This is a genomic window from Mycobacteriales bacterium (assembly GCA_040902655.1).
Lineage (GTDB): Bacteria > Actinomycetota > Actinomycetes > Mycobacteriales > SCTD01 > SCTD01.
In genome coordinates this window covers 22032-79702 of the sequence record JBBDWV010000014.1, presented here as the reverse complement: position 1 = coordinate 79702, position 57671 = coordinate 22032, and the positions used below count along the sequence as shown (strand labels likewise).

Sequence of the window (57671 nt, the reverse complement as noted above, 5' to 3'; positions counted from 1 at the left end):
CCGTACGACGGCGCGCGCAGGTCGGCGCGCACTACCTGAGGACGGGCGCGTGGCTGGACGCGTAGGTGTCGTGATGGGCAGCGACTCGGACTGGCCGGTGATGTCGGCTGCCGCGCAGGCGCTGGAGGAGTTCGGCGTGCCGTACGAGGCGCGGGTGCTCTCGGCGCACCGCACCCCGCGCGACATGCTCGACTGGGCTGCCACGGCGGACACGCGCGGGCTGCGGGTCGTCGTCGCCGGCGCCGGTGGAGCCGCACACCTGCCGGGAATGGTCGCCTCGATGACCCCGCTGCCGGTCATCGGCGTGCCGGTCCCGCTCCAGCACCTGGACGGCCTGGACTCGCTGCTGTCGATCGTGCAGATGCCGGCCGGCGTACCGGTGGCAACCGTCTCGGTCGGTGGCGCGCGCAACGCCGGGCTGCTCGCGGTGCGCATCCTCGGCGCCGGCGACCCGGAGCTGCTCGAACAGATGCGACGATTCCAGGAGCGGCTGGCCGAGACGGCCCGGGCCAAGGACGTCGCGCTGCAGGACCAGCTGCGCACCTGAGAGGCTGGACGCATGGACGACGAGACGGCCGAGACAGCGCGGGCACTGATCGAGCAGCTGCACGGGCTGCCGGTGCAGGAGGCGGTCCGGATCGGTGAGGCAGCCGACTTCGTCGTCCAGCCGCACGGCCCGGGGGCCATCCTGACGGCGGACTTCCGGCCGAACCGGATCCGGCTGACCGTCGTCGACGGCATCGTGCGGTCCGGGTCGTACGGCTGACCGGCCTCCCTGCCCGGATGCAGCAGCCTCAGGGGCGACCGAGAGCGCGATAGGTCCAGCCGGCGGCACGCCATCTCTCGGGGTCCAGGGCGTTGCGGCCGTCCACGATGCGCCTGACGGAGACCACCTCGGACAACACCGCCGGGTCCATCTCGCGGAACTCCGCCCACTCGGTCAGGTGCAGCACGATGTCGGCGCCCTTCGCGGCCTCGACGGCCGAGTCGCGGTAGCCCAGCTGGGGATGCTTGATCCGGGCGTTGTCCATCGCCTCGGGGTCGTAGAGGCAGACGGCGGCGCCCTGCTTCTGGATGCTGGCGGCGACATCGAGCGCGGGGCTGTCGCGGATGTCGTCGCTGTTGGGCTTGAAGGCCGCGCCCAGCACCGAAACCCGCATGCCGCCGAAGCTGCCGCCGCACAGCTCGCGGGCCAGGTCGATCATGCGGGCCCGGCGGCGCAGGTTGATCGCGTCGACCTCCTTGAGGAACGACAGCGCCTGGTCCACCCCGAGCTCGCCCGCCCGGGCCATGAACGCGCGGATGTCCTTGGGCAGGCAGCCACCTCCGAAGCCGAGCCCCGCGTGCAGGAACCGCCCGCCGATGCGGGTGTCGTACGACAGCGCCTTGCTCAGCAGTGTCACGTCACCGCCGGTGGCCTCGCAGACCTCGGCCATCGCGTTGATGAAGGAGATCTTGGTGGCCAGGAAGGCGTTCGCGGCGACCTTGACCAGCTGCGCGGTCGCGAAGTCGGTGACGACGACGGGAGTCGGGTGCTCGATGACGGGCGCGAACGCCGTCCGCAGCTGCTCCTCGGCCCGGGCCGAGCGCACCCCGAACACCAGGCGGTCCGGGGTGAGGGTGTCCTGGACGGCGAAGCCCTCGCGCAGGAACTCCGGGTTCCAGGCCAGCTCCAGCTCGCTGCCCCGCATCCGCTCGATCTGCGCGGCCAGCCGCTCGGCGGTACCGGCCGGCACGGTGGACTTGCCGACCAGCAGGGCCCCCGCCTTCGCGTGCGGGATCAGGGCGGTGAAGGCGGCGTCGACGTAGGTCATGTCGGCGGCGTACTCGCTCTTCTTCTGCGGCGTCCCCACGCAGACGAAGTGCACGTCGCCGAACTCCCCGGCCTCCTCGTAGGAGGTCGTGAAGCGCAGCCGGCCGGAGTCGAGGGTCTTCTGCAGCAGCTCCGGGAGGCCGGGCTCGTAGAACGGCACCGTCCCCGACTGCAGCGCCGCCACCTTCTCCGGCAGCACGTCCAGCCCGAGCACCTCGAAGCCGAGCTCGGCCATGCAGACGGCGTGCGTGGCTCCCAGGTAGCCGGTGCCGATGACGGTCAGGCGAGGACGGTCGCTCATGTCGCAGAGGGTAGTGGCGACGTCCGGCCGGCCGATCGCGCGCCTCCGCATACGATCGCGGCATGTACGCCGGCGACCCGTCCTACAGCCTGTTCTCCGTCACCGAGGAGCATGCGCTGCTGCGCAAGAGCGTCCGTGAGCTGGCGGAGGACAAGATCGCCCCACGGGCCGCCGAGATCGACGAGACGGCGGAGTACCCGTGGGACGTCCACGAGGAGCTCAGACGCGCCGACCTGCTCGCCCTCCACGTACCGGAGCAGTACGGCGGGGCCGGCGCCGACCGGATCGCGCACTCGATCGTGGTCGAGGAGATCGCGCGCGTCTGCGCGTCCAGCTCGCTGATCGTGGCCGGCAACAAGCTCGGCACCATGGGGCTGATCCTGTCCGGCTCCGAGGAGCTCAAGGAGCGCTACCTGCCGCAGGTCGCTGCGGGTACGGCGACGTTCTCGTACGCCCTGTCGGAGCGGGAGGCGGGGTCGGATGCCGCCGCGATGAAGACGCGGGCGGTCCGTGACGGCGACTGCTATGTCCTGAACGGCACCAAGTGCTGGATCACCGGCGCCGGCGTCAACACCCACTACACGGTGCTGGCGAGCACCGAACCGGGCAAGGGCCCCAAGGGCATCTCGGCGTTCGTCGTGCACGCCGACGATCCCGGCTTCTCGGTCGGCACGAAGGAGCGCAAGATGGGGATCAAGGGCTCCCCGACCTGCGAGATCTACTTCGAGGACTGCCGCATCCCGGCCGACCGCATGATCGGCGAGGAGGGCACCGGCTTCATCACGGCGCTGAAGACCCTGGACCACACCCGGTCGATGATCGGTGCGCAGGCGGTGGGCATCGCGCAGGGGGCGTTGGACGCGGCGATCGCCTACGTGAAGCAGCGCAAGCAGTTCGGCAAGGCGGTCGCCGAGTTCCAGGGCGTGCAGTTCCTGCTCGCCGACATGGCGATGAAGGTGGAGGCGGCCCGCCAGCTGGTCTACGTCGCGAACGCCAGCGCCGAGCGGGGCGACGCCGGCCTGACCTTCCTGTCCAGCGCGAGCAAGACCTTCGCGTCCGACACGGCGATGTCGGTGACCACCGATGCCGTGCAGCTGTTCGGCGGCTACGGCTACACCCGCGACTTCCCGGTCGAGCGGATGATGCGCGACGCCAAGATCACCCAGATCTACGAGGGCACCAACCAGGTGCAGCGGATGGTGATGGCGCGCCAGCTGCTGGCGTAGCGCAGCGCTGCGCAGACATGTGTGCTGCCGGGGGTTGTGCACCACAGGTCAACAATCGAGAAATGTTGACGTGTGGTGTACACCGCGCTGCGCGACACATCTCGGCCGCCGGATCGCGACCTGAGCACCCGTTCGGGCGTGTTCCGGTCGGTGCCGGCCTCCGATGCAGGGGGTCCGACCCGATGAAGGAGACGACGTGGAGACGTCCGCCGCAGCACTGCTTCCTGCCCGCCCCTCGGCCGCCGACGTGCCGGGTCTGGTCCGCCACACCTTCGCCCTGTTGCGCGACGGTGTGCCGCTGACCCTGCTGATGGATCTGGCGGACGAGGCCGGCCCGCACTCCGCCGAGCGCTACACGAGCGAGGGCGGCGACGCCCGATGGCTCCTGCGGACACCGGCTCAGCTTCAGTAGCGACAGCCGCCGAGGCCGGTCCAGCGATGGCCTAGCGGCGGGACAGCCGCGGACGCAGCCAGCTCAGCGCACGTTCGGCGCCGCCGACGTCGGCCCAGCCGTGACCGGCGCCCGGCACGATCTGCACCTCGACGGTGCCGCCACCGCGGCAGCCGTCCCAGCGCCACAGCTCGATGCCGTTGGACCGGCTGGTCCGCTGCTCGTTGCAGCCGGCCTGGCCGGTGACCGTGGCCAGCGTCGAGGCGACCGACCGCGGAGCCATGTGCAGATGGTTGACGAAGCGCGAGGTGGTGACGCCGATGCTGCCGTCCTTCTCGCCGTGCACAGAGAGCAGGTCGGGCACCGCCAGGCCGTTGCGGCAGTGCGCCTCGAGGCTGCCGTTGATCTCGACGGCAGCCACCAGCGGAGGGTGCTCGCCGCACAGCAGGCGGTAGGCGAGCATGCCGCCGCCCGAGTAACCCAGCAGCGCCCTCCGGGCCGGGTCGACCGGGGTGTGCCGGCCGACGTCGTCCAGCACGGCGTTGACGAAGCCGACGTCGTCGATGTCCTGCTGCGCGGCGATGCCGCAGCACGCGCCGGAGTTCCACGAGCCGCCGAAGCCGTTGGGATAGGCCAGCGTGACGCCGTCCCGGCGCAGTGGGTCCAGACCGAGGTCCTTGGCGATCTCGCGGCCGCTGCTCACGTCCTGGTGCAGCACGACCAGCAGCGACGCCTTCTCGCCCGGCTCGAGCCCGAGGGCCGGCAGCAGGAAGTAGGTCCGCTCCAGGCCGCCGGACTGCAGGGTCATCCGTCTGCTGTCGCCGCCGGGGGTGCCGGGGCCGACCTGCGGCACGGGAGCGGCCGGTCGTGCCGTCGGCACGGCCGGCGGGGGGAGCGGCTCGGCGAGAGAGGGGGAGGTCGCCGAGACGGCGGGCGCTGCGGACAGGGCGAACGGCAGGAGCGTCCCGGCCGCGACCAGCACCGCGAGCGCGGCCAGCACCGCCGGGCGCCGCACCATCAGCCCCACCGCAGCCAGCCGCCGTGTCGTCGCGGTCAGGGGCACGGGGTCAACCGATCATCAGGTGGGCCGACAGGAACTCGCTGGTCCGGCGGGAGGCGTCCAGCTTGGCCCAGCCGTGTCCGGCCCGCTCGACGAGCATCGCCTCGACGTCGCCGCCGCGGCAGCCGACCCAGCGGCGGACTTCGGCGTCCGGCAGCAGAGTGGTGCGGGGGGCTGCCGGGCAGCCGGCGCTCCTGGTGAAGATGCCCAGGCTGCTGACCACGGGCCGGGGCGCCAGCCCGAGCGCCTCGATGAAGACGGGTCGATCGAGCCCGATGGTGCCGTCCGCCTTGCCGTGCAGCGCCAGCACGTCCGGTGTCGTGATCGCCTGACCGCACGGGCTCTCCAGCGAGCCGCTGACGACCACCGCAGCGGCCAGCCGGCCGGGGCGGGCGCAGGCGTAGCGGTAGGTGAGCATGCCGCCGCTGGAGTAGCCGACCAGGGCGGTGCGGGCCGGGTCGACGGGCGCCTGCTCGGCGGCATCGGCGAAGACGGCTTCGAGAAACGCGATGTCGTCGATGCCGGCGGCCTTGGGCGGGCCGCAGCAGGCGCCGGCGTCCCAGGACCGGTCCACGCCGGCCGGGTAGGCCAGCGTCGCACCGCGCGCCCGCAGCGCGGCCAGGTCGGTCTCGGCGGCCACGCCGCGCGGGGTGCCGCCCTCCTGGTGCAGGACGACCACCAGGGCCGACCGTTCGCCCGGTGCCAGGCGCCGGGCCGGCTGGAGCAGGTAGCTGCGCTGGTGGCCGCCGACCTCGAGCGCGACGTCGCGCACGTCGGCGGAGTACGCCTTCGCAGCTGCCGGTTCAGCGGCCGAGGAGGAGCCGCAGGCGGTGATCAGCAGCGCCAGCCCGGCCAGCACGGCGGGCATGGCGGTGCGCGCCGAGCGCGGTGCAGACGAGCGGTAGGGCACGGGAGGACGGCTCCTGCTCCGGGAGGGACTGCGGCGACCACGATGGTCGCACGTCAGGGGGTGCTCCTCAGGTCGGTCGCCCGGCGCCTTTCCTTCACCCCAGGGCAGGCAGGTCCGGCTGTGTGACGCCCCAGGTCGCGGTGGCCCGTTCGTCCGCCGCGACCCGTGCGAGATCGACCGACGTCGGGTCGGGCAGCAGGACCAGCGCGGCGCCGGCGCGCAGCACGGCGAGCAGCGCCGCCAGGCCGACCGGCTCGCCCAGCGACGTCGCGAACAGCACCCGGTCGGCGGTCGTGACGGGGTACGGCGGCAGGTCGCTCAGCACGGCGCCCGCCACCTCGATCCGGACGTCCGCCGGACGGGGACCGCCCCAGCCGTCGCCGTAGGACGGGACCTCGCGGGCGTAGTCGGTCACCATCGCCGGCAGCGGCCCGCAGGGCGCCCCGAGCGGGTGGCCGGACAGGGCGAGGACATCGTCCACGCCGGCGTCGAGCGCGCCCGCCGCCTGCTCTTCGGTGGTGAAGGCGGCGTCACAGCCGGCCAGCCCGGCGGCATCGCGGGCCAGGACGACGGTCGCGCCGGTGGCGACACCGGCCAGCAGCAGGGCGACGCTCTGCCAGTGCAGGGGCAGCAGAAGACCGACCCGCTGTGGCCCGCCCAGCCCGTCGACGAGCAGGTTGGCCGACTTCGCGACCCAGTTGGCGGTGGTGGCGCCGGACAGCTCGACCCGCGCCGGGCCGTCGTGCAGGGTCAGCAGCGGCTGCGCCGGGTCGCGCTCGCCGGCCAGGCCGCCGGTCCAGGCGGTCAGGCCGGTCATGCCGCGCAGGGGTCCTGCGCCGCGGTCACGACCGGCGCAGAGGTCGGCGAGGCAGCGGCTGGCCTCGACGTGCGACCGCCCTGGACGGTGACCTCCCTGGCGGTGGTGAACGAGGAGCCGACCAGGACCTCGAGCGGCTTGCCGTCCAGGGCCGGATCCAGCCGCAGGTCGGCTCCGGGGAGGGCGGCGGCCAGGGTGCGCGCCGAATCGGCCTTGTCCGACCCGTGCACGACCACCGTCTGCTCGGCGCCGCTGCCCCGGTTGCCGGGCTCGCCGACGATCTGGAAGCCCACCCGCTCGAGCTCGCCGGCTGCCTGGCGGGCCAGACCCTGCGCCCCCGCGCTGTTGTAGACGCGGACCCGCACCTTGTCGGGAGCGACGATGAGCGGCTCCGACGGCTCCGCGCCCTTCCCCGGCTTCTCGGGGGCGGCAGGTGCCTGGTCCCGGCGCAACTGGTCGAACAGCACCGCCCCCTCGGCCTCGTCGAGCAGCACCACCGACTGCCCCTGGCGGTAGCCGTTGCTCTTCTCGATCGGCACTGTGGTGAAGACGACGCCACCGGCGTCGAAGTTGCGCAGGCGCAGCGCCAGCTTCTGCAGGTCGCCCCTGCCCAGATCCTCGTCCACCTCCAGCGACTCGGTGGCGACGGTGACGACACCGTTGATCCGCACCGGGTTGAGCAGCGTGCCGGCGGACAGCACCTTGCGCACGATCGCGCCGATGAACTGCTGCTGGCGCTCGATCCGGTCGATGTCACCCCCCGGAAGACCCTTGCGCTGGCGGACGAAGGCCAGCGCCTGATCCCCCTTGATGACCGAGCGGCCGGCCGGCAGATCGATCCCCGAGTCCTTCTCCTTGGCTGCCTTGGGCAGGCAGACCTCGACCCCGTCGAGCTTGTCGACGATGGCCTGGAAGCCGTCGAAGTCGATCTGCATGTAGTGGTCGACGTAGAGGCCGGTGAGCTGCGAGATCGTCCGGATCAGCAGCGGCGGCCCCCCCTCGAAGAAGGCGATGTTCAGCTTGCCCATCCGGGCCTGGACGAACTCGCCCGTCTCGAGGTCGGTGTGCTCGGGGATCTCCACCCATGCGTCGCGGGGGAAGCTGATGAGCTGCGCCTGGTCGGCGTCACCGTAGAGGTGCGCCAGGATGACGGTGTCGGAGCGCTGGCCGCTGACGAAGTTCTTGCCCGTGCCCTGGGTGCCCTCGCCCGGCTTCAGATCACCGCGGCTGTCCGAGCCGACGATGAGGATGTTCTTCGCGTCCCGCGGCAGGTCGGCCGGGCGCGTGCCGATGTCCAGGCCGGGGATCCGGTTGATCTTGCCGTCGTAGAAGCTGAGCAGCGCCCAGCCCGCTCCCGCGGCGGCCAGGATCGACACCGACGTGACCACCGCGATCCACGACATCACCCGCGCTGCCCGGCGCCGGCGGGGCGGCGGCGTGTCCGGCAGGACCGCCCCCGAACCGGACCAGGTCGCTCGTCCCCGCATCCCGGCGGCGGACACCGGGCGACCGCCGGCCGCGTGCCGTGCGGACCCGGGCTTGCGTGGCGGCACGGTGCGCGGCGGCCGGGGCGGCACGCCGTGCCTCGGGCCCCGCGGGTCCAGGTGTGCCGGCAGCTCGTTCGCGCGGGGACGCTCGGCCGGCGGCTGCTCGCCGCCGGCCTTCCAGTCCCTCGGGTCCGTCACCGGAGAAGTCTCCTCGTCGCAGGGTCGTCCACCCCGAGGACGTGTTCGGCTGCGGCGAGGTTCCCCGCCCGTGCCCCAGGGTAGCGACTCGGCGATCACCGCGGCGGCGACACGACTAGCCTGCTGCGACATGAAGGCACTCGTGCTGTCCGGCGGCGCGGGCACCCGCCTGCGCCCGATCACCCATACCAGTGCCAAGCAGCTCGTGCCGGTCGCCAACAAGCCGGTGCTCTTCTACGGCCTCGAGGCGATCCGCGACGCAGGCGTCACCGAGGTCGGGATCATCGTCGGGGACACCCACGCCGAGATCGAGGCGGCGGTGGGCGACGGCTCCGCGCTCGGGATCCGCGTCACCTACATCCGGCAGACCGCGCCGCTCGGCCTCGCGCACTGCGTGCTCATCGCGCAGGACTTCCTCGGTGCCGACGACTTCGTCATGTACCTCGGCGACAACTTCATCATCGGCGGCATCACCGAGCTGGTCCAGGAGTTCCGCGCCGGGACCTACGACGCGCAGATCCTGCTGACGCGGGTGGAGAACCCGTCGCAGTTCGGGGTGGCGGAGCTCGGGCCGCACGGCGGCGTCACGACGCTGGTGGAGAAGCCGAAGGAGCCGCGCAGCGATCTGGCCCTGGTCGGCGTCTACATGTTCCGCCCGGTCGTGCACGACGCCGTGCGGGCGATCAAGCCGTCGGCCCGCGGCGAGCTGGAGATCACCGACGCGCTGCAGTGGCTGATCGACGAGGGCCGCGACGTGCGCCCGCACCTGGTCACCGGCTACTGGAAGGACACCGGGCGTCTCGAGGACATGCTCGAGTGCAACCGCAAGGTGCTGGAGTCCCTCGAGCCGGCCGTCCGCGGCTCCGTCGACGCCGACTCCGTCCTGACCGGCCGGGTGGTCGTGGAGGAGGGCGCGGTGGTCGAGCGCTCGACCGTCCGCGGGCCGGCGATCATCGGCCGCGACACGGTCCTGCGCGACACCTACGTCGGGCCCTTCACCTCGATCTACTTCGGCTGCACGCTGGAGGACACCGAGATCGAGCACTCGATCGTGCTCGAGCAGTCCTCGATCCGCGGCGTCGGCCGGATCGAGGACAGCCTCATCGGCAAGCAGGTCGAGGTGGTGCCCTCCAGCGCGCTCCCGCGGGCACACCGGCTGATGCTCGGCGACCACAGCCGCGTCTCGATCGCCTAGCTCGCCGTCTGGGAGACTTCCGTCCCATGCGCGTCTTCGTCACCGGCGGTGCCGGCTTCATCGGGTCCCACTACGTCCGCTCGCTGCTGGCCGGCGCCTATCCGGCGTACGCGGGGGCGGAGGTGACCGTCTACGACAAGCTCACCTACGCCGGGAACCTCGAGAACCTCGCGTCGGTCGCCGACTCGCCGCGCTACCGGTTCGTACAGGGCGACCTCGTCGACGGTGCCCTGCTGGACCAGGTGCTGCCGGGGCACGACGTGGTCGTCAACTTCGCCGCCGAGACCCATGTGGACCGCTCGATCACCGGGGCGCAGGACTTCGTGGTCACCAACGTGCTCGGGGCGCAGACGCTGTTCGACGCCTGCCTGCGGGCCGGCACCCCCCGGGTGGTGCACATCGGTACCGACGAGGTCTACGGCTCGATCGAGAGCGGCTCGTGGACCGAGGACGAGCCGCTGCTGCCGAACAGCCCGTACTCCGCGGCGAAGGCCGGCGCCGAGCTGCTCGCCCGCGCGTACGGCGTGACGTACGGCCTGCACATCTCGACGACGCGGTGCAGCAACAACTACGGGCCCTACCAGTTCCCGGAGAAGGTCGTCCCGCTGTTCGTCACCAACCTGCTCGACGGGAGGAAGGTCCCGCTCTACGGCGAGGGGGCGAACGTCCGTGACTGGCTGCACGTCGACGACCACTGCCGGGGCATCCAGCTGGTGGCCGAGCGCGGCGCGGCCGGGGAGTCCTACAACATCGGCGGCGGGCGCGAGATGTCGAACCTCGAGCTCACCGGGCACCTGCTCGACGCCCTGGGGGCCGGCTGGGACATGGTCGAGCGGGTGCAGGACCGCAAGGGCCACGACCTGCGCTACTCCGTCGACCACAGCAAGCTCGCGGCGATGGGTTACGCGCCGCAGCACTCGTTCGAGGAGGGACTGGCCGAGACGGTGCGGTGGTACCGCGAGAACGAGGCGTGGTGGCGGCCGCTGAAGGAGAAGTCCGCGGTGCAGCGGTGAGCTCCCGCGACACGCTCGCCTTCCTGGTCACCGGGATGGGCGGGCAGCTCGCGAGCGACTTCGTCGACGTGGCGCGGCCGCTCGGGCAGACCGTCTTCTGTCGGGGGCTGACCTCCGCCGAGCTGGACGTCACCGACCCGTTCGCGGTCAAGGACACGGTGGCGCAGTGGTGTCGGGTGGTGCGCTCGGACAGCCCCGGGCACCGGGTCGTGGTGGTCAACGCCGCCGCCTACACCGCCGTGGACGCCGCCGAGAGCGACGAGGAGACGGCGTACGCGGTGAACGCGACGGCGCCGGCGCTGCTCGCGCAGGCCTGTGCGAGCAACGGCGCGAAGCTGGTCCACGTCAGCACCGACTACGTCTTCCCGGGAGACCGGGCCGCCGGGCCGCCGTACGACGTCGACGACGAGACCGGACCGCGGTCGGCCTACGGGAGGACCAAGCTGGCCGGCGAGCTGGCCGTGCGGGAGCTGCTGCCGGACGCCTCGTGGATCGTGCGGACGGCCTGGGTCTACGGCGGCACCGGCAGGAATTTCGTCAAGACGATGGCGCGGCTGGAGCGGGAGAAGGAGACGGTCAGCGTCGTCGACGACCAACGCGGGTCGCCGACGTGGAGCCGTGACCTGGCCAAGGGGCTGTGGGCGCTGGCCCGCGAGGACGTCCCCGCCGGCACCTATCACTGCACCAGCCGGGGACAGACGACCTGGCACGGCTTCGCCCGCGCGATCTTCGAGGAGCTGGGTGCGGATCCGGCCCGTGTGCTGCCGATCCCCACGGCCGCCTACCCCGTCCCGGCGCCGCGGCCGGCGTACAGCGCGCTGTCGTCGCGGGCCTGGGACGAGGCCGGGCTGCCGCAGCTGCCGGACTGGCGCGAGGCGCTGTCCGAGGCCTTCCGGCTGTGCGGGAGCTCCCTTCGCCCGTAGGCCCCGCCGGTCACTCCAGTACCACCCGCCGGCTGCCGAGGACGGGAAGGGGAAGCGCTGCGGCGTGTCCTCCCGCCCTGCCGTCGGCTGCGAAGGCTCCTCCTGTGCGCGTGTCCCGCTCCCTGTCCCTGCTCACCCTGCTGGTGCCCGGCCTGCTGGCCGTCCCGGTCCTGACCCCGTCTGCGACCGCAGCGCCGACACCGGTCCCGCCGGTCGTGCAGGAGCTGGCCGTCGCCGGTGTGCACGAGGCGGCGGCGCAGTCCGGTGCGCCGTCCGGCGTGACCGGCGCGCTGGTCGCCGGTGCCCACCGGCGCACCGTCCTGCTGACCGACCTGCTCGACACCGCGCCCTTCGCCCTCGTCGGCGTCACCTGGGAGCGGGACCCGGCGGTCTCGGGTGTGCAGGCCTGGGTGCGGACCCGGACCGACGGCACCTGGTCCGGCTGGCAGGACCTGGGCGGGCTGGCGGACGAGGAGCCCGACGCCGGCACCAAGGACGCCGCCGGCGTCCGCGACGCGACGTCACCGCTGTGGGTCGGAGCGGCCGACGGCGTGCAGGCGCGCGTGGACGTGCTGTCCGGCGCGGATCCGACCGGACTGCGGCTCTCCCTCGTCGACCCCGGCTCCTCGCCGGCGGACGCCCCGGTCGCGACCGGAGCGCTGCGGTCGGAGGCGCAGGCGGCCTCCAAGGCCCCCCTCGTGCGCAGCCGCGCCGCGTGGGGCGCCGACGAGTCGCTGCGCTCGGGCTCGCCCTCGTACGCCTCCGGCACCCGGGCCGTCACGCTCCACCACACGGCCAGCGCGAACGGCTACTCCGAGGCCGACGTGCCCCGCCTGCTGCGTGGCTTCTACGCCTATCACGTGAAGAGCCAGGGCTGGTCCGACATCGGCTACAACTTCCTCGTCGACCGCTTCGGCCGGATCTGGGAGGGCCGCGCCGGCGGGACGTCGCGGTCGGTGATCGGGGCGCACGCCGGCGGCTTCAACACCGGCACCGTCGGCATCTCGATGATCGGCACGTACGAGAGCGTCACGCCGAGTGGCCAGATGCTGGAGTCGGTCGCGCAGCTGTCCGCGTGGCGGCTCTCGCTGGCCGGCGTCGACCCGCGGGGCAGCGTCTCGCTGACCTCCGCCGGCAGCACCCGCTACAGCCGCGGGACGGTCGTGAAGCTGCCGACCGTCTTCGGCCACCGGGACGTCAGCACGACCGCCTGCCCCGGCGCGCGCGGCGTCGCCGCACTGCCCGGCATCCGGGACCGCGCTGCGGCCCTGGCGGCAGGCGCCGCGCCGGCCGAGCCCGCCGGCCCGACCTCCTTCGAGCTGAGCGTCCCTGCGACCGCGGCGCCGGGAGCCACCGTGCCGCTGACGGTGGCCGGCGGCCCGGCGGGCGCAGCCGTGGAGGTGTGGTTCGCCAAGCGGGGCGACGCCGGGTTCACCAAGCGCCGCGACGCGGTGCTGTCGAGCAGCGGCAGCTACAGCACCAGCTACCCCGCCGACGACGACTACACGTTCTTCGCGATCGCCGGCGGCGACGCGACTCCCCGGCGCTCGACCCGGCTGTCGCCCGCGCCGACCTCGGCACCGTCCGGCGAGGCCTCGGTCCTGCGGATCCAGGGGCCGGTGACCGCGCCGGCCGGTTCTGCCGTCCTGGTCACCGCCACCGGCCCGGCCGGTGCCGCCGTGACCGTGTGGTTCCGCCGGCAGGGCGACCCGGCCTTCGTGCAGCGCCGCTCCGGCGTGCTCGACGCCGGCGGCACGTACACCACCACGTACACGGCCGACCTGCCGCACGAGTACTTCGTCAAGAGCAGCACGGTCACCTCCAACGACGCCGAGACGCTCGTCGGGGAGGTTCCCAACGGGCTCGACGTCACGGCGCCGGCGAAGGTCGCGACCGACGACACGGTCGACGTCGTCGTCCAGGGCGAGCCGGGCCAGGAGGTCGAGCTGTGGTTCGCCCGCCGCGGCGAGCCGTCCTACAACCGGCGCCGGCAGTCCCGGCTGGCGGCGGACGGCACCTACCGGACCAGCTACGTGGCCAACGACGAGTACAGCTACTTCGCCGTCGCCGGCGGCCGGACCAGCACCCGGGTCAGCACCCGGATCAGCGATCTACCGCCGCTGGCTGCCGCGCCGGCTCCCCCGCTGAGGGTGTCCGCCCCCGAGGCCGTCGAGGCCGGTGCCCCGGTCGAGGTCACGGTCGCGGGTCCGGCCGGCGCACCCGTCTCGCTGTGGTTCCGCCGCCGTGGCTCCGACGTGTGGAGCCGCTTGCGTGACGGGCGCTTCGACGGCTCCGGCCGGTGGGCGACGTCCTACGCCGGGGTCGAGGACCACGAGTACTGGGCGTCCTCGAACGGGGTGTCCTCCGCCGACGCCGCCACGCTGACGATGCCCACGGTGACCGGACCGGCGACCGCCGCCTTCGGCACGACGGTGCAGCTGGCCGGCCGGGCCCGGCCCGGCGACCGGGTCGTTGTCGAGACCCGCCGGCGCGGGGCGACGGCGTTCACCGGCCGCGCCACCCTGACCGCCGACGGGTCCGGCGCCTTCAGCACGTCCCACGGTGTCGACGACGAGTACGAGTACCGCCCGGTGGCGGCCACCCGCGTCGGCGCGGTGCGGCGGATGACGGTCGCCCCGACGGTGGCGGGTGCGACCGCGGTGCGCCGCGGCACCGCGGTGCCGCTGTCCGGCACGGCCCGCCCCGGCGCACAGGTCGAGGTGCTGTTCCGGCGCGACGGCGCGCCCTCCCTGCTGGTCGGCGGTCGGCGGGCGCGGGACCTGCCCACCTTCCGGGTCGGCCGGGTCGTCACCGCCGGGAGCGACGGGCGCTGGACGGTCAGCTTCGCCCCGGTCACCGCACACAGCTGGTACGCCCGCTCGGACGGCAACGCCACACCGGTGCGGACGACGGCGGTGCGCTGACGGGAACTGTCCGGCAAGACACGCTTGGCACAACCTCCCGGCTTCGCCGGCGTCCATAGGTGACAGTGGAGCAGGACGTCGCGGTGGGGAAGCCGCGGTGGCTGCCTGCCCCCGTTGGTCGTCCAGCTGTCTGGAGTTCCTCCCATGCGCCGCCTGCTCACCTTCGCCCTGCTGATCGTCACGCTGTCGGCAATCCTGGTCGGCGTGCCGACCGTCACTCCGGCGACGGCGACGCCGCGGCCCGTGCCCGCCAGCGTGGAGCGCATCCCGCTGCGGGCGGTCGACGCGACGGCGCTGCGCGCACTCGGGTCCTCGCAGACCTCGCCTGCCTATCTGACCGCTGCCCGGACGACCCGGCCGTTCTCGGTGATGGGTGTCACCTGGCGACCGGACCCGGCCGTCGGCGAGGTCGAGGTGGCGATACGGCACCGCTCCGGCGGTCGCTGGTCGGACTGGACCGACGTCGAGGCCGAGGGTGACGACGTCCCGGACGCCGACTCCGCCGAGGCCCGCAGCCGGGACTACCGCGCCGGGTCGGCCCCGATCTGGACCGGCCCGAGCGACGGCGTGCAGGTGCGCCTCGACGCGCTCTCCGGCGCCACGCCCCGCGACGTCGCCATCGAGCTGGTCGATCCCGGCACCTCACCGGCCGACGCAACGGTCGCGGCGCCGCGCGACACGGCGCACGCCGAGGAGCCGATGCCGGCCATCGTCACCCGCGCGCAGTGGGGCGCCGACGAGTCCATCCGCCGCGGCAGCCCGTCGTACAACGCCACCGTCAAGGTCGGCTTCGTGCACCACACCGCCAGCAGCAACGACTACACAGCGGAGCAGGCCGCTGCCATGGTGCGCGGGATCTACGCCTACCACGTGAAGAGCAACGGCTGGTCCGACATCGGCTACAACTACCTCGTCGACCGCTTCGGCCGGGCGTACGAAGGCCGCGCCGGTGGGCTGGACAGGTTCGTGATGGGGGCGCACACGGGCGGCTTCAACCGGGACACCGTGGGGGTGTCGCTGCTCGGGAACTTCTCGACCGTCCCGCCGTCCGCGGCGACGCTGGGAAGGCTGACCGACGTGCTGGCGTGGAAGCTCGGGACGGCCTACCGCGACCCGCTGGCCGAGGCGGTGCTGACCTCGGCGGGCGGTGGGACGTCGAAGTACAGCGCCGGGACCAAGGCCACCTTCGACGTCGTCAGCGGGCACCGCGACGCCGGCAACACCGCCTGCCCCGGCGCGACGACCTACGCCCGGATGGACCAGATCCGCGCACAGGTGGCCGAGAAGCTGGGCGCGGGCTTCGTCGAGCCGGAGTTCACGGGCGGGACCGCCCACCTGCGCGGCTCGCGGGGTCCGGTGGCGCTCAGCGCCCGCACCCTGGGCGCGCTGGACTGGACCTCGACCGTCAGCGACAGCGAGGGTGAGGTGCTGCAGACCACCAGCGGCGCGACCACCGGCTCGGAGCTGGTGTCGACGACGTGGGACCTGACCGACGAGAACGGCAGGGCGGTGCGGCCGGGGACCTACGTGCTGCGGATCTCCGGCAGCCGGGACGGCGACCGGGCACTGCCGTACGCCGTCGAGGTGGTCGTCAAGGGGATCGTGTGCCGCGGGAGTCCGCTGGAGCGGGCGAAGTGCAAGGCGGTCAAGCGGCGGTGAGCCGCACCGCTCAGCCCCGGTACAACCGCCCGGCGTAGGACGGGCCGTAGTACTCGGTCAACGCCTCGAGGGTCTCGTCAGGCCGCTCCAGAGCCTGCGCGATCTGCGCCCGCGACGGCAGCTCGTCCTCGTCCGGCCAGTCGTCCGGTGACCACAGCCCGGCCCGGAGGAAGGCCTTGGAGCAGTGGAAGAAGATCTCCTCGGTCTCGACGACGAGGGCCAGCCGTGGCCGGTGGCCCTGCACCACCATGTCGTCGAAGAAGGGGGCCTCGCGGACCAGCCGGCCCCGGCCGTTGACGCGCAGGGTGTCCCCCCGGCCGGGGACGACGAACAGCAGCCCGACATGAGGGTTGGTGAGCAGGTTCCGGAAGCCGTCAGCGCGCCGGTTCCCGGGGCGCTCGGCGAGGGCGATCGTCGTCTCGCTCAGGACCACGACCGAGGACCCGGCCGGATCGCCCCGCGGCGACACGTCGCAGCGACCGTCCGCCGAGGCGGTGGCCATCGCCCAGAACGGTGACGTCGCCAGGAACGCCAGGTCCATCGGGTGGAGCCGGTCGCGCACCTTCTCCGCAACCCGCTGCGCGGGCTCGCCGACGATCTCCCGCAACTCGTCCTGCGAGGAGACGAAGGACCACAGCTCACCTGCCACGCGTCGCAGGCTAGTGCCGGCCGAGGGGCTACCGCGGCTTGTGGCAGTCGAAGGTGACGAACTGGTACGCCGGGCGGAAGCCGTGCAGCCGGGCCTGCCCGGCGTCGGCGACGACGGTCATCGTCGACGCGTCCGAGCCCTTCATGAGGTCCTCCACGTCGCAGTCCGGACCCTCGTGCGTCCAGGGGCAGGCGCCGGTCGCCGCGGCGTCCCGCAGCTCCTGGGTCACCAAGGTGTGGCAGTCGAAGCCGTGCGAGCGGATGGTGCCGGCGAGGTCCCAGCCGAAGCGGAAGAACACCAGCGTCCGGTCGCCGTGGTACTCCGGCTCGGTCGGCACCGTCGTGACCGCCTGCGGGATCGGCACCTGCAGCAGGACGTGGCCGCCCGGCTTCAGGACGCGGAACAGCTCGGACAGCGCCTTGCCGGTGTCCGGCACGTGCTCGAGGACGTGCGGCGTGAGCACGACGTCGAGGGAGGCGTCGGGCAGGTCGATGGCCTGCAGGTCCAGGCGGAGCACCGCCCGGTGCATCGACTCGTCGTAGTCGCTGGCGGTGTAGTCGACCCGCTCGCTCATCCGGTGCCGGTACATGCCGCCGAGCCGCGGCGAGGTCTCCAGCACGGCGGCCTGCGGGTCGTAGGACGTGCGCTGGGTCCAGCACCAGTAGAGGAAGCGGTCCCGCGCGATCGAGCCGCAGACGGGGCACAGGGCGGACTCGCTGTGCTCGATCCCCTCGAAGCCGCGCCCGCGCCAGCCACAGATGTTGCAGCTGCTGGTCACCTTGGTGATCTTGCTGACCTCGGCCGCCTCGGGCCAGGTCAGGGTGCGGCAGTCACCCTTCCTCTTGAGCCAGCGGGTCTCGGCGACCTGTCGCTGGGCGAGGTGCACGTGCTCGAGGAGTTGGTCGGCCAAGCGCACGGTGAGAACACCTCGAGAGCAGAGCGATCAGGACAGGGCCAGCGTATAGGCGGCGCGGTGGGCTGCTGCGGACCGCGCCCAGGTGAAGTCCGCGGCGTGTGCCCGCCGGGCCGAGGCATCCCCGGGCTCGTCCAGGACCTGCCGCAGCGCCTCGGCGAAGCCTTCCGCGTCGCCGACCGGCGCATACGACACCAGGTCACCGCCGACCTCGCGCAGCGCCGGCAGGTCGCTCGCCACGACCGGCGTGCCGGCCGCGAGCGCCTCCAGCAGCGGCAGCCCGAAGCCCTCGTCACGGCTGGGCAGCACCAGCGCCGCCGCCCCGGCCACGACGGCCCCGAGGTCGTCCTCATCGAGGTAGCCGGGGGTGATCACCCCGCTGACGTCCACCTGCTCACCCCACCCGGGCGGGCCCACGAGCACCAGCGGGGGGGCGTCCGGCACCAGGGCGTGTGCCGCGAGCAGGGTCCACACGTCCTTGCGTGGCTCGAGCGTCCCGACGAACAGCACGTACGACGACGGCAGCCCGAGGTGGGCGCGCAGCGCGCCGGTCGGCGGCCGGGAGGTGGCCCACCAGGACCCGACGCCGTGGGGAACGGCCACCACCGGGACTGCCGGTGCGTACGCCTCCCCGACCTGCTCGGCCACCGCCTCGCTCGGCGTGACCACGACCCTGGCGCGCCGGATCGACCGCGGCACCAGCGCCCGGTAGCGCGCGCTCGCGGCGCTGACCGTCTCGGTCATCCGCAGGAAGGCCAGGTCGTGCACCGTCACGACACCACGCGCCCGCCGCGCCGGCGGGAGCACGAAGTTCGTGGCGTGGAAGACGTCGAGCCGCCCGGCCAGCCACTCCACCGGCGGCAGGTCGCCACGGGCCCAGGCCTCCTGCAGCCCGCGGGCGGGCAGGGCGCGTGCCCGGATCTGCACGCCGGGCGGGACCTCCAGCGACCCGCGGCCGCGCAGGGTGAAGGCCGTCGCCACCAGCTCGTCCGGCCCACCGGCCAGGGCCGCCAGCAGCTGCTGGGTGTAGCGCCCGACTCCGGTGCGCGCCCCGAGCAGTGGCGTCGCGTCCAGGCCGACCCTCATGACGCGGGGACGCTACCCGGCCACCGGCGGCTAGCCTGACCGCCGTGTCCACGTCGTGGCCGGGCGCCCGGTGAGGGCGGCGGTCTACAACCGCTTCTGGAGCACCGGGGGCGGCGCCGAGACCTACGGCGGGGCGCTCGCGCAGCTGCTCGCGCGACGGGGACCGGTCGAGCTGATCGCGCACGAGGGCCTCGATCTCGTCGCGCTCGGCGAACGGCTGGCGCTGGACCTGTCCGGCTGCACCGTGCGGGTCGTCCCGCACACGTCGCGGGCGGTGTCCGCGGCGAGCCGGAACTGCGACCTGTTCGTCAATGTCAGCCACCGCAGCCGCGAGGCGAGCCAGGCGCCCAGGAGCTTGTACGTCGTGCATTTCCCGACCTCGATGGGCGCCCGGACCGCCCCGGTGGGGTCGCCGCTGCCGCGGGTGGAGTGGGGGCCCGGCTTCCACCAGCCCGAGGGTCGTACGACCTGGACTGACGGTGCGGGCACCCTGCTGGTGACGACGGAACCGGGCCGGCCGGTCGACCTCACCCTGATGCTCGGCTTCGCCCGACCGGCCGGCGCGGACCCGGCCGATGTGCGGGTGCTGGTCGACGGGGGGCAGGCGGCGACGACGCGGCTGGGTGCTGCGCGCACGCCGCTGGAGCGCTGGAGCGGGCGGCCGGTCCGCGTGCGGGTCGCCAGCCCGGCTGCCGGCGTACCGGCCGAGGTGGTGGTGTCCTGCGACGGCTTCGTGCCGGCCGACGTGGTGGGGGGTGACGACGCCCGCACCCTCGGTGTGCCGGTGGTCGGTGTGGCGCTCGGCCGGGGCGCCACCGCACGCCTGACCCGGGGCGGCCTGACCCCGGGGAGCTCGACCGGCTGGCTGGACAGCTACGACGCGCTGGTCGCCAACTCGCAGTTCACCGCCGGCTGGGTGGAACGGCTCTGGCAGCGGCCGGCCGTGGTGCTGCATCCGCCGGTGCCGATGCGGTCTACGGGCGACAAGGACCAGGTGATCCTGGGGGTGGGCCGCTTCTTCCCCCGCGGGCGGGGCCACAGCAAGAAGCAGCTCGAGCTGGTCCAGGTTTTCCGCCGGCTGGTCGACGCCGGGCTGTCCGGCTGGACGCTGCACCTGGTCGGCGGCTGCTCGGGCGGCGGCCGCGACTACCTGCAGGCGGTGCAGGCCGAGGCCGCCGGCTACCCGGTCGAGCTGCACGTCGACGCGTCCGGCGCCGAGCTGGACGCGCTCTATGCCCGCGCCGCGATCTACTGGCACGTCGCCGGCCTCGGCGAGGACCCGGCCCGGGACCCGGACCGGTTCGAGCACTTCGGCATCTCCACGGTCGAGGCGATGTCGGCCGGGGCGGTGCCGGTCGTGCTCGGTGCCGGCGGCCTGCTCGAGATCGTCCGCGACGGGATCGACGGGCTGCACATCGCCGATCTCGAGCAGCTCGCCGCGCGGACCCGTGAGCTGGTCGAGGAGCCGCCGTGGCGCCGGGAGCTGGCCTCGGCCGCGGCGCAGCGGGCGAGGGACTTCTCACTGGACGCCTTCGACGCCCGGCTCGAGGAGTTGCTGGAGGGGCTCTGAGACCTGGTGCACGTCTGCCGCAGCCGTCCCGGATCGCGTCGATGCCACCTTCCCGCGATCCCTACCCGTATGGTGGGGCTTACGTGGCCGACGTCCGTCGCCGGACACGCGGTCCTCGTCGGCTGTCGTCTTCGGCCGGACGAGCCGGGTGCTCTCCTCGTGGGGCGCTTCTGGACGGGCCGTGGCCAGACGGCTCCGGTGACTGCCGGCGGACCGGTGTCCGCCATCCGGCGGCACCGGCGGCGAACCCGGCGGTCACGCCGGGGATCGGCCGGTTCCGTGCGGGCCGTCCGGGGCTGGGGCTCGGAGGCGACGCACTGTCGCAGCTGGATGCAGGTACGTGGTTCGGCGGCCCTCGGGTCAGGATGTCAGAGGAGAGGTACGTGGCCACACGAGCCCGACGTGGGTCCGGCGGCGCGGGCTCCGGCGGCGCGGGCTCCGCTGGCGCGGGCTCCGCTGGCCGGCAGACGCGGCAGTCCCGTGGGCGCCAGGAGGGTGTCCTGCCGGTGTTGGCGACGGCCGTGCGTGACGTCGAGCTGGCCGTCCAACGCGGCAAGATCCGGCCGTCGACCCGCACCACGTTCCAGGCTGTCGCCCTCCTGGTCCGCGAGGAGCGCGGCCGCGTCCAGTCGGGCGGCCTGCCCGAGGCGCGGCGAGCGGACCAGCTGAAGCGGATCGACCGCATCGCCACCAGCCTCGCCCGTACCGCGGCGCGTGACAGTTCGCTGCTCGCGCTGCTCACCGACGACGCCGAGTTGCTGCCCGGGACCAGCTCCCTGCTGCGCGAGATGCGGCTCGCCGCGGGCATCGAGCCACCCGCCGAGACGGCCCCGACCGAGTCGACCTCGACCTCGACCTCGCCCTCGCCGCAGCGGGCCGAGCGCCAGGTGGTCCCCCAGTCGGTCATCTCGAGGCAGCTGGCCAACCCCTTCCTCGCCCCGGACTTCTCCGCCGTGTCGCCGTCCGCTGCCCGCCCACGCCTGCTGGCCACCTGGGAGCTGCTCGGTCCGCTGCTCCGCTCGTTCGAGCAGGCCTCCGGCGGGGCCTCGTCCTGCATGGACCTCCCCGAGCCGTCCTCCCTGCAGGCGCCGGGCGGCCGCGAGTTGATGCCACACCAGGCGCAGGTGATCGCCGCTGCCGGCCAGAGACATCGGACTTTCCTGCTGGCCGACGAACCGGGTCTGGGCAAGACCGCCCAGGCGCTGCTGGCCGCCGAGGCCGCGGGCGCCTACCCGCTGCTGGTCGTCGTCCCGAATGTCGTCAAGACCAACTGGGCGCGCGAGGCCGGCCTCTGGATACCCGGCCGCTCCGCCACCGTCGTCCACGGTGACGGGCACACCGTCGATGCCTTCTCCGACGTCGTGGTCGTCAACTACGAGGTGCTGGACCGGCACGTCGGCTGGCTCGGCTCCTTCGGCTTTCGCGGGATGGTCGTCGACGAGGCGCATTTCATCAAGAACAAGCGCTCCCAGCGCTCCCGCCACGTGCTGGAGCTGTCCGAGCGGATCCGGGCCCGGACGGTGCGACCCCTGTTGATGGCGCTGACCGGCACGCCGCTGATCAACGACATCGAGGACTTCCTGGCCATCTGGCAGTTCCTGGGCTGGATCGGTGACAGCGAGCCCGGCGCCGACCTGATGGCGGCGCTCGAACAGAACGGCCTCACGCCGGCCGACCCGGACTTCTACCCGGTTGCGAGGACGGCCGTCATCGACCAGGGAATCGTGCGACGGCGCAAGGTGGACGTCGCGGCCGACATCCCGGCCCGGCGGATCGCCGACCTGCCCGTCGAACTCGAAGGTGCCCTGGGACGGTCGATCCGGGATGCCGAACGCGTCCTGGCCCGGCGCCTGGTCAAGCGTTACCAGAGTGCGCTGGAGGCGCGCACGTCGGGCGTAGTGGTCGACGGGATCGACCACGACCTCGTACGACGGGTCGCCGCCTGGGAGCGACAGGACACCGACGAGAAGAACAGCGACGAGAACGTGTTCACCATGATGCGGCGGATCGGTCAGGCGAAGGCGGTCCTGGCTGCCGACTACACCGCCCAGCTGGCTCGTAACGTGGGGAAGGTCGTCTTCTTCGCCAAGCACGTGGAGGTGATGGACGCGGCCGAGGAGTCCTTCGCGCAGCAGGGCATCGGCTACTCCTCCATTCGCGGTGACCAGACGCCGCGGGCCCGCCAGAAGGCCATCGACTCCTTCACCAACGACCCCGAAGTCGCGGTCGTCGTCTGCTCGCTGATGGCGGCCGGCGTCGGGCTCAACCTGCAGGTCTCCTCGAACGTCGTGCTCGCCGAGCTGTCCTGGACCGACGCTGAGCAGACGCAGGCCATCGACCGCGTGCACCGGATCGGTCAGGACCAGCCCGTCACCGCCTGGCGGATCATCGCCGCGCAGACCATCGACGCGCGCATCGCCGAACTCATCGACGACAAGGCGGGCCTCGCGGCGCGGGCGCTGGACGGCTCGGACGCCGAGGTGTCCTCGTCGGTCGACGTGCAGCTGGAGGCTCTCGTCGCGCTCCTGACCGATGCGTTGACGGCTGCCGAGCAGTTCACGTAGGCGTCGGCAGCACGCCTGTGGGCGGCGCCGGCTGCCCCCTCGGTCGTCGGCGAGGCTGACCGCTGGATCAGCGGGCTTCCCGACGTGGATCATCTGCGGGCTGGATCGGCAGCAGACACGCCGGCCAGTCTGCTGCCGATCCAGTCCGCAGAAGATCATCGGCGAGGTGCCGGGGCGTGGCGGCAGGGCTTTGGGGGAAACGGCACATCCGGGTACTCGACGTCCTACCGTCGTGGGCGTGCGCCACGCCTTTCCGCTCGCGACCATCAACGCGGCCGTCCTCGCCTGTGGCGTGTTGGTGGCCGCCAGCATCGGACCGGGAACTCCGGAGGCGCTCGCGCCGACCGATCCGGCCAAGGCACACCCGGCCGTGAGCGCGGAGCCCGCCGACGCAGTGGCGTCGGCCATCCCTTCAGCGGCTCCGGCAGCCGATCCGTCGCCGGCCCCGCCGCACGCGGTGCGGACACCGGTCCCGGCCCGGCGCGCTGCTCCGGTGACCCGCACGGTGTCGAGGACCGGCTGGGGTCCGTACGCGAGGGTCGGGCCGGTCACGCTGCACTTCCCCGGCAGCGTCGTCGAGGTCGTCGGCCTGCACCAGTCGGGGCACGACGGGGCGCAGCCGCAGCAGCCGGTGGAGGGAGGCACCCGGATCGGGCTGATGGACTCCCGCAAGCGGGACACGAACGCAGCGGGTGCGGCGGACATCGTCGTCGACCCGAGCCACGAGCTGCGCTCTCCCGTGACAGGCACGGTGCTGCGGGCCGGCACCTACACGCTCTACTGCGACTACGTGGACCAGTACCTGGTCGTCGAGCCCGCCGCGCGACCGGGCTGGGAGGTCAAGCTCCTGCACTTCCAGGGGCTTGCCGTCGGTAAAGGCGACCGTGTCCAGGCCGGCGTGACGGTGGTCGGCTCCGGTGCGCGGACGCTGCCCTTCACCTCCCAGGTCGACGAGCACACCGTCGCCCCGCACTGGCCGCACGTGCACGTCGAGGTCGTGGACCCGAGCGTTCCGGACCGTCCGTCCGGTGGCGGCTGCGACTGAGCGGGCCCGCGACCCCTTCGCCAGCCTGGGCGCTCAGCGACGCGTGAGCGCCCGCAGCAGCGTCGCCGTGGCGGCTCGGTCGCGCCGGTCGCGCAGCACCGGGTCACCGACGGCCGTAGCCCGGAGCCGGCGCAGCGCAGCGCCGAGTCGGCTGTGCAGCACCGGCGGGGCCAGCGCCGCCGGGACCTCGCCCGCCAGCACCTGCAGCTCGTACGTCCGCCAACGCACCACCTTGTCGACGGCCGCGGCGTAGGACGTGTCGTCCGGGTCGATGCCGGCGAAGACCGCGCCCGGTGCGTAATGCTCCAGGAAGCAGTTCTCGAACGTCAGCGCCGCCGGGTCGAGCACGGCCTGCCAGGTGGCGGTGTCGTCCGGCCAGCCCAGGGTGAGATAGGGCTCGGGCTCCTCGAAGCGTTCCGGATGCAGAGCCGGAGCGGCATTGCCGTACGTCGCCCACTCGTCGAGCGGGGCACGTGCGGCCGCTGGGGCGAACAGTGCGACCACCTCGGCGAGCAGCGCCTTGTCGATGACCTGCGGCATGTGCGAGGCGTAGGCCCGGCGCGGCATCCCGTGCAGCGCCAGCACCGCACGGGAGGCGAGCTGGCAGGCGTCGTGCGAGGTGGCCCGCCGGTCCCAGTCGTCGAGGTGGCCGAAGGTGTAGCGCCGGTGCCGGCCGTCCTGGATGTAGGTCGTCTCCGGCACGTGCACCAGCGGGCGGTTGTCGTCGTCGGCTGACAGGAAGACCTCGTCGACCGCAGCACAGCCGGCCAGCGCCGCGCGCAGCGCGTAGTTGCGCCGCGCGTGGTCGGTCGGTCCGGTGCCGCCGAGCAGATCCTCGTCGGTCACCACCTCGACCGGGAGGTGCTCGGAGTGCAGGCGCTGGACGGCCTCGGACAGCCGGGCGGGCGTCACGACCAGGGCCCGCTCGACCCAGGGCAGGTGGGCGGCGACGTGGTGCAGCGTCCCGCCGAGCATCGCGGGGCGCGCGCTGAGGACAACGAGCTGCATCAGGACACTCCGGTCAGCAGGACGTTCCGGGCCATCAGGACACTCCAGCAGGGTCACGCCAGCGGCCGAGCACCGGCAGGTCGTCGTCGGGCACAGCATGGGCCCGGACAGCCTTCCGGTCCCGAAGCACCTGGGGCAGCAGCCGGGCGGCGCCGGCCAGGCCGCGCAGGCGCCGCGCCGTGAGCACCGGCTCGGGCCGGCGCCGGTCGCGCAGCCGCGCCAGCACGTCACCGCGCAGCTGCACGCCGACCAGCCGGACCGCGTCGCCCCAGCTGGCCAGCAGCTCGGCGCCCGGAGCGCACTTGGACACGGTGAGCAGCCGGTTGCGATGGTGCTGCACGTCGTAGCGCGCGCTGCCGTGACCGATGGTGGTCGAGTGGGCGTGCCGGACCCGGGCCTGCGGCACGTAGCGGTAGCGCCAGCCGCGCAACAGCCCGCGCCAGGCCAGGTCGGTGTCCTCGTAGTAGAGGAACCAGCGCGGGTCGAGCAGCCCGACCCGGCGCAGGTAGTCGCCGCGCAGCAGCACCCCGGCACCGCACCAGGCCGGCACGTCGACGGCCGCGTCGAACTCCGGTCCCCGCGGTCGGTGGTAGCCGCGGTTGATGCCGGTGCCGTGCGGGCCGATCACCGAGCCGGCGTTCTGCACGACCTCGAAAGCTGCCCCGCCGACGGCGGTCTCGATGTGGATCGGGGAGCGCCCCACGGCCTGCTCGACGGTGCGGTCGCCGGAGACGAGCCGGACCCGGCCCGGCCGGTGCGCCTGCAGGCGAAGGGCCACCCGCTCGCCCGTCGTCCGCAACACGCTGCCGTCACCAACCGACCACGCCACCCCGCCGCGCCAGCGCCGGCGTACCTTCGGGCCGGTGAGGTGCCACCGCCCGCCGGCCTCGACGGCGAGCAGGTCCAGCGACGCGCGGGGGAGACCGTCGAGCTCGACCCGGACCTCGCGGTAGCTGCCGTCCAGCAGGATCAGCGGGCAGGCTGCGCCGAGTCCCGGGTCCTCGTCGAGGGCGGCGGCCAGCGTGGCCAGGCAGCCCGGCTCGAGAACGGCGTCGGGATTGAGGACGAGGACGGCGTCCACACCGGTGAGGTCCTCGACCACCTGGTTGATCGCCGGGTAGCCGAGGTTGCCCGGCGAGCGGAACAGCGTGACGTCAGGCAGCTCCCGCTCGATCCGCGCCGCACTGCCGTCGCTCGACCCGTTGTCCACGACGACGACCTGGAGCTGCTCCCACTCGCTGGCGAGCAGCGACCGCAGGCAGGCGAGGATCTCCTCGCCGCCGTTGTAGTTCACGACCACGGCCCGGACCCGACGTACCGGCGTCATCCGAGCAGCGTGTGCTTGGCGGCGATGGCATGCCAACGCTCGGCGAACGCCTGCTCGCTGAACTCCTGTGCCCGCTCGGTGGCCGACGCGGCCAGTCGGGCCCGCAGCTCCTCGTCGCCGGCGACCTGCGCTGTCCGGTCGAGGAGCTGGCCAGGGGTCGACCAGCGGTAGCCGTCCACGCCCTCCCGCACGATCTCCTTCTGACCGGCCATGTCGATCACGACAGGTACGCAACCCCCGGCCATGGCCTCGACCGTCGTCATCCCGAAGTGTTCACTGGCCCAAGGTGTCTGGTTCTCGTCACTGCCGAAGCCGGTCGCCGACCAGAACACCGACGACGTCGAGAGCAGCTGCTCGACCGTGGAGCGTGGAGCGTTCGTGATGACCTCGACAGGCGCCCCGGAGCCGGCCGCCCGCACCGCATCGACGTAGCCGCGCTGCGAGTCCTCCATCCCGCCGACGACGTACATCCGCCAGCCCGGCAGCCGGCCGGCGCGGTGGGCGGCGGCGAAGAAGGAGACCATCTCCTGCTGCCGCTTGGCATGGCCGAGGCCCGGAGCGAAGAACCGGCCGACGGTCACCACCGCCTTCTCGCGCACCGGCTGCGGGTGCAGCCGCTGCACCTGGATCGGCGGGAACAGCACGTCTGCGTCGGTGTGCCACAGCTGGGAGATCCAGCCCCGGGTGAACTCGCTGTTGGCCATCACGGTGTCATAGGAGGACAGGAACGACAGGTCCTTCGGCGCGCGCAACAGCCACGGATGGGCGTGGGCGATCCGCTGCCGCGGGCCGTAGGCGGCGCCCTCGAGCCGCAGGTCGGACACTGCCACACCGAGCTGGCGGCTGTCGGTGCCGCCCGGCTCGAAAGTGTCTGCGCGCAGGTGAACCTCGCAGCCCTTGACCGAGGGCGGGATGGCAAAGCGGTGCAGCGTGAAGCGCCGGCCGACGGTGGTCGAGAACAGCAGGGTGCCGTGCTCGTCCTCGACGCGCAGCGGCACGGGACGGGGCAGCGCCGGGCCGCCGAGCTCCAGGCGCAGGGTGCGCTCGGCCGTACTGGGAGGGAAGGCCAACACCGCGTCGGCCGACGTCCACCGCCAGCGCCGCCGACGTCCACCCTCGGGCGGGTACCAGCCCTCGCCGTAGTCGAAGCCGCCGGTGTGCGCCGAGACCAGGTGTCCGGCGGCGGCGGCCAGCCGGCGCTTCCACGGCGGCAGGTCGACGTCGAACGGCGTCGGGAAGTAGCAGAGATAGGCGTTGCGCGCGGCCCGGGGGGCCAGCCGGCTCATGTACGAGCCGTTGACCCACAGGTCGTAGTCCTCCGACAGGGCGGCCAGTGCCAGGTCGCCGCGGTCGGGCACGATGCGCAGCCGTACGCGGGACAGGTCCAGGCCCAGGTGGTCGCCCAGCTCGTCGCGATCGACCTCGGTGTGACCGATCAGGTCGACCTCGACGCCGTCGTGCGACAGCACCGAGGCGATCATCCCGCAGTGCCGCTCCCCGCCGCCCTGGCTGTGCCAGAAGCGGTTGTAGACAGCGGCTCTCACCGGCTCGTCACGAGCTCGCGGTCGAGGCGTTCACGCGGGACGACGGCGCTCCGGCCGATCTGGCGCCGCTTGCGCAGCGCCCCCGGGGTCAGGCGCAGCAGCGAGCCGGTGGCCTTCACCCGCGCCTGCAGGGGCCGCGCCGCCGGGCGCCGGCCGCGCCGCAGTGCCCCGATCACCGGTCGGGCCATCTGCAGTGTCTCCCTGAGAAAGGCGGTGTACTCGCCCCGCGCCCGCGCCCGCGTCGCGTCCTTGACCAGCATCAGCAGCCGGTTGCGGGTGGTGTGGAAGACGAAGGTCGGCGACCACTCGACGCTGCTGGCGGAGTGGACGTGTCGCACGACCGCTTTCGGCTCGTAGCGCAGGGTCCAGCCTGCCAGCCTGAGCCGCCAGGACAGGTCGGTGTCCTCGTAGTAGAGGAAGAAGTCGTCGTCGAACCAGCCGACGCTGCGGCCCGCCTCGGTGCGGAAGGCGACGGCGCACCCGCAGATCGCGAAGACCTCCTGCGCCGTGTCGTACTGCCCCGCGTCGACCTCCTGGTAGCCGCGGTCGGCGCCGTAGCCGGCGGTGAACACCAGCGAGCCCACGTTGTTGACGACGTCGACCGCGGGGGCGCCCACCGGCACGGTGAACGCCTGCTCACCGGGATGCTCCTCGACCGGGAGCAGCACCGAGCCGCCGTCCCAGGACAGCCGCGCCGACTTCTCCCGCTCCCCGGACCAGACGACCGTGACCTCCCAGGGGCCGGTGTCGTGCGGCAGCGGCAGGAGCAGCTCGCCGCTCGGCCGGGTCCACCAGAAGCGACCCTCGCCGACCCCCTCGGACCCCCAGGTGAGCCGCTCCCACAGCAGCCGGCCGGTGACGTCCTCGCCGTCGACCGACACCGAGGCGATGCGCAGCCCCAGCTCGCGCGGGTCGGCGCCGCCCGGCACGAAGCCGGGAACGTCCAGCCGCAGCGGCAGGAAGCGCGGCGCGAAGACCACCTTGCTGGTGACGGCCGCGAGCCGCTCGGAGCCCGGCTCGTCGAACGGCGCCAGCAGCCGCTCGAGCCAGTCGGGTTCCGGGGTGGCGTCGTTGTTGAGCAGCACGGCGTACGGCGTCGTCACCTGCCGCAGAGCGGTGTTGTTGCCGCCGGCGAAGCCGCGGTTCTCGGAATTGTGCAGCACGCGTACGTGGGGGTACTCCCGCTCGAGCAGCGCGACGGAGCCGTCGGTGCTGGCGTTGTCCACCACCCAGGTGAGGAACGGCAGGTTGCTCTGCTGGCGCAGCAGCGCGTCCAGGCACGGGCGCAGCCAGCGTTCGCCGTTCCAGTTCACGACGATCACGGTCGCCACCGGCGGGTCAGACGGCACGGGCCACCACGTAGACCTCGTTGGACGGGTAGAGCGCGTCCAGCAGGTGGGCGTACGAACGGCGGACGCCGGCCAGCTCCTCCTGGGTGGAACGCAGCCGCTCCTCGAGCACCGACAGGAAGTGCCCGAACAGGTGCCAGGGCGAGTCGGGGTCGGCCTTGCCCTTGCTCTTCGGGTCGGTGATGCGCTGGATCGCGGTCGCGATGTCGGGGCGCAGGTCGGCATCGACCCGGGTCGGCGGGGCCAGCGCGTGCGGTGGCGGTCCGGCGTGGTTCTGCGGGTTCCCGCCGGTCTCCACGACGTCGAGCCCGGCCTTGGCACAGTAGAAGGCGAGCAGTCGCGGCTCGTAGAAGCGGATGTGGGTGGGATCGCGCCAGAAGTCGTGCCCGATCACCGACAGGCAGGCGGCGTTGGGTGTCGCGGCGACGAAATGACCACCGGGCGCCAGCACGCGCGCCGACTCGGCCACCACCGCCTCGAGGTCGTCGGGCTCGAGGTGCTCGGCGAAGTGGGCCGAGAACACACCCTGCACGGAGTCGGCAGGGCGGCTGCGCAGGCCCGTGAGGGCGTCGGCGAGCTGCACCGTGTGGCCGGCCTCGCGGGCGAGCTCGACCATCCCGTCGTCGAGGTCGATGCCCTCCCCGGCGACCCCGGCCTCCCGCAACAGCTCCAGGAACTCGCCCCGGCCGCAGGCCAGCTCGAGGACCGGCCCGGCGGAGAACCACTGGAGGTAGTGGCGCAGCCCCGCCTTGCTGTGCTCCGGGTCGTAGCCCATGTAGGTGTAGTAGTCGCTCTCCAGCCGGCTCATGCGGGGCTCCCGTGCAGCGCCGTGACGGTGGCCAGGGCCGGGACGTCGAGCAGGCCGGGCAGCCGGCCGGTCTCCACCCAGATGGCCTCGTCGAAGCGGCGGGCGGTGATCGGCAGCCCGCTGACCGCGTGGTCGACCTGCACACCGACGATGAACGCGCCGTTCAACGCAGGCACCGCCGCGACGTGGAAGTCGACGGAGTAGCGGCCCGGCGAGGCCGGCAGCCCTTCGCCCTTGGCTGTGCGCAGCGAGAAGACCGGGATGTCACCCGCGCCCATCACGACCACACCGACCTCGCCGGGATACACCTCGTCGCTCTGCAGCACCTCGCAGACCACGCGCAGGTGGAATGGCTTGCCTGCCTGGAAGCGGCCGCACGGCGGTCCGCCGGCGGTCGTGGAGGCCGTGGCGGAGTGGACCACCACTCCGCCGATCTCGACCGGAGCGGCCGGCTCACCCGGTGGCCGGTCGGTGCCCATGATCTTGCGCAGCGTGCCGACGGCGAACGCCGGGTCGCCGTCGTACTGCACCCGGCCGTGGTCCACGACGATGCCGCGGGTGCAGAGCTGCGTCACCAGGTCCAGCGAGTGGGTGACAAACAGGATCGTCTTGCCGGCCTGCTGGAACTGCTCGATCTTGGCCAGGCACTTGCGGGCGAACGCCTCGTCGCCCACCGCGAGCACCTCGTCGACGAGCAGCACGTCCGGGTCGACGTGGACGGCGATCGAGAAGGCGAGCTTGACGTACTCACCGGAGCTGTAGTGCTTGACCGGGTCGTCGATGCGCGGCCCCTGCTCGGAGAAGTCGATGATCGAGTCGAGCAAACCCTCGACCTCACGGCGCGACAGGCCGAGCAGAGCGGCGTTGAGGTAGACGTTCTCGCGACCGGTGAGCTCGCCGTTGAAGCCGGCGCCGAGCTCCAGCAGCGACGCGATGCGCCCCTGGACCTGCACCTCGCCGGTGGTGGGCCGCAGGATGCCGGCCAGGATCTTCAGCAGCGTCGACTTGCCTGCGCCGTTCGGGCCGATCAGCCCGACCGTCTCCCCGGCGCCGACCTGCACGTCGACCTCGCGAAGCGCCCAGAACTCCTCGGTGCTGCCGCCCCGGCCGCGCACGAACCGCTCCTTGAGCTGGGTCGCCTTGCTCGAGTGGGTGAGGAAGCGCTTGCTGACGTCGCGCGCCACGATGATGGCTTCGTTCACAGGTCTTCCGCGAAGTCGGCCTGCAGGCGCTTGAACGTGCGACGGGCGAGCAGCAGCAGCAGCGCGGAGATGACGAAGCCCATTGCCAGGTTGCGCAGGTAGACGGCGTAGCCGCCGTCGACGAGCAGCTCCCGGCTCACGCCTTCCCTGTCGAGGTAGGTCGGCGTCTGGTAGATCGCCCGCTGGAAGGTCGACACGACGGTGGCCATCGGGTTCAGGAAGTACAGCCAGAACAGGTCTGCCGCACCGAATCTCTCCAGCGCCGTCTTGACCAGGCCGGCCGGGTAGAGGATCGGGTTGAGCCAGAACCACACCAGCATGGCGATCTCGACGAAGTGGCTGGTGTCGCGGTAGCGCACGTTGAGCGCCGCGGCGAGGATCCCGAGCGACGTCGCGAAGACGACCAGCAGCGCAGCGGCCGGGATGAGCAGCAGCACCGGGGGGTGCAGGAAGTTGACACCGCTGATGAGCGCGATGACCAGCAGCACAGGGAACTGCAGCACGAACTGCACGAGAGCGAAGCCGACGCCGGACAGCGGCAGCACCAGCAGCGGGAAGCGCACCTTCTTCACCAGGCCGGAGTTGCTGACGACGCTGCCGGAGGCTGCGCCGACTCCCTGACTGAACGCGGTGAAGGCGAGCAGGCCGCACATCACGTACACGTGGTAGTCGGGGACCCCGTTGTTCAGGACGACCGCGAAGATGACGTAGTAGATGCCGAGCAGCAGCAGCGGGTTGGCCAGGCTCCAGACGAAGCCGAGCGTGGACCCCTGGTACTTCACCTTGAGGTCCTTGCGGATGAGCTGGCTCAGCAGCTCCCACCGGAGCCGCCCCTGAGCCGCAGCTCGATCCCTGGCGAGGGCGGCGCGGGCCTCGTCCGAGGCGCTGCTGACGGGCACGGGCACACGCAGCAGACTAGTGCCCCCCTCCTCGGTGGAGGCTGCCGTCCTGTGGAGGTGAGTGTGTCCGACGCCGCGCGTCTGCGGGTCTCCAGCGCCTGCACCGCCCGGATGGCGCGAGGGCTGTCGCCCTGGGCGGTCGCGCTGATCGCGCTCGCTCTGTGGGGGGTGTTCGTCGCCGCCCGCTGGTGGTTGGCTGCCGACGGCGAGATCGCCCGCTTCGTCGTGGCCGGCTCCCTGCTCACGGCTCCGGAGGCCGGACTGCCGGTGCTGCCGGGCCCCGGCTACGACGGGCAGTTCCTCTACCGGCTCGCGGTCGACCCGACCGACCTGCGGCTGCAGGCCCATGGCGTCACCCTCGACTCGTCGCTGCGCCTGCAGCGCATCACCTACCCGGCGCTGGCCTACCTGGTCGCCTTCGGCCAGCCCGGCTGGGTCCCCGCCGCGCTGGTCGTCGTGAACCTGCTTGGGCTGGGACTCGTCGCGCTCACCGCGGCCCTTCTGGCGCGGGACGCCGGGCGCGCGCCCGTCTGGGGACTGCTGGTGGCGGGCTTCTTCGGCTTCGTCGTGACGCTGGGCCGCGACCTCACCGAGATCACGACGGCGGCCACCCTGCTGTCGGGGGTGCTGCTCTGGCAGCGCGGCCGGCTCGCCTGGGCAGCCGTGGCCTTCAGCGCGGCGGCGTTGAGCCGCGAGTCGGGCCTGCTGTTCGTGGGTGCCTTCCTGGCGGCGGAGGTGTTGCTGGCCCTGGGCAGCGGCGCCCGGCAGCCCCGCGCCGTGCTCCGCCTGCTGGCGGTCGGTGCCGCACCGCTGTTGGCCTTCCTGTCCTGGCAGCTGGTCTGCTGGCGGGTGGTCGGGGAGGTACCGCTGCTGGCCAGCCGCGGCCGAAACCTGGTGCTGCCGGGGCAGGACCTCCTCCCCGCGGCGGCGGGCTGGGTCCGCGGCGCCGCAGCCGGCGACCGGGCCGACCTGGTGAACCTCGGCCAGTTCGTCTGCCTGGCCACGGTCGTGCTCATGGCGGCGTGGGCACTGCGGTCCTCCGCGGCACCGCTGGGGGTGAAGGCGGCCTGGTGCGCCACGTTGCTGCTGGTGGCCTCGCTGTCCTCGTCGGTCTGGCGCGGACCCGCCGACTTCCGGACCGCCACCGAGCTCTACCTCGCCAGCGTCCTGGTGCTGCTCGCCGGCGGCCGCTCGCTCCGGCTGCCCGCCCTGCTCCTGCTCGTCACCACGCCGCTCACCGCCCTGCTCCGCGTCGTCGACCTGTGACCCGCCGGCCCGGCGCGGCCCACGTAGGCTCGCCGGATGACCTCGACGGTGGAGGGTGCTGCCACCTCGCGCGCGCTGCACGAAGGTCCCGCCGTCCCCGTCGAGCGGGTGAGGCTCACCTGGCTGGACCTGCTGGCGGGTGGTGCGCTGCTGGTCGTCGCCGTCGTGGCCTGGGCCTCGCTGGTGCTGGCGCACGTGGGGGCGCACTCCGTCCCGGCGGTCGCTGCGGTGTCGCTGGTCGTCCTGGCGGTGGTCGCAGCGGCGGCTGCCCCGCTCGCCCGCCGCAACGACCGGGCCCGTCGACCTGATCCGGCCCGGCGCCTTGACCCGGCCCGGCGCACGCAGCCCGCGCTCCGTCGCGACCTGCCGGGGGTCGCGGTGGCCCTCGGCTGTGCCGTCCTCGCCGCCTGGCTGACCTTCCCCGGCTTCTCCTACGGCGTGGCCGACAAGGATCCCGGCGGTTACGTCTCGCACGCCGTCGCGATCGCGCAGAACGGCGACTACTCCTTCGTCGACCCGCTGCTGGCCGCCGCGGCCGACGACCCGACCTTCCCGGTCCAGCTCACCTCGCCGGGAGCGCGGTTTCCGGGCATCTGGGTGCGGGAGGCCTCGACCGGCACGATCGTTCCGCAGTTCTACCACCTGTGGCCGGCCCTGCTGGCGACCTCGTACGCCGTCGCCGGCCAGGCGGGGCTGCTCGCCACGGTGCCCCTGGCCGGGGTGCTGTCGGTGCTCGCCCTGGTCGCGCTCGTCCGCCGCGTGGGTGATCGGTTGCTCGGCGCGACAGGGGGTCTGGTCGCTGCGGGGGCGGCCGGGGTGCTGCTCGCCACCAACATGCTGCAGGTCTGGCAGTCGCGCTATCCGACCACGGAGGTCTTCGCCCAGGCGCTCTACCTCGGCGCCCTGCTCGGCATCGTGGTCGCGCTGCAGACGGGGTGGCGTCCGGCTGCCGGCTTCGCCGGTCTGCTGGTCGGCGTCGGCTGGCTCAACCGCGCCGACGGCCTGCTGCTCGTGCTGCTCTCGGTCGGGCTCGGCGCCGCGTTGCTCGCGACCCGCCGGTGGGACACGCGGGCGACCTGGTTCGCCGCCGGTCTGGGGGTGGTCGCGCCGCATGCGCTCGTGCAGGCGTACGACCTGGGCCTGAACTACTCCAACGCCAACGACATCCCGCCGCTGTGGCAGGTCGCCGCCGTGACCGTCGCCTGCTTCGGTCTCGCGCTGCTGCTCCGACTGCTGCCCCTGCACCGGGTGGCCGACTCGCTGACCCAGCGCCGGGTGCAGCTGGTCCTCGGCCTGCTCGTGCTGGCCGGCGCCGCGGTGCTGATGGTGCTGGGCTACCTGCGGCCGCGGCTCTTCGGGGAGGACTTCCTCGACTACAACGGCCGGCAGATCCGGTCGTACGACGAGCAGATCCTGGCGCGGCTCACCTGGTTCTTCAGCCTGCCCGGCTTCGCGCTGATGCTGGCCGGCCTCGCCGTCGCCGCGCTGCGCCGATGGAGTGCCGCCGCCTGGACCGTCGTGCTGCCGACGCTTCTGCTGTTCGCCGTCTACGGCTACACGGCCAAGAACTCGACCCGGCTGCTGTGGTGGACCCGGCGCTACGTCCCGACGGTGCTGCCGGGCATCGTGATCCTGATCGCGCTGGCGATCGCCTTCTTCGTCGTCTGGCGCTTCCGCGGAAAGCTGGTCACAGCGGTGCCGGCGGTGCTGGCCCTCGTCGGCCTGACGACCTTCTTCCTGTCGCAGTCGCTGCCGCTGCGAGCCCACGACGAGTGGCGGGGCTCGTTCGAGATCAGCGGGCAGATCGCCGCGCTGTCGGGTGACCGTGACGGCATCTACCTCTGGGAGCTCGACCAGGGCTGCTGCGCCGGGCCCACCCGGCTGTTCGCCACGCCGGTGTGGCTGCAGCACGGCCAGCTGTCCGGCCTGCTCGCGGGCAACGCGGCGATGAAGGCGGACGGGAACGCCCGCCGGACGGTGCTCCAGCGCACGGCCGAACGCTTCCCCGACCGGCCGCTGTTCGTCGTTGCCGACAACGGCGAGCTGCCCGACGGCATCGACCCGGCCTCCGTCGAGCCGGTACTGGATCTCGAGACGACCCTCCCGATGTGGGAGGAGAGCGATCTCGAACGCCCGGACGAGGCCCGGGAGATCCCGGTGCACGTCTCGGTGTGGCACGTCCGCGGGACGTGACCTCCCGCCTGCTCGCACCGCTGACCTACCTGGCCCTCGCGGTGCTCGGCCACCTGCCCGCCTTCCGCTCGTTGAGCACCATGACGCAGTGCGCCTGCGAGGACGCGCCGCAGACCGACTGGTACCTCGGCTGGACCCCGTACGCCGTCTCGCAGGGGATGTCGCCGTGGTTCAGCCGGCACCTGGTGGCCCCTGAGGGGGTCAACCTGATGTGGAACACGCTGCTGCCGCTGCCCGGGCTGCTGGCCGCGCCGGTGACGCTGACCGCCGGCGTCCTCGCCTCCCACACGCTGCTCGCCGTGCTCGCCTTCGCCGGCTCGGCCACCTCGATGTGGTGGGTCGCCGGGCGGTTCGCGCCGTGGCCGTGGGCGCGGTTCGCGGCCGGCCTGCTCTACGGCTTCTCGCCCTATCTCGTCGCGCAGGGCACCGGCCACCTCAACCTGTCCCTGGTCCTGCTGCCGCCGCTGGTGCTGCTGCTGGCGTACGAGATCTACCTGCGGCAGCGGCTGCGCGCCGTCGTGGCCGGCGGACTGCTCGCCCTGGTCGCCTTCGCGCAGCTGATGACCACGCTGGAGGTGCTGGCCTCCACCCTCGTCGTGTCGGTCGCCGGCACGGTCGTGCTCGCGGTGCAGCAGCGCCGGCACCTGACGCGGGGCCGGCTGCGGCACGCCGCGGTGGGTCTGGGCACCGCCGCCGGGCTGCTCACGGCGCTGGCGGCCTGGCCGCTGTGGGTGCAGTTCTTCGGCCCGCGGCGGGTGACCGAGCCGGTGCAGGACGCCTCGCCGTACGCCGCCGACCTGCTCGGCATCGTGGTCCCGACGGTCCACCAGCTGCTCGGCACCGACGCGACCCTCACCTGGGGCGGCAACGACAGCGAGAACGGCAGCTACCTCGGGCTACCGCTGCTGGTCGTGCTCGTCTCGCTGGCCTGGCGCCTCCGGTCGGTCGCCGTGGTCCGCTTCGCGGCCGTCCTCGGCGTCGTCGCATGGGTGCTGTCGCTGGGCGAGCGGTTGCACGTCGCCGGCACCCCGACGTCGGTGCCGATGCCGTACGCCGTGGTCGCGCACCTGCCGGTGCTGCACAACATGGCGGCCGTTCGCTTCAGCCTGTACGTCGTGCTGTGCGCGGCGCTGGTCCTGGCCGTCGGGCTGGACCGGCTGCACGCGAGCGGCCGGCTGCGGCCCGCGGTCACGCTGCCGGTGGTGGCGCTGTGCGTGCTGCCGCTGCTGCCGGACTGGCCGTACTCCTACCAGCGCGCGGACCCGCCGGCCTACTTCACGACGGGCGCGGTCAAGCGGGTCCCGGAGGGCTCGCTGGCGCTGACCTATCCCGTGCCGCGGTTCCCGCAGAGCGCGCCGATGCTCTGGCAGGTGCAGGCGGGCTACCGCTACCGCTCCGTCGGCGGCTATGTCATCACGCCCAGGGAGGACGGCTCCGGCACCTTCACCGGCGGCGTCACCGCCTGGGAGCGGGTCGTCGGGCAGGCGCCCTCGGGTCGGCTGGGCGAGGTCGAGCCGCAGGTCGTGGCGGCGCTGCTGCTCGAGATGGAGCGGCTGGGAGCCGAGTCGGTCCTGGTTGCGGACGTGGCGGGTGCGGAGGCGGTCGCGCGGGTCGTCGAGCAGGTGCTCGGCCGCGCCCCGGACGAGGTCACCGGCGGCGTCAGCGCCTGGTACGACGTGCAGCCCCGCGAGCGCCGCGTCGAGCTCGGCCTGGCGTCCGCGTAGGGAGGACCCCTTCCCTTGCGTCCTGCTCAGCGGAGCCCTGTAGGCGGGGCCCAGCAGGACGCAAGCGCTGGGCACCCTTCCTTGCGTCCTGCTCAGAGGAGCCCTGTGGGCGGGGCCCAGCAGGACGCAAGCGCTAGGTCTGCGCTAGCTCCAGCTGTCGGCGCGGCCGATCACCTTCGCGGGCAGCCCGCCGACGACCGCGCCCGCGGGGACGTCCCTGGTCACGACGGCCCCCGCGGCGACGACCGCGCCGTCGCCGATGGTGACGCCCTTGAGCACGACCGCCCGGGTGCCCACCCAGACCCGGTCGCCGATGGTGATCGGGGCGGCCGACGGCTGCTCGACCCCGTCGACCGTGATCGCGTGGAAGTCGTTGTCGAGCAGCTGCACGTCCCACGAGAACGTGCAGAACTCCCCGATGGTGATGCCCTGCGCGCACAGGATCTTCGTACCGACGCCGTTGACATTCGTGCCGTGGCCGATCGTCAGCCGGCCGCCGTCGACGACCACACGCACCCCGCGCTGCAGCGACACGATCCCCTCGCAGTGCAGGGACGCGCCCGCCCGCACCCGCACGATCGAGGTGTCGTGCCTGCTGGACAGCCCGAAGGAGCCGAGGCCGATCCGGAGCGCGCCACCCTCCCGGACGGCGATGCGCTCCGCGCCGTCCAGCACCGTCTTCGAGCCGATCCAGATGCGCCGCCTGCGGTGCCGCAGGCCGCTGTAGAAGGCCCGCGCGCTGGTCTCCCGAGCGCCGTGCAGCGACGTCATCGCGCGCTTGTAGGTGTGGTAGTCGCTGCCCGCCACGGGCGTCAGCCCACCCGGCGGGTCGCCGGTGCTTTCCGGCCCGGCACCCGGCGCGTGGACCCGGTGACGGGGCGTTCGGCCACGGCGACCGGCGCCGGGCTGCTCGGGTCGAGCTGTCCGAACCGCATCTTCTTGGTGTGCTCGAGCTGGTCCTCGATGAGCGCCCGGTTGGTCCGAAGCAGGTCGCCGAGGATCCCGACGATGACGCTCATGAAGCTCATCACCAGCAGGATCGTGCCGACCAGCAGGGACTGCAGGTGGTTGCCCTCGTCGCCGATCGCCTTGAGGATCCCGTAGCGCACGAACGGGATGAGGCCGAGCACGCCGAGCAGCGCGGCGAAGAAGCTGAAGATGACGTACGGCTTGTACATGACATAGGCGCGCATGATCGCGCCGGCCGACTTCAGGACGTGCTCGTAGGTGTTGTTGAACAGCCGCGACTCGCGCGTCTTCGGATTGGTCGTGACCGCGACGCTCTCGATCGCCAGCTTCTTGTTGCCGGCCTGGATGATCGTCTCCATGCAGTAGCTGAACCGTGTGATCGTGTTCAGCAGCATCAGCGAGTCGCGCGAGTAGGCGCGAAAGCCGCTGGCCGCGTCCGGCAGCTCGGTGCCGGCGGCCTTGTTGACGATCCGGCTGCCGAGCTTCTGCAGCACCTTCTTCGGGCCGGAGAAGTGCTCGACCAGGTCGACCTGCCGGTCGGCGATGACGATGTCGGCCCGGCCGGCAAGGATCGGCTGCACCAGGTCGGTGATGCGCTCCTGCGGGTACTGGTTGTCGCCGTCGGTGTTGACGACGATGTCGGCGCCCAGCTCGAGCGCGCGCTGCACGCCGTCGTGGAAGGAGCGCCCGAGGCCGCGGTTGCGGGCGTGCCGTACGAAGTGCGTGACACCGTGCTCCTGCGCGACCTCGACGGTGCGGTCGGTGGAGCCGTCATCGATGATCAGCACGAGGATATCGTCGATCCCGGGGATCGACGTCGGAATCGTCGACAGGACAGCGGGGAGGGTCTCCTCCTCGTTCAGGCAGGGGACCTGGACCACAAGACGCACAGCTCGACCTCATCACTCGGGAACGGCCGATGCTACCGACGCCGACCCCGCCGCCCGTCAGACCTTGGTGGCCCAGACGATGGTCCAGGGGTAGGGCGAGGCCACCTCGCGGACCGTCGCGCACTGCGAGACGAAACGCTGGAAGCCGGCGCCGGTCCAGTGGTTGAGGTGGCCGGGGGTGTTGCCCAGGTCCTTGACGTAGCGCCCGGTCAACAGGTTGGAGCCGCGGAAGAACGGCTCGTGCGGGACCGACAGCAGCAGGTGCCGGGAGGTCACCCGGGCCAGCTCGCGCAGCCCGGCGTCGGGGTCCTGCAGGTGCTCGAGCACCTCGACGCACACCACCAGGTCGAACTGCTCGTCCCGGAACGGCAGCCGCTCGGCGTCGCCGTGCAGGTAGTGCGGGCCGGGACGCGAGCGCCACTCCTGGCGCAGCCCGGCGTCGGGCAGGTCCAGCCCGACGCAGGTGCCGAAGCGTTCCTTCATCTTCAGGCTGATCACACCCTCACCGGCGCCCACCTCGAGCGGGTTGGTGGCCGCCCGGGCATCGGCGGCGATGTGTCCCACCATCGTGTCGAGCCGGGCGACGAAGCGCTCGGTGAGCCACTTGATCGCCGGGTTCTTGGCCGTGTACTTCTTGGTGTGGTTGCCGATCACCACACCGGGCGTCTCGGGCGCTGCAGTCATGTGGCGAGGCTAGCGCCGCCTAACCTGACCTGGTGAGACCGCCCGCCTGGCTCGGCCGCGCCGTCCGGACCGGCTTCCTGGCCCTGGCACTGCTGCTGCTGGTCCTGGCCCTGCGCGACAACGGGAGCGAGGCACTCGCCGCGGTCCGCGACGTCGGCATCGCCAGCGCCCTGGCCTCCCTCGCCGCCGCCCTCCTGGGGCTGCTCGCCAGCGCCATGGTGTGGCGCGCCCTGCTGGCCGACCTCGGCACGAGCCTGCCGCTGCGGCCGGCGCTGCATGTCTTCTTCCTCGGCCAACTCGGCAAGTACGTCCCGGGCAGTGTGTTCGCGATCGCCGCGCAGATGGAGCTGGGCCGCTCCCAGGGCGCCCCCCGCAGCCGCGTCGGGACGGCGAGCCTGCTGTTCATGGGGGTGCTGGTCGCGGCCGGCCTGCTCACGGCGGCGCTCGCCCTGCCGCTGACCAGCCCCGACGCGCTGCGCGACTTCGCCTGGGTGCTGCTCGTGCTGCCGCTCGCCCTGCTCGTGCTGCACCCGCCGGTGCTCTCCCGGCTGGTCGATCTGCTGCTGCGCGTCCTGCGCCGCGACCCGCTCGAGCGGCCCCTGTCGCGTCGGGGCGTCGGTGCCGCGACCGGCTGGGCGCTGGTCATGTGGGCGGCGTACGGCGTGCACCTGTGGCTGCTGGTCCGGCCCCAGGACACCCAGGGCCGCGCGGACCTGCTGCTGCTCAGCCTCGGCGCCTACGCGCTCGCCTGGACGGCCGGGTTCCTGTTCGTCGTGGCGCCGGCCGGTGCCGGCGTGCGCGAGGTCGCGCTCGTCGCCGGGCTGGCTCCGGTGCTGGACCGGCCCGCGGCGCTGGCGGTCGCCGTCCTGAGCCGGGTGCTGATGACCCTCGGCGACCTGCTCTGGGGAGCGGCCGGGGCCGGGCTCACACCGCGGTCGCGGAAGCAGCCTGGCCCGGGTGGGGCTGTAGTGACTACTGTGATCCCCGTTCAGCAGCTGGGGAAGGCTGCCGACGACTGACAGGGCTGCCGACGACTGACAGGTACGCCGACGACTGACAGGTACGGCACCGACTCCGGAGACGACCCGATGCGCCGCGCTTCCGCCCTTCCCTCCGCCTCCCGGCGGCGGTACGCCTGGACCGCCCTGGCCGGCCTGCTCGCCGGCTCGGTGCTGGTCGTCGGCACGGCGGCGCCCGCTGCCGCCGAGGAGGTCGCCGAGCGGCCGGCCGACGGCGTCTTCGCGATCGAGGGCCACGGGTGGGGGCACGGCCGCGGCATGAGTCAGTGGGGTGCCCAGGGCGCCGCGAGCCAGGGGGTCTCCGCCGAGACGATCGTCAGCACCTACTACCCGGGCACCACGCGCAGCGTGCTCGCGCCCGCGCCGATCCGGGTCCTGCTGCAGGGCGACGAGGGCCGGGACCTGCAGGTCCACCCGGCCGGCGGCCTGACGGTCACCGACGTCTCCACCGGAACCGCGCAGGAGCTGCCCGACGGACCGAGCCGCTGGCGCGTGACCGTCGACAGCGCCGGCCTGCACGTGCAGTCGCTGACCGGATCGACCTGGTCGCCGTACACCCTCGGTGGCGGCACCACGCACCGCGGGCCGATCCGCTTCGGCGGCCCGACCTTCGTACGCGTCGACTTCCCGAACGGCACCAGCCGCGACTACCGCGGCGCCGTGCAGGCGGTGCAGACGGCGACCACCACGCTGGCCAGCGTGGTGGTCCTGCCCCTGGAGGACTACCTGCTGGGGGTGGTCCCTCGTGAGGCGCCCTCCTCCTGGAAGCCGGCTGCACTCCAGGCCCAGTCGATCGCCGCCCGTTCCTACTCGGCCAACAAGCGCGCGCGCGTCGCCGGCGCCGGCCACTGGGACATCTGTGACACCACGCAGTGCCAGGTCTTCGGCGGCAGCCGGCTCCACACGGCCGGCGGCACCACCGAGCTCGAGCCGGCGTCGACGAGCGAGGCCGTACGGGCCACCGCGGGCGTCGTCCGGACGTACGGCGGCACGCCGATCTTCGCGGAGTTCAGCAGCTCGAACGGCGGCTGGTCGACGACCGGCGACTTCCCCTACCTGCGGGCCCAGCGCGACGACTGGGACGGCGCGGTCCCCAACTCGGTGCACGCCTGGAAGGCCTCGCTGCACGCGACCGACCTCGAACGCCGCTTCCCGGCGGTCGGCACGCTGAAGCGGATCCGGGTGACCGCCCGCGACGGCAACGGCGCGTGGGGCGGCCGGGTCACCAAGGTCACGCTCGAGGGCGTCAGCAGCACCGGCGCGGCCACGTCGGTCAGCACCACCGGCGCCGGCGTCTACAACGCGCGGACCTGGCCGGCCAACAGCGACGGCCTCAAGTCCTCCTGGTGGCGCGTGGTGGTGGCCGAGACCGGGAGTTCGGTGACCGCGCAGTCGTCGGCGCCGATCCTGGTGCGGCCGCCCGGCGTCTCCACCGGGACGCTGACCACCGGCCTGCGCAACACCGGGGCGACGGCCTGGCCGGTGGACGGGCTGCACCTGGCCGTGGCCTCGCCGCCGGGCGAGGCCGACCCGCTGGCCGGCGGCTCCACCCGCCCGGGTGGCTACGTCCGCAACGCCACCCGGCCGGGAGCGACGACGGTCGAGCCGGGGGAGACGGCGGACTTCGCCGTCCGCCTCGACGCGGCAGGTGTGGCGGCCGGCACGCACGGTCGGGCCTACCGGCTGCGCATCGGCGACGGCCCGGTCTTCGGGGCGACCGTCGCCTGGAGCATCCCCGTGCAGGACGCGGTGCTGACCGCGGCCTACGCGGCGCTGCCGGTGGCCGCTCCGGGCGCCGGTCCGGCGACGACCGGCGGCCCGTCCCCGGTCTTCCCCGACGGCCGGACCGTCGTCGTGCCGCGGACGGGCTCGACCACGGTCCGCGTGCAGCTCACCGACACCGGCAACGTCGCCTGGCCGGCCGGCGACTCCTCACCGGTGCTGCTCGGCACCTCTCTGCCGCGCAACCGGGCCAGCACGGCAGCCGGCCCGGGCTGGCTCAGCCCGAGCCGGGCGGTCCGGCTCCGTTCCGGCAGCGGCGCGGTGGCTCCGGGGGAGTCCGGCACCTTCGACGTCCCCCTGCACGGCGCCGGCCGCCCGGTGGGCATCACCGCCGAGGGCTTCGAGCCGCTCTGGTCCGGCTTCGGCTGGCTCGAGGGTGCGGCCCGCACCCTCAACGTCGTCCGGGTGGACCCGGCCGTGCCGCGCCTGGCCATGCTGCACGCCGGGCCGCCCGGGAGCCTCACCCTGGACAGCGGCGACACCGGCACGACCACCCTCGTCGTGCGGCTGCGCAACCTGGGCGGCGCGGCCTGGCCGGTCGGCAGCGAGCGGCTGGGCACCGCCGGCGACGCGCCGTACGCCCTCGCCACCTCCGCGTGGGCGTCCCCGAGCCGCCCGCCCGCCCTCTCGCTGAACGCGAACCGTCCGGGCACCAGCGCGGTGCATCCCGGCGAGATCGGCGAGTGGCGGATCCCGCTGTCGGCGAAGGGCAGGGCCGCGGGCAGCTACCGGCTGGCCCTGCAGGCCGTGTCCGGCACCGGCCGGTACGGGCCGCAGCTGGTCACCGACGTGACGGTCACGGGTACGGCCGAGCGCCGCCGGCCGGTCTTCAAGGGGTCGGGGCCGCGGTACGTCGGATGAGGCTCGCCGTCGTCCTCGAGCAGTGCCTGGCGCCGGTGCCCGGCGGGACCGGCCGCTACAGCCGCGAGGTCGCCGCGGCGCTCGCCCGCAGCGCCGGCCCCGACGACGAGCTGACCGGTGTCGTCGCCTGGCACCGCTCCACCACAGCCGCCCGCATCGACGGCGTACGCGGCCCGGTGCGGTTGCCGCTGCCGCGGCGCGGGCTGGTCGCCGCGTGGGAGCACGGGCTCGGCCCGCGGGTGCGGGCGGAGGTCGTGCTCGCCCCCACGCCGCTGTTCCCGCCCGGAGGTGGAGCGCCGTGCGTGGTCGTGGTGCACGACGCGGTGCCGTGGACCCATCCGGAGACGCTCACCCCGCGGGGGGGCGCCTGGCACCGCGCGCAGGTCGAGCGGGCCGGCCGCGAGGCAGCTCTCGTGGTGGTGCCGACGCGGGCCGTCGCCGACGAGCTGCGCCGGCACGTGGGGCTGCGTGAGCTTCTCGTGGTCGGTGAGGGCGTCAGCGCAGACCTCGCGCTGCCCGCGGACGCCGCGGCCCGGGCGCTCCGGCTGGGGCTGCCCGACTCCTACCTGCTCACCGTCGCCACCCTCGAGCCACGCAAGGGGCTGGACCTGCTGCTCGCGGCGCTCGCCGACCCGGCTGCCCCCGCGCTGCCGCTGCTCTGCGTCGGCCAGCCGGGCTGGGGCGGGCTCGACCCGGCAGCGTTGGCCGCGGCTGCCGGGCTGACCCCGGACCGGGTACGGGTGCTCGGCCGGCTGCCGGACGCGGATCTCGCGGTCGTGCTCGACCGGGCGGTCGCGCTGGTCGTGCCGAGCCGCGCGGAGGGCTTCGGGCTGCCGTTGCTCGAGGCGATGGCCGCCGGGACACCGGTGGTGACCAGCGACGCCCCCGCGCTGGTGGAGGTGGGTGGCGGTGCCGCTCGGGTCAGCCGGCTCGAGCCGGCCGCGCTGGCCGTCACGCTCCGGGAGGTGTCCGGGGACGCCGGACTGCGCGCGCGGATGGCGCAGCAGGGACGGGCGCGCGCCCTCGCGTACTCCTGGGACGCCGCAGCCGGGTCGCTGTGGTCGGCGCTGCGCGGCCTCGCGCCGCGCCGATCGGCGTAGGCTCGCCCGCGCCATCCGACCATCCTCACGAGAGGAGCCGACGCGTGACCGCCGGCAGCACAGGACCGAGCGGTCCCCGCGTCCTGATCGACGCCACTGCCGTCCCGGCAGACCGCGGCGGCGTCGGCCGCTACGTCGACGGCCTCATCTCGGCGCTCGCCGCCGGCGGGGCCGACCTGGCGCTGGTCTGCCAGCGCTCGGACGCCGAGCGCTACAGCCGGATGGCGCCCGCCGCGATCGTGGTGCCCGGCCCGGCCGCCATCGCGCACCGACCGGCCCGGCTGGCCTGGGAGCAGACCGGCCTGCCGATGGTCGCCCAACAGGTCTCCGCCCAGGTCGTCCACGCGCCGCACTACACGATGCCGCTGCGCTCGGGCCGGCCGGTCGTCGTCACCGTCCACGACGTGACGTTCTTCACCGAGCCCGCCATGCACAGCACCGTCAAGGGCACCTTCTTCCGGTCGGCCACCCGCACCGCGCTGCGCCGCGCAGCCCGCGTCGTCACCCCGAGCAAGGCCACCCGCGACGAGCTCGTCCGGGTGCTGGACGCGGACGCGACCAGGATCGAGGTGGCCTACCACGGGGTGGACCAGCAGACCTTCCGGGTGCCTACGGACGCCGAGAAGAGCCGTGTGCAGGCACGGCTGGGACTGGCCGGTCACTCCTACATCGCTTTTCTGGGCATGCTCGAGCCGCGCAAGAACGTTCCGGGGCTGATCCGCGGCTGGGTGCGGGCCTGCGAGGGGCGCGAGTTCCCGCCGGCGCTCGTGCTGGCCGGCGGATCGGGCTGGGACGACACGATCGACGGCACCATCGCCGAGGTGCCCTCCCACCTGCGGGTGCTGCGCCCGGGTTACCTGCGCTTCAGCGACCTGCCCGGGTTCCTCGGTGGCGCGCTGCTGGTCGCCTATCCCAGCCACGGCGAGGGTTTCGGTCTGCCGGTGCTCGAGGCGATGGCCTGTGGCGCAGCCGTGCTCACCACCGACCGGCTCTCGCTGCCCGAGGTCGGCGGGGACGCGGTGGCCTACACCGAGCCGGACCCCGCCGCGATCGCCGCCGCCCTGGACGCGCTGCTCCGCGACCCCGAGCGGCGGAAGCGGCTCGGGGTGGCCGGACACGCGAGATCGCTGGAGTTCACCTGGACGGCCAGCGCCGAGGCGCACATGGCGGCATACGTCCGCGCACTCGAGTCGTGAGCCTGCTCCTGCGAGTCGTGAGCCTGTTCCTCCGGTGAGCGGGGCGCCCCTCCGCCTGGTGGTCGTCACCTACTCCCCGGGCGAGTCGCTCGCCCCCTTCCTGCGCTCCCTCGCCACGGCGACCACCGGCCCGTACGACGTGGTGCTCGCCGACAACGGCAGCACCGACGGCGTGCCGCAGGCCGCGGTGGGGCCCGGGGTGCGGCTGCTGCCGACCGGCGGGAATGTCGGCTACGGGCGGGCCGCCAACCTGGGTGCCTCCGGCTTCGACGGGGAGTGGCTGGTCGTCGCGAACCCCGACATCCAGTGGTCCCCCGGCGCGCTGGACGCGCTGCTCGAGGCGGCGGGACGCTGGCCCCGCGCCGGCTGCCTCGGCCCGGCGATCCGCACCCCCGACGGCCGGCTCTACCCCTCCGCCCGGGCCTTCCCCTCCCTCGGTCGCGGCATCGGCCATGCGGTGTTCGGCTGGATGTGGCCGACCAACCCGTGGACCCGCTCCTACCGGGCCGAGGCCGGTTCCCCGGTCGAGGGGCCGACGGGCTGGCTGTCCGGCTCCTGCATGCTGCTGCGCCGCGAGGCCTTCGAAGCCGTGGCCGGCTTCGATCCCTCGTACTTCATGTACTGCGAGGACATGGACCTGTGCCGCCGGCTCGGCGAGGCCGGCTGGGCGAGCGTCTACGTGCCGGAGGCCGTCATCACCCACCAGGGTGGGCACGCGACCTCGCGGGTCGCCGGGCCGATGCTGCGCGAGCACCACCGGGCGCTCTACCGCTACCTGGCACGGCAGTACTCCGGTCCCCGCTGGGCGCCGGTGCGGGTGCTGCTGGGGGCGGGGCTGCTGCTGCGCTACCTGCTGGCGGCGCGGGTGCGGTCGCTGGGCGAGGGTGCGGCGCCGACCCGCTCGGCCGACGTGCTGGAGGAGTCGTGAGGCACGCCCTGATCCTGGCCGGCGGCTCCGGCACCCGGCTCTGGCCGTACTCCACCGCGGCGCTGCCCAAGCAGCTCGTGCCGCTGCTGCAGGGCCGGTCGCTGCTCGACATCGCCGTCCGGCGCGCGACCTCCGTGGTGCCGCCGTCCCGGGTGTGGCTCGGCGCGGGGGAGCAGCTGCGGGCGGCGGTCTCGCAGGTCGAGGGGCTGCAGGCCGACCGGCTGGTCGTCGAGCCGTCCGGCCGCGACACCCTGCCGGCCGTCGCCCTGGGCTGCGCGGTGATCGCAGCGGCGGATCCCTCCGCGGTCGTCGCGGTGCTGACCGCCGATCACCTCATCGAGCCGCTGGACTCCTTCGCGGCCACCCTCGATGCCGCCTTCGCGCTGGCCGAGGCCCGCGCCGACGCGCTCGTGACCTTCGGTGTCGTGCCGGACTCCGCGGCGACCGGCTTCGGTTATCTCGAGCTGGGTGATCCGCTGGCCGACGGCGGCCACGTCGTGTCGTGCTTCAGGGAGAAGCCGACCCTGTCGGTGGCGTCGGACTTCCTGGCCGCCGGCCCGTCCCGGTACCTCTGGAACAGCGGGATGTTCGTCTGGCAGGCGGCCACGCTGCTGCGCGCGGTGGACGCCTTCGTCCCGCAGTCCGCGCCGGTGCTGCGCGAGATGGGTCTGGCCTACGGCACGTCCGCGTGGGACGACCTGGCCCGCGACGCGTGGCCGTCGCTGGCCAAGCTCTCCATCGACTACGGCGTGCTGGAGCCCGCGTCGACCGCGCCGGACTTCACCGTCGCCGCGCTCCCGCTGGCTGCCCGCTGGCTCGACGTCGGGTCCTGGCCGGCCTACGGCCAGGCGGTCGGGGCGGACGAGGACGGCAACATGGTCGGCGCCGCACGGGCGGTGCTGCACGCCTCGCGCGGCAATGTCGTCGCCTCCTCCGAGCCGGACCACCTGGTGACGCTGGTGGGCTGCGAGGGACTGGTCGTGGTGCACACACCGAGTGCGACGCTGGTCATGCCGGCCGCGGACGCCCAGCGGGTCAAGGAGCTGCACGCGCGGGTGGTCGAGGTCGCGCCCGAGCTGGCCTGAGCCCGAAGCAAGATCTTCGGAACATCCACAGGATTCTGGCCCTGTGGATGTTCCGAAGATCTTGGTCTCGTGCGCGGCAGGGCTACAGCGCGATCACCAGCTCCGGTTCGGTGGCGGCCCGCACGTCGTCGACGCTCACACCCGGCGCGGTCTCCCGGAGCACCAGCCCGAGCGGTTCGACATCGATCACGGCGAGATCGGTGAGAATGCGCTGCACGCAGCGCAGCCCGGTCAGCGGCAGCGAGCACTCGCGCACGATCTTGTGGCCGCCGCCCTCGGCGGTGTGCTCCATCATCACCAGGACCCGCTTGGCGCCGTGGACCAGGTCCATCGCGCCGGCCATCCCCGTGACGCTCTTTCCCGGGATCATCCAGTTCGCCAGGTCGCCGCGCTGCGAGACCTGCATCGCTCCGAGCACCGCCACGTCGACATGGCCGCCGCGGATCATCGAGAAGGAGGTGGCGGAGTCGAAGTACGAGGCTCCGGGCAGGACCGTCACCGTCTCCTTGCCGGCGTTGATCAGGTCGGGATCAACGGCCCACTCGGCCGGATACGGCCCGACCCCCAGCACACCGTTCTCGGACTGCAGGACGACGTGGACGCCGACCGGTAGGTGGTTCGGCACCAGGGTCGGCAGGCCGGTCCCGAGGTTGACGTAGCAGCCGTCGGTCAGCTCCTGTGCCACCCGGGCGGCCAGCTCGGCGCGGCTGAGCGCCATCAGGCCACCTTCTCCGTCGACAGCTCGTCGCCGCCGCCGGCCAGCACGACGGGCTCGCGGGTCGCGCGTACCGTCCGCTTCTCGATCCGCTTCTCGACGTCGGCATGGTGGACCACGCGCTGCACGAAGATGCCCGGCGTGTGCACCGCCATCGGGTCGATCTCCCCGGGCTCGAGCAGCTCCTCGACCTCGGCGATCGTGATCCGGCCGGCCGCCGCGCAGAGCGGATTGAAGTTCTGCGCCGCCTTCTCGTAGACCAGGTTGCCGTGCCGGTCGCCGTAGCGCGCGTGCACCAGCGCGAAGTCGGTGCGGATCGCGCGCTCCAGGACGTACGGGACTCCGTCGAACTCACGTACCTCCTTGGGCTCGCTGGCCAGCGCGATGCCGCCCGCACCGTCGTAGCGCAGCGGCAGGCCGCCTTCGGCCACCTGCGTTCCCACGCCGGCCGGGGTGAAGAACGCCGGGATGCCGGCGCCACCGGCGCGCAACCGCTCGGCCAGCGTCCCCTGCGGGACCAGCTCGACCTCGAGCTCACCGGCCAGGAACTGCCGCTCGAACTCCTCGTTCTCCCCTACGTAGGAGCCGGTCGTGCGCCGGATCCGCTTGGCAGCCAGCAACATCCCCAGGCCCCACTGGTCCACGCCACAGTTGTTGCTCACCGTCTCCAACCGGTCCACCCCGGCGGCCAGCAGCGCCTCGATGAGGGCGGTGGGGATGCCGCACAGACCGAAGCCGCCGACGGCGAGGGACGAGCCGCTCGGCACGTCCGCGACGGCCTCGGCGGCGCTGCCGGCGACCTTGTCCACGCCTGTGCTCCCTCGTCCGGCTCCGGGAACGGACCATAGCGGCACCGACCATGGCGGCAGACTCGCGCCCTGACTGCCCCACCTGAGAGGATCCGCGCATGCCGCAGAAGTCTTTCGACGACGTCCCTCTCCGCCGGGCGATGACGGGCTACCTGGAGGCGGCGGAGGCCTTCGACCAGGCGTCGCAGGTGGGTGCTGAAGCCCGCACGCTGCTGGACCTGGCCGAGGCCAAGGCGGTGGCCGGCATGCAGCTGCGCAAGCGGCTGGTGGAGCTGGGCTGGTCCGAGCCGGAGGCTCAGCGCACGACGACGTAGTCGCCGGGGTCGCGGGGTGGCCGCTGCGCCGCCGGTCCGGCGGCGTGCCCGACGGCGACGGCGCCGGCCGGCTCCCAGGCCGGCTCGAGGTCGAGGGTCTCGCGCACCACGTCCGGGCAGAACAGCGTGCTGCCGACCCACGCGCTGCCCAGGCCCTCGGCGGCCAGCTGGACCAGCAGGTTCTCGACGGCGGCTCCCATGGACAGCAGGAACATGCGCTCCTCCGCGCGGGCCCGGCGCTCGTCGGGGTAGTCGTGCGCGCCGGTCCGGACCAGGCACGGCACGACGAGGTACGGCGCCTCCCGCAGCACGTCCCCACGTCGCAGCCGGCGGGTGACGGCGTCGGTGGGGAAGCCGTCCGCGTGCAGGTCGCGCTCCCACTGCGCGGCCATCGCGTCCAGCAGCGCGTCCCGGCGCTGCTCGACCAGCACGAACCGCCACGGCGTCGCGTGGTGCGGCGCGGGTGCGGTGACGGCTGCCGCGACCGCGCGCAGGACGGCTTCGCGCTCCACCGGGTGGTCGGCGAAGTCGCGGACGGTGCGCCGCAGTGCGACCGTCGCCCGCTGCGCCTCCACCGTCCCCAGCCGGAACCAGTCCTCGTGCGCGGGCCTGACCAGTGCCGCCGCACCACGTCCGTCGTCCGGCAGCACCAGGCCGCGGACCACCGCGACCGGCACGCCGTCGGCCTTGCCCTTCACCAGTTCCGCGGCGGCCGCCAGCTCATCGGCGACGGCGATCTCGGTGACCTGCAGCACCTCGCCGTAGGAGTCGGTCGTGCCGCGGGCGTCGTGGACCGGTGCCAACCCGGCGGCCCCGATGGCCTGGTCGACCTGGCCGGTCCGCCAGGCGCGGCCCATCGTGTCGGAGACGACGACGGCCACCGCACGGCCGGTGAGCTCCCGCAGCCGGTCTCTGAGTCTGCGCGCGCTGACGTCGGGATCGACCGGCAGCAGGGCGATCTCGTCCTGACGCACGTTGCTGGCGTCGACGCCGGCGGCCGCGAGCACCAGGCCGTTGCGGTTCTCCGCGATCACGGTGGTGCCGCGCCGGGCCACCTCCCGGACCGTTTCCTGCTGCACCGCGTCCAGCCGGACGGCCTCCCGGTCCGCACCGGCCGGCACCCGGACGAGGCGCCCCTCGGCCTTGCTGAGCAGCTTGCTGGTGACCACGACGACGTCGTCGTCCTGCAGGTCGACGGCTGCAGCCAGCAGCGCCGCCACGTCGTCCCCGGGCCGCACCTCCGGCAGCCCCTCGACGCCGAGGACCTGGTAGCTAGCCACCAGCCAGGTCCAGCGCCGCGCGGGCCATGGCAGCGGTCGCGTCGAGGTCGGTCATCAGCAGCGGTACGGCGCGCACCTGCACGCCGGGCACGCTCGCGCCGGCGTCCGCGGTGTCGACCAGCCAGCCGTCGAGCAGGCCGCCCTGCGACCGGTCGCCGTAGTGGCAGCCCACCGCCTCGGCGCTGGTGCGGACACCGATCGCGGCCAGGCATGCGTCGGCCATGCCCCGTACAGGCGCACCGCCGATGACCGGCGAGACGCCGACGACGGTCCTGGTCCGGAGCGCATCGCGGACACCGGGGACCTGCAGCACGGTGCCGATGCTGACGACCGGGTTGCTGGGCGGGAGCACGACGACGTCGGCCGCGGCGATCGCCTCGAGCACGCCGGGACCCGGCGCGGCCTGCTCCGCGCCGACCGCCACGATGGCCGTGGCCGGGAGGGCCGCGCGGTGCCTGACCCACCACTCCTGGAAGTGGATCACGCGGTCCCCGCCGTCGAGCTGCACCCGGACGTGCGTCTCGACGCGGTCGTCGCTCATCGGCAGCAGCGTCGCCCGCGGCTGCCACCGTGCGCACAGCGCCTGCGTCACCTGCGAGAGCGGGTAGCCGGCGTCGAGCATCTGCCGCCGGACGAGGTGGGTGGCCAGGTCCCGGTCGCCGAGCCCGAACCACGCGGTCGGCACGCCGTACGCCTCGAGCTCGTCCTTGGCACGGAAGCTCTCGTCCTGCCGGCCCCAGCCGCGCTCCTGGTCGATGCCGCCGCCGAGGGTGTACATCACGGTGTCGAGGTCGGGGCAGATCCGCAGCCCGTAGAGGGTGATGTCGTCGCCGGTGTTGACGACGACGGTGAGCTCCGCGTCCGGTTCGGCGGCCTGCAGGCCGCGCAGGAAGCGCGCGCCGCCGATGCCGCCGGCGAGGGCGACGATCCTCATCCGCGGTAGGTCCCGCCGTCGCGGCCGGCCCGGTCGGCGAGCAGGCCCGCGACGGTGGAGACGGCGATGTCGGTGTGGTCGTGGGGCATGGCCGCCAGTCTGCCTGCACGGTGCCGGGGACAGGGCGGAGCCTCGGGCCGCCCGTTCGTCCGGACAGCCGGGTCGTACGTAAGGTCGACCCATGGACTCGCGCATGCGTCGCGCACTTGCGCGGGCCCGGGACGGCAAGGCCGTCGACGTCGCCGAGGCGACGGTGCTCATGGCGGCCCGCGGGGAGGCCCTGGAGCGGCTGCTCGAGGTCGCGGGAGGCGTCCGCGACGCCGGCCTGGTCGACGCCGGCCGGCCGGGCGTCATCACCTACTCCCGCAAGGTCTTCATCCCCCTCACCCGGCTGTGCCGCGACCGCTGTCACTACTGCACCTTCGCGACCGTGCCCGGCCGGCTGCCGGCACCGTTCCTCAGCCTCGACGAGGTCGTGCACCTCGCCCGGGCCGGTGCGGCGCTGGGCTGCAAGGAGGCACTGTTCACCCTCGGCGACCGTCCCGAGGACCGCTGGCAGGCCGCAGGGGACTGGCTCGAGGCAGCCGGCTACGACAGCACCCTCGCCTACCTGCGGGCCTGCGCGATCGCGGTCCTGGAGGAGACCGGCCTGCTGCCGCACCTCAACCCCGGCGTCCTGACGTGGCCCGAGCTGCAGCGGCTCAAGCCGGTGGCCCCGTCGATGGGCATGATGCTCGAGACGACCGCCGAGCTCCCCGCCCACGCCGGCAGCCCGGACAAGGTCCCGGCGACCCGGCTGCGTGTCCTGGAGGATGCGGGCCGGCATGCCGTCCCCTTCACCACCGGCCTTCTCGTCGGGATCGGCGAGTCCTACCGGGACCGGGCCGAGACCGTCCTCGCGATCCGCGCCGCACATCGCCGGCACGGTCACGTCCAGGAGGTGATCGTCCAGAACTTCCGCGCCAAGGACGACACCGCCATGAGGGCGACTCCGGATGCGGACCTGGAAGAGCACCTGGCCGCCGTCGCCGTCACCCGGATCCTCATGGGTCCGCGGATGCGGGTGCAGGCGCCGCCGAACCTCGTCGACCCGGACGGGACGGCGCTGCTGCTGCGGGCCGGGGTCGACGACTGGGGCGGCATCAGCCCGCTCACACCCGACCACGTCAATCCGGAGCGGCCGTGGCCGCAGATCGAGGCGCTCTCGCAGCTGGCCGCCGACAACGGATTCGTGCTGCGGGAGCGGCTGGCCGCCCACCCGTCCTATCTCGCCGAGCCGTGGCTCGATCCCCGCCTCGCCGCCCACGTGGCCGCCCTGTCCGGTCCGGACGGCCTGGCGAACGACGTGCTGCCCGAGGGCCTGTGCTGGCAGGAGCCGGACGGTGGCCCGGCCTCGACCGGGCGCACCGACCTGCACGCGACCGTCGACACCACAGGGCGTTCCGCGGACCGGCGCACCGACTTCGACGACGTCTACGGCAACTGGGACGCCGTACGGCAGGCCGTCCCGGCGCAGGTCCCGCGGCTCGACAGCGACGTGGCCGCGGCCCTCCGCGTCGCGCGGGACCGGCCGGCCGGCCTCACCTCGCAGCAGGCACTCGCGCTCGTCACCGCCGCGGGCGCCGATCTGGAGGCCGTCTGCGCGCTGGCCGACGACGTGCGCCGGGACACGGTGGGCGACGACGTCACCTACGTGGTGAACCGGAACATCAACTTCACCAATGTCTGCTACACCGGCTGCCGCTTCTGCGCGTTCGCGCAGCGGCGCACCGATGCCGATGCCTACTCGCTGTCGCTGGAGGAGGTGGCGCAGCGTGCGGTGGAGGGGTGGGACGCGGGGGCGACGGAGGTCTGCATGCAGGGCGGCATCGACCCTCGGCTGCCGGGGTCGGCCTACCTGGATCTCGCGCGTGCGGTGAAGGCAGCGGCGCCCGGCCTGCACCTGCACGCCTACAGCCCGATGGAGGTCGTCAACGGCGCGGCCCGGATGTCGCTGTCGATCCGGGACTTCCTCTGTGCAGCAAGGGATGCCGGCGTGGACAGCCTGCCTGGCACGGCGGCGGAGATCCTCGACGACGACGTGCGCTGGGTGCTGACCAAGGGCAAGCTGCCGACCGCGCAGTGGGTCGAGGTGGTGACCACCGCGCACCGGCTGGGCATCCCGACGACGAGCACGATGATGTACGGCCACGTCGACCAGCCGCACCACTGGGTGGCGCACCTCCATCTGCTCGCCCGGATGCAGGGCGAGAGCGGTGGTTTCACCGAGTTCGTCCCCTTGCCGTTCGTGCACACCTCGGCGCCCCTCTACCTCGCCGGTGTCGCCCGGCCGGGCCCCACCGTCCGGGACAACCGGGCGGTGCACGCGGTGGCGCGGCTGCTGCTGCACGGGCGGATCGACCACGTGCAGTGCTCCTGGGTGAAGCTCGGCCCGGAGCAGTGCCGCGCCGTGCTCGCCGGGGGCGTCGACGACCTGGGCGGAACCCTGATGGAGGAGACGATCAGCCGCATGGCCGGCTCCTCCTACGGCTCCCGCAGATCGGTGGCGGACCTCGACGCGCTGGCCATCGCCGCGGGGCGGACACCACGCCAGCGCACGACGACCTACCAGGACGTGCCGCGGGAGCGGCACGACGCCGCCCGCACGGAGCGGGTCGTTCTTCCGCTTGTCTGACCCGCGAGAATGCCTTCCACCACTACGCTGCGCACACATCGAGCCTGGGAGTGGAGTCGTGAGCACCGCTGATTACCCCGACGCGCTGACGCGCCGGATCGAGCAGTTGGCGGCGGCCTCCAGCGACGAGCCGGACGGCGAGGGCGCCGCGGTCGCTGCGCTCGTGGGTGCGTTGCGCGCCGAGATCGGTTCTGTACGAGCCGAACTCGGATCGTTGCGTTCGGAGACGGGAGCTGTCCGGAGCGACCTGGACGGGCTGGGTGGCCGGCTGACCGGGTCGGTTGCGGCGAGCCGCAGCGAAACCGGCACCCTCGTGCGGAGAGTCGCCGAGCTCGCCGCCCGCCTCGACGGCGTCGGCGGCCGCGTCGACGACATCCGCAACGGCCTGCCGAGCCTGTCCCGCGAGCTTCGTGAAGGGCTCGAGCAGGTACCCGCCCGCACCGGCCAGCGCATCGACGAGCTGACCGACCGGCTGTTCGCTGCCGTGGGCGAGCGGGTGGACGGGGTCGCGGAGCAGATCCACGACACCGTCACCTCGGGGCTGGCCCGGGGTGCCGAGACCGCTGCTGCCGGCCGGACCGCCCTCGAGGAGGCCCGGGGCGCGCTCGAGGCCCGGCTGGCCGTCCTCGAGGACACCCTCGACGGGCTGAGCGAGCGGCTCGAGGCCCTCGCACGCGAAGGCGCGAGCACCACCACCGAGCGGCTGGAGGCCCTGGCGACGGGGGTGCGCGACCTCGACCGGCGCATCGCTGACGAGGGGCGCGACTCTGCCGAGCTGCTGGTCGGTCGGCTCCGGGACGTGACCGAGACACGACTGTCCGAGCTCGAGACGACGCTTTTCGACCGGTTGTCGGACGTGCTGCGGGTGCGCAACGACGAGCTGCGCCGGGACGTTCTCGGCGCCCTCGAGGCGGTCCGCGGTGAGGCAGCCCAGAACCGCACGGCCGTCACGGAACTCGAGGCCTCGGTCCGGGACACGCTCGACGGTCTCGCGTCCCGGTTCGACCGGTCGATGGCCGAGCTGGGGGATTCGGTCTCCACAGCCGTCTCGGCGGGGCGTGAAGACGGTCGCGTCCAGGTGGAGACCCTCGCGGAGCAGCTGTCCGGGACGCTCGCCGCGCTACGGACGGAACTCCTCACCCGCGACGACGTCGCGGCCGGCCGGCTGGCCGGGCTCCGGACGTCGGTCGAGGACAGGATCGAGGCGGTCCGCGCCCAGGTGACGAACGCGATGACGGTCCTGCGCAGCGACGTCGCCACCGAGATCGGCACCCTCACCCCACGGGTCGAGGAGCTGGCGGTGGCGGGTAACGCCACGAGCGACTCGCTGCGCGCCCTGCGCAACGACGTGCTGACGACGGTCGAGGAGCTGCGCGACAGCATCCTCGCCACGACCAGGGATGCCACCGAGGTCCTGCGCGGCGCGATGAACGAGACGCGCAGCGAGGTGGCCGAGATCACCCGCGCGCTGCGGCAGGAGCTGCTGGGGCACATCGACGAGCAGTACGGCGACGTGGCCGGCCGGCTGGGCGCACTGGCCGCCGAGGTCACCGGGGCGGCAACGGCGACGCAGGCCTCCGGTGAGCGGCTGGCCGCGCTGTCGGCGCTCACGGAGGAGACGCGTCGCACGCTCGACGAGCTGCGCGAGGCGGTCGCCGGCTCGACGGAGGCGCTGCGGACCGACCTGGTCGCCCGCGCGGACGAGCAGCTGGCGGGGATGGGCGAGCGCTTCGACGTGCTCCGTACCGCCGTCGAGGAGCGGGTCGAAGCGCTCGGGACCACGGTCGACGGCGGCCTGGAGGGCTTCAGCGGCCGGATCGACCAGCTCGGCGGGACCGTCACCGGGAGCAAGGACAGCACCCGCGAGGCCGGGGAGCGGCTGCTGGCGCTGGCTGACCTCGTGCGCGCGCAGCGCGCGGAGCTCGAGGAGCTGCTGGACGTCGTGCGTGACGACGTCGTCGAGGCCGCCCGCGACCTGCGCAAGGAGCTGGTGACCCGCAGCGCCGAGCAGGTCGCCTCGCTGGTGGACCGGCTGACGGTTCTCGACACGACGGTCGACGAGCGCGCTGCCGACGTGGTCGACCGGCTCACGGCTCTGGACGACAGCGTGGGCAAGACGCTCGCGGCGACGGGTCTGGCGACCGGGGAGCTGGCCGAGCTCACCGAGGCGAGCGAGTCGCTGCAGGAGACCGTGGCCGGCTTCCGGTCGGAGTGGCCGACGCGCACCTTCGAGGTCGTCCAGGGCGCCAAGGCGGTCGCCGAGGGCGTCGTCCGGGACGTCCGCGACGAGGTGGAGGCTCAGCTCCACCGGGTGCGCGGGGAGCTGGTGCGGGCCACCGGCGAGGTGGCGGCGGCCCGGGACGGACTGGACAGCGGCACCGACCGCCTGTCGCGCGCAGGCAAGGTGCTCGTGGCCTACCTCGAGCAGCGGGACCTCTTGCTGGAGGCCGAACGCGACCGCGTCCTGCACGAGGTGCTCGACTCCTTCGCCGCGGGCCTGTCGAGCAAGGACCGCACCGCTCTCGCCGGCCGGGTCACCGACGCCGTCGCCCGCCGCCGCGACGCGCGCGACGCCGAGCGGTACCGCAGCGCCGTGGGCGAGCCGACGTCACCGGTCGTGGACGTGCCCGCAGACCTGAACCGGCTGGTCGCGGACGACCGGGCCGCCGCGACGGCCGCGCGCCAGGCTCGGCTCCGGCGCGAGGAGGCGGCCCACCCGCCCGCAGCGCCGCCGCCCACTCGCGGCTCGCTGAGCACACCGGTCGCGCCGGCCAAGCGTCCCGCCAAGGCCGTGGTCGCCGCACCCGGCAGGCGCGGCCCCGCCACACCGGCGACGGCCCCGGTCAAGAAGCCCACGAGCAGCCCGGCCAAGGCCGTACCGGCCAAGCCCGCAGCCAAGCGGGCGCAGCCGGCCAAGAAGGCCGCAGCCAAGAAGGGAACGAACAGAGGCGGTACGCCGACCGCCACGCGTGGCGCATCCGACGACGGCGGCACCGGAGCCGCGGGTGCCGCCCGGAAGGCGCCCGCTTCCTCCGGCACGAAGGCGGAGCGGCGGGGACGGCTCGACATCATGCCGGAGGTACCGAGCGTGCAGGTGGCGCTCGACGCGGCGGCGCCGCCGGGGAAGCAGCCGGCGTCGGCCGGGCCGCCCGCGCCGAAGCAGGAGAGGGCGGCAGAACCCACGCCGGCCAAGTCCCAACCGGCCGAGCCTCAGCGCGCCGAAACCAAGCCGACGGGCCGGAGCGTGTGGCGGCCGACGCCCAAGCAGGGCAGCGGCCCCGCAGCCGGTGTCGACGGTCCGGCGGCGAAGGCCGAGCCGACCACCGTCGAGCCGACCACCGTCGAGCCGACCACCGTCGAGCCGACC

At 73.4% G+C, this 57671-nt stretch carries 46 protein-coding genes and 1 pseudogene (1 of these 47 only partly in view); 25 read left to right on the top strand and 22 right to left on the bottom strand.

The window, feature by feature from the left end:
• The 3 genes in view from WD794_03360 to WD794_03350 are tightly spaced (at most 12 nt apart) and all read left to right on the top strand, a layout consistent with a single transcriptional unit that may run on beyond the window.
• On the top strand, positions 1–65 hold the end of the coding sequence (locus WD794_03360) for a 5-(carboxyamino)imidazole ribonucleotide synthase (GenBank protein ID MEX2289347.1). 1114 nt of this gene lie to the left of the window's left edge; 65 of the gene's 1179 nt are visible here — the last part of the coding sequence; its start codon lies beyond the left edge, outside the window; it ends in the stop codon at positions 63–65.
• 8 nt (positions 66–73) lie between these two features.
• Positions 74–547, top strand: coding sequence for a 5-(carboxyamino)imidazole ribonucleotide mutase (gene purE / locus WD794_03355; GenBank protein MEX2289346.1), 474 nt, complete (start codon positions 74–76; stop codon positions 545–547).
• Between the two features lie 12 nt (positions 548–559).
• Positions 560–766 carry a hypothetical protein gene (locus tag WD794_03350; GenBank protein MEX2289345.1) on the top strand — a complete coding sequence of 69 codons (207 nt, stop codon included), beginning with the start codon at positions 560–562 and terminating at the stop codon, positions 764–766.
• A gap of 28 nt (positions 767–794) precedes the next feature.
• Here the strand turns inward: WD794_03350 and WD794_03345 are convergent, their stop codons facing one another.
• Positions 795–2114 carry a UDP-glucose/GDP-mannose dehydrogenase family protein gene (locus WD794_03345; protein MEX2289344.1) on the bottom strand — a complete coding sequence of 440 codons (1320 nt, stop codon included), beginning with the start codon at positions 2112–2114 and terminating at the stop codon, positions 795–797.
• Positions 2115–2176: 62 nt separating this feature from the next.
• Between WD794_03345 and WD794_03340 the strand changes: the two genes are divergently transcribed.
• The gene (locus WD794_03340; GenBank protein ID MEX2289343.1) at positions 2177–3340 is read left to right on the top strand and encodes an acyl-CoA dehydrogenase family protein; all 1164 of its coding nucleotides are present in this window, start codon (positions 2177–2179) and stop codon (positions 3338–3340) included.
• 196 nt (positions 3341–3536) lie between these two features.
• On the top strand, positions 3537–3752 hold the full coding sequence (locus WD794_03335) for a hypothetical protein (GenBank protein ID MEX2289342.1): 216 nt from the start codon (positions 3537–3539) through the stop codon (positions 3750–3752).
• Positions 3753–3783: 31 nt separating this feature from the next.
• Here WD794_03335 and WD794_03330 read toward each other — a convergent pair whose 3' ends face one another.
• The 4 genes from WD794_03330 to WD794_03315 all read right to left on the bottom strand — a co-directional run bounded on the left by WD794_03330 (position 3784) and on the right by WD794_03315 (position 8203).
• The gene (locus tag WD794_03330) at positions 3784–4794 is read right to left on the bottom strand and encodes a hypothetical protein (GenBank protein ID MEX2289341.1); all 1011 of its coding nucleotides are present in this window, start codon (positions 4792–4794) and stop codon (positions 3784–3786) included.
• 4 nt (positions 4795–4798) lie between these two features.
• The gene (locus tag WD794_03325; protein ID MEX2289340.1) at positions 4799–5701 is read right to left on the bottom strand and encodes a hypothetical protein; all 903 of its coding nucleotides are present in this window, start codon (positions 5699–5701) and stop codon (positions 4799–4801) included.
• Between the two features lie 94 nt (positions 5702–5795).
• Complete coding sequence (locus WD794_03320) at positions 5796–6518, bottom strand: TIGR03089 family protein (protein ID MEX2289339.1); 723 nt, start codon at positions 6516–6518, stop codon at positions 5796–5798.
• Positions 6515–8203 carry an LCP family protein gene (locus WD794_03315; GenBank protein MEX2289338.1) on the bottom strand — a complete coding sequence of 563 codons (1689 nt, stop codon included), beginning with the start codon at positions 8201–8203 and terminating at the stop codon, positions 6515–6517. The genes WD794_03320 and WD794_03315 overlap by 4 nt, the downstream gene beginning before the upstream one ends.
• A gap of 130 nt (positions 8204–8333) precedes the next feature.
• Between WD794_03315 and WD794_03310 the strand changes: the two genes are divergently transcribed.
• From WD794_03310 to WD794_03290, 5 genes are all read left to right on the top strand, one after another.
• Positions 8334–9398 carry a glucose-1-phosphate thymidylyltransferase gene (locus tag WD794_03310; protein MEX2289337.1) on the top strand — a complete coding sequence of 355 codons (1065 nt, stop codon included), beginning with the start codon at positions 8334–8336 and terminating at the stop codon, positions 9396–9398.
• A gap of 26 nt (positions 9399–9424) precedes the next feature.
• The gene (gene rfbB, locus WD794_03305) at positions 9425–10411 is read left to right on the top strand and encodes a dTDP-glucose 4,6-dehydratase (GenBank protein ID MEX2289336.1); all 987 of its coding nucleotides are present in this window, start codon (positions 9425–9427) and stop codon (positions 10409–10411) included.
• Positions 10408–11334 carry a dTDP-4-dehydrorhamnose reductase gene (gene rfbD / locus WD794_03300; protein MEX2289335.1) on the top strand — a complete coding sequence of 309 codons (927 nt, stop codon included), beginning with the start codon at positions 10408–10410 and terminating at the stop codon, positions 11332–11334. Before rfbB ends, rfbD begins: the two co-directional genes overlap by 4 nt.
• A gap of 110 nt (positions 11335–11444) precedes the next feature.
• Positions 11445–14258 carry a peptidoglycan recognition protein gene (locus tag WD794_03295; protein MEX2289334.1) on the top strand — a complete coding sequence of 938 codons (2814 nt, stop codon included), beginning with the start codon at positions 11445–11447 and terminating at the stop codon, positions 14256–14258.
• 144 nt (positions 14259–14402) lie between these two features.
• Positions 14403–15917 (top strand): N-acetylmuramoyl-L-alanine amidase, encoded by a 1515-nt coding sequence (locus WD794_03290; GenBank protein MEX2289333.1) that lies wholly within the window; start codon positions 14403–14405, stop codon positions 15915–15917.
• Positions 15918–15927: 10 nt separating this feature from the next.
• Here the strand turns inward: WD794_03290 and WD794_03285 are convergent, their stop codons facing one another.
• Genes WD794_03285 through WD794_03275 form a run of 3 tightly spaced genes read right to left on the bottom strand, consistent with a single transcriptional unit; the run spans position 15928 to position 18565 of the window.
• Positions 15928–16566: a pyridoxamine 5'-phosphate oxidase family protein gene (locus WD794_03285; protein MEX2289332.1), complete on the bottom strand. Its 639-nt coding sequence runs from the start codon at positions 16564–16566 to the stop codon at positions 15928–15930.
• Between the two features lie 28 nt (positions 16567–16594).
• Positions 16595–17482 carry a class I SAM-dependent methyltransferase gene (locus WD794_03280; protein ID MEX2289331.1) on the bottom strand — a complete coding sequence of 296 codons (888 nt, stop codon included), beginning with the start codon at positions 17480–17482 and terminating at the stop codon, positions 16595–16597.
• Between the two features lie 27 nt (positions 17483–17509).
• On the bottom strand, positions 17510–18565 hold the full coding sequence (locus WD794_03275) for a glycosyltransferase family 1 protein (GenBank protein ID MEX2289330.1): 1056 nt from the start codon (positions 18563–18565) through the stop codon (positions 17510–17512).
• 55 nt (positions 18566–18620) lie between these two features.
• Between WD794_03275 and WD794_03270 the strand changes: the two genes are divergently transcribed.
• The 3 genes from WD794_03270 (at position 18621) to WD794_03260 (ending at position 23744) form a co-directional block, all read left to right on the top strand.
• Positions 18621–20135, top strand: coding sequence for a glycosyltransferase family 4 protein (locus WD794_03270; GenBank protein ID MEX2289329.1), 1515 nt, complete (start codon positions 18621–18623; stop codon positions 20133–20135).
• Between the two features lie 506 nt (positions 20136–20641).
• Entirely contained in the window at positions 20642–22699 is a 2058-nt protein-coding gene (locus WD794_03265; GenBank protein ID MEX2289328.1) for a DEAD/DEAH box helicase, read from the top strand.
• A gap of 238 nt (positions 22700–22937) precedes the next feature.
• Positions 22938–23744, top strand: a complete 807-nt coding sequence (locus WD794_03260) for a hypothetical protein (protein MEX2289327.1) — start codon at positions 22938–22940, stop codon at positions 23742–23744.
• A 33-nt stretch (positions 23745–23777) separates the two neighbouring features.
• On the opposite strand, the gene WD794_03255 is transcribed toward WD794_03260, so the two are convergent.
• Genes WD794_03255 through WD794_03225 form a run of 7 tightly spaced genes read right to left on the bottom strand, consistent with a single transcriptional unit; the run spans position 23778 to position 31887 of the window.
• Positions 23778–24752 carry a hypothetical protein gene (locus tag WD794_03255; GenBank protein MEX2289326.1) on the bottom strand — a complete coding sequence of 325 codons (975 nt, stop codon included), beginning with the start codon at positions 24750–24752 and terminating at the stop codon, positions 23778–23780.
• Between the two features lie 34 nt (positions 24753–24786).
• The gene (locus WD794_03250; protein MEX2289325.1) at positions 24787–26079 is read right to left on the bottom strand and encodes a glycosyltransferase family 2 protein; all 1293 of its coding nucleotides are present in this window, start codon (positions 26077–26079) and stop codon (positions 24787–24789) included.
• Complete coding sequence (locus WD794_03245) at positions 26076–27623, bottom strand: glycosyltransferase (GenBank protein ID MEX2289324.1); 1548 nt, start codon at positions 27621–27623, stop codon at positions 26076–26078. The genes WD794_03250 and WD794_03245 overlap by 4 nt, the downstream gene beginning before the upstream one ends.
• Positions 27620–28972, bottom strand: coding sequence for a glycosyltransferase family 2 protein (locus WD794_03240; protein ID MEX2289323.1), 1353 nt, complete (start codon positions 28970–28972; stop codon positions 27620–27622). Before WD794_03240 ends, WD794_03245 begins: the two co-directional genes overlap by 4 nt.
• Positions 28962–29780 carry a class I SAM-dependent methyltransferase gene (locus WD794_03235; protein ID MEX2289322.1) on the bottom strand — a complete coding sequence of 273 codons (819 nt, stop codon included), beginning with the start codon at positions 29778–29780 and terminating at the stop codon, positions 28962–28964. The genes WD794_03240 and WD794_03235 overlap by 11 nt, the downstream gene beginning before the upstream one ends.
• Entirely contained in the window at positions 29777–30982 is a 1206-nt protein-coding gene (locus tag WD794_03230; protein MEX2289321.1) for an ABC transporter ATP-binding protein, read from the bottom strand. The genes WD794_03235 and WD794_03230 overlap by 4 nt, the downstream gene beginning before the upstream one ends.
• On the bottom strand, positions 30979–31887 hold the full coding sequence (locus WD794_03225) for an ABC transporter permease (GenBank protein ID MEX2289320.1): 909 nt from the start codon (positions 31885–31887) through the stop codon (positions 30979–30981). The genes WD794_03230 and WD794_03225 overlap by 4 nt, the downstream gene beginning before the upstream one ends.
• Before the next feature lie 57 nt (positions 31888–31944).
• On the opposite strand from WD794_03225, the gene WD794_03220 reads away from it, so the two are divergent.
• From WD794_03220 to WD794_03210, 3 genes are read left to right on the top strand one after another with little or no spacing between them, the layout of a single operon-like run.
• On the top strand, positions 31945–33147 hold the full coding sequence (locus WD794_03220; GenBank protein ID MEX2289319.1) for a hypothetical protein: 1203 nt from the start codon (positions 31945–31947) through the stop codon (positions 33145–33147).
• Positions 33148–33183: 36 nt separating this feature from the next.
• Positions 33184–35340 (top strand): hypothetical protein, encoded by a 2157-nt coding sequence (locus WD794_03215; GenBank protein ID MEX2289318.1) that lies wholly within the window; start codon positions 33184–33186, stop codon positions 35338–35340.
• Positions 35337–37064: a hypothetical protein gene (locus tag WD794_03210; GenBank protein ID MEX2289317.1), complete on the top strand. Its 1728-nt coding sequence runs from the start codon at positions 35337–35339 to the stop codon at positions 37062–37064. The genes WD794_03215 and WD794_03210 overlap by 4 nt, the downstream gene beginning before the upstream one ends.
• 144 nt (positions 37065–37208) lie before the next feature.
• On the opposite strand, the gene WD794_03205 is transcribed toward WD794_03210, so the two are convergent.
• From WD794_03205 to WD794_03195, 3 genes are read right to left on the bottom strand one after another with little or no spacing between them, the layout of a single operon-like run.
• Positions 37209–37871, bottom strand: a complete 663-nt coding sequence (locus WD794_03205) for an acyltransferase (GenBank protein MEX2289316.1) — start codon at positions 37869–37871, stop codon at positions 37209–37211.
• Between the two features lie 5 nt (positions 37872–37876).
• The gene (locus WD794_03200; GenBank protein MEX2289315.1) at positions 37877–38923 is read right to left on the bottom strand and encodes a glycosyltransferase family 2 protein; all 1047 of its coding nucleotides are present in this window, start codon (positions 38921–38923) and stop codon (positions 37877–37879) included.
• Between the two features lie 57 nt (positions 38924–38980).
• A complete protein-coding gene (locus tag WD794_03195; GenBank protein ID MEX2289314.1) occupies positions 38981–39607 on the bottom strand; it encodes a class I SAM-dependent methyltransferase in 627 nt (208 codons plus the stop codon).
• Positions 39608–39639: 32 nt separating this feature from the next.
• On the opposite strand from WD794_03195, the gene WD794_03190 reads away from it, so the two are divergent.
• The 6 genes from WD794_03190 (at position 39640) to WD794_03165 (ending at position 47578) form a co-directional block, all read left to right on the top strand.
• Positions 39640–40626 carry a lysylphosphatidylglycerol synthase domain-containing protein gene (locus WD794_03190; GenBank protein MEX2289313.1) on the top strand — a complete coding sequence of 329 codons (987 nt, stop codon included), beginning with the start codon at positions 39640–39642 and terminating at the stop codon, positions 40624–40626.
• A gap of 69 nt (positions 40627–40695) precedes the next feature.
• Complete coding sequence (locus tag WD794_03185) at positions 40696–43269, top strand: SpoIID/LytB domain-containing protein (protein MEX2289312.1); 2574 nt, start codon at positions 40696–40698, stop codon at positions 43267–43269.
• The gene (locus WD794_03180; GenBank protein MEX2289311.1) at positions 43266–44369 is read left to right on the top strand and encodes a glycosyltransferase family 1 protein; all 1104 of its coding nucleotides are present in this window, start codon (positions 43266–43268) and stop codon (positions 44367–44369) included. Before WD794_03185 ends, WD794_03180 begins: the two co-directional genes overlap by 4 nt.
• Before the next feature lie 44 nt (positions 44370–44413).
• A complete protein-coding gene (locus tag WD794_03175; protein ID MEX2289310.1) occupies positions 44414–45565 on the top strand; it encodes a glycosyltransferase family 1 protein in 1152 nt (383 codons plus the stop codon).
• A gap of 34 nt (positions 45566–45599) precedes the next feature.
• Positions 45600–46493: a glycosyltransferase family 2 protein gene (locus WD794_03170; protein ID MEX2289309.1), complete on the top strand. Its 894-nt coding sequence runs from the start codon at positions 45600–45602 to the stop codon at positions 46491–46493.
• Positions 46490–47578, top strand: a complete 1089-nt coding sequence (locus WD794_03165; GenBank protein MEX2289308.1) for a mannose-1-phosphate guanylyltransferase — start codon at positions 46490–46492, stop codon at positions 47576–47578. The genes WD794_03170 and WD794_03165 overlap by 4 nt, the downstream gene beginning before the upstream one ends.
• Before the next feature lie 82 nt (positions 47579–47660).
• On the opposite strand, the gene WD794_03160 is transcribed toward WD794_03165, so the two are convergent.
• Both WD794_03160 and WD794_03155 read right to left on the bottom strand, forming a co-directional pair.
• Positions 47661–48296 carry a CoA transferase subunit B gene (locus tag WD794_03160; protein ID MEX2289307.1) on the bottom strand — a complete coding sequence of 212 codons (636 nt, stop codon included), beginning with the start codon at positions 48294–48296 and terminating at the stop codon, positions 47661–47663.
• A gap of 65 nt (positions 48297–48361) precedes the next feature.
• Positions 48362–49102: pseudogene (locus tag WD794_03155) on the bottom strand (CoA transferase subunit A).
• Between the two features lie 98 nt (positions 49103–49200).
• Here WD794_03155 and WD794_03150 point away from each other — a divergent pair.
• Positions 49201–49416, top strand: a complete 216-nt coding sequence (locus WD794_03150) for a hypothetical protein (protein ID MEX2289306.1) — start codon at positions 49201–49203, stop codon at positions 49414–49416.
• On the opposite strand, the gene WD794_03145 is transcribed toward WD794_03150, so the two are convergent.
• Together WD794_03145 and cofD are read right to left on the bottom strand one after the other, a co-directional pair.
• Positions 49398–50696 (bottom strand): coenzyme F420-0:L-glutamate ligase, encoded by a 1299-nt coding sequence (locus WD794_03145; protein MEX2289305.1) that lies wholly within the window; start codon positions 50694–50696, stop codon positions 49398–49400. The genes WD794_03150 and WD794_03145 overlap by 19 nt on opposite strands.
• Positions 50689–51630 carry a 2-phospho-L-lactate transferase gene (gene cofD / locus WD794_03140; GenBank protein MEX2289304.1) on the bottom strand — a complete coding sequence of 314 codons (942 nt, stop codon included), beginning with the start codon at positions 51628–51630 and terminating at the stop codon, positions 50689–50691. The genes WD794_03145 and cofD overlap by 8 nt, the downstream gene beginning before the upstream one ends.
• A 181-nt stretch (positions 51631–51811) precedes the next feature.
• Between cofD and WD794_03135 the strand changes: the two genes are divergently transcribed.
• Positions 51812–54304, top strand: coding sequence for a bifunctional FO biosynthesis protein CofGH (locus WD794_03135; protein ID MEX2289303.1), 2493 nt, complete (start codon positions 51812–51814; stop codon positions 54302–54304).
• A 58-nt stretch (positions 54305–54362) separates the two neighbouring features.
• On the top strand, positions 54363–57671 hold a 3309-nt coding region (locus WD794_03130; GenBank protein ID MEX2289302.1), incomplete at its 3' end, for a hypothetical protein.

Excerpts from the sequence above, each read along its gene's own strand:
- WD794_03275 (MEX2289330.1), bottom strand. The coding sequence starts at position 18,565 with ATGAGGGTCGGCCTGGACGCGACGCCACTGCTCGGGGCGCGCACCGGA.
- WD794_03320 (MEX2289339.1), bottom strand. The coding sequence starts at position 6,518 with ATGACCGGCCTGACCGCCTGGACCGGCGGCCTGGCCGGCGAGCGCGAC.
- WD794_03185 (MEX2289312.1), top strand. The coding sequence starts at position 40,696 with ATGCGCCGCGCTTCCGCCCTTCCCTCCGCCTCCCGGCGGCGGTACGCC.
- WD794_03215 (MEX2289318.1), top strand. The coding sequence starts at position 33,184 with ATGACCTCGACGGTGGAGGGTGCTGCCACCTCGCGCGCGCTGCACGAA.
- WD794_03290 (MEX2289333.1), top strand. The coding sequence starts at position 14,403 with ATGCGCCGCCTGCTCACCTTCGCCCTGCTGATCGTCACGCTGTCGGCA.
- WD794_03350 (MEX2289345.1), top strand. The coding sequence starts at position 560 with ATGGACGACGAGACGGCCGAGACAGCGCGGGCACTGATCGAGCAGCTG.
- cofD (MEX2289304.1), bottom strand. The coding sequence starts at position 51,630 with ATGAGGATCGTCGCCCTCGCCGGCGGCATCGGCGGCGCGCGCTTCCTG.
- WD794_03150 (MEX2289306.1), top strand. The coding sequence starts at position 49,201 with ATGCCGCAGAAGTCTTTCGACGACGTCCCTCTCCGCCGGGCGATGACG.
- purE (MEX2289346.1), top strand. The coding sequence starts at position 74 with ATGGGCAGCGACTCGGACTGGCCGGTGATGTCGGCTGCCGCGCAGGCG.
- WD794_03310 (MEX2289337.1), top strand. The coding sequence starts at position 8,334 with ATGAAGGCACTCGTGCTGTCCGGCGGCGCGGGCACCCGCCTGCGCCCG.
- WD794_03255 (MEX2289326.1), bottom strand. The coding sequence starts at position 24,752 with ATGCAGCTCGTTGTCCTCAGCGCGCGCCCCGCGATGCTCGGCGGGACG.
- WD794_03250 (MEX2289325.1), bottom strand. The coding sequence starts at position 26,079 with ATGACGCCGGTACGTCGGGTCCGGGCCGTGGTCGTGAACTACAACGGC.
- WD794_03235 (MEX2289322.1), bottom strand. The coding sequence starts at position 29,780 with ATGAGCCGGCTGGAGAGCGACTACTACACCTACATGGGCTACGACCCG.
- rfbB (MEX2289336.1), top strand. The coding sequence starts at position 9,425 with ATGCGCGTCTTCGTCACCGGCGGTGCCGGCTTCATCGGGTCCCACTAC.
- WD794_03160 (MEX2289307.1), bottom strand. The coding sequence starts at position 48,296 with ATGGCGCTCAGCCGCGCCGAGCTGGCCGCCCGGGTGGCACAGGAGCTG.
- WD794_03345 (MEX2289344.1), bottom strand. The coding sequence starts at position 2,114 with ATGAGCGACCGTCCTCGCCTGACCGTCATCGGCACCGGCTACCTGGGA.
- WD794_03340 (MEX2289343.1), top strand. The coding sequence starts at position 2,177 with ATGTACGCCGGCGACCCGTCCTACAGCCTGTTCTCCGTCACCGAGGAG.
- WD794_03135 (MEX2289303.1), top strand. The coding sequence starts at position 51,812 with ATGGACTCGCGCATGCGTCGCGCACTTGCGCGGGCCCGGGACGGCAAG.
- WD794_03195 (MEX2289314.1), bottom strand. The coding sequence starts at position 39,607 with ATGACTGCAGCGCCCGAGACGCCCGGTGTGGTGATCGGCAACCACACC.
- WD794_03180 (MEX2289311.1), top strand. The coding sequence starts at position 43,266 with ATGAGGCTCGCCGTCGTCCTCGAGCAGTGCCTGGCGCCGGTGCCCGGC.